This window comes from Variovorax sp. BGA-UO-ETr-C22 (genome assembly GCF_059567965.1).
In genome coordinates, this window is record NZ_JCAQPA010000006.1 from 1 (window position 1) to 55248 (window position 55248).

Below are 55248 nucleotides of genomic sequence, written 5' to 3' on the forward strand. Positions count from 1 at the left end.
CATGGTGATCACTCCTCGAACCCCGCTGCTTAAATAAACAGCAGGGTAGGTTGAACACCTGGCTCACTTTTACTTCGGCACTACCTGCAAAACTGGCTCAGTTTCCGGTCGGCGCCAACATGCAGCGCCTGATCGAGAGCGGCCGGCTGAACCCGGCGCAGGCGGTGTCGAAGATTCCCATGGGCCGGATGGCCGAGCCCGAGGACATGGCGCACGCGTTGTGCTTCCTGGCCAGCCCCGGCGCGCGCGTGCTCACCGGACAACTGCTGGTGCTCGACGGCGGATCGTCCGTGTGCGGAGGGAGTCAGTCGCTGCCAGCCTGCGAGCATCTGCTGCTTCCGTTCGATGCGCCCTTGCGCCCGCATCTCGAGTCCGTGCGCGAGCCGGCCTGGCATGCGGCACTGGGCGTGTGGGTGCGCGCGCATGCAGGCCACCTCGACCGAGCGGGCTGTCCGGCGGTCATCGACGCGCGCGCGCTGGAGGCACGGCCCGGCACGCGGCTCGATGCCGTGCTCGATGCGGCTCGCTGCTTTCGTTCGAGCCACGCCGCGCTGGCCAGCCTCACGCTGCTGCTGCCTGCGTCCGAACCGGAGCTCGATTGGCCACTGGCCGGCGACGCCGATGCGGCCCGGATGCTGGTGGCCACGCTGGCCGCCGAATGGGGAGCGCAAGGGTTGCGCATCAACGCGCTGGAGTTGACGCACGGCCTGGCGCCACAGGCCTGCCTGCCTCTGCTCGACTACGTGGCTGGCCCGCGGGCGCAGTTTCTGACCGGGCAGGTGCTGAGGCTCGGCACCGGGCATTGAGTTCCTGCGGCGGGCGCGTCGCTGTCTGCTGCAGCCGTTCGTGACTCGGTGACTCGGCTTTCCCGGTGTCGGCCCGCCAACCGCTCGACCGCCGACGTGTACGCCGCGTGCGAATGGCCGCAGGAGCTTCAGGCCTTCAGGCCTTCAGGGCTTCGCTCGCCGCGGCGCGAATCCGGTCCGCCGATTGCCGCGCGCGCCGCATGATGCCGCGTGTGTCGTAGGCCAGCAGTCTGCCGTTGCGCTTCACGATCCGCCCGTCGACCATCACGGTGTCGACGTTGGCCGCACTGCCGCTTTGCACGATGGCGGTCTCGACATTGCCGACCGGGCCCATGTTCAGGTCTTGGGTGCGCACCAGGATGATGTCGGCGCGCTTGCCTTCGGTGATCGAGCCGGTGACCTCGCCCAGTCCCATGGCGATGGCGCCGTTGAGGGTCGCCATCTCGATCGCCTCGGACACGCCGACCGCCTTCGACTGCGCGCTGGGCGTGCCGGCCCATGGCACGCCCAGGTTCCAGGTGAAGCGCATCGCCTCGAACATGTCGGGCGGGGCGATGGAGGTCGCATCGCTCGACAACGAAATGGTCAGGCCCGCGTTGCGCATCGCGAAGAGCGCGGCACGCGCGTCGCCGGTACCGCTGAGCCGCAGTTCGGAGTGCGTGGCAAAGGACAGCGGCGTTTTCGTGCGCGCCATGGCCGCCAGGTCGGCTGTGCTGGCGGGCACGTAGTGCGCGAGCATGAAATCCGGCCCCAGGTAGCCGCGTCGTTCGTAGTCGACGGCATCGACGTTGTTGGGGGCCTCCTGCGGTGCGTGGATCGCGACGGGCAATCCGCTGGCCTTGGCGGACTTCATCTCTTCGTGGAACACGGCGTCGGTGCTTTGCTGCGGGCCGCGCAGGTTCAGCCCCAGGTGCACCAGCCCGTCGAAGGGCGAGCGCTCGCCGAACCACTCGCGCCGCACGCGCGCCAGGTCCTCGTAGCGGTTGAGTTCGTCGGCGGGCATCTTGTCGACGTGGCCGTAGGCGTAGCGGGCGCGCAGCAGCGCGTGCTGGTGCGCACGCAGCTCGGCATCGGCATGGGCGGGGGAGCGTGTGTTGTGCGACCAGTTGTGCACGGTCGTCGTGCCGCCGTTCGCCAGCTCGGCGCAGCCCAGCATCACGCTGTTGTAGAAATCGTCGGGCGTGTACAGGGTCGAGGTCGCGTTCTTGGCGGGGTAGTACGAGAAGCCGCCGTCGCGTGCGGTGAAGCTGCGGCCGATGGCGCTCCACATGTGATAGTGCGAATTGACGAAGCCCGGCATGACGATCATGTCGGTCGCATCGATGATCTCCGCTCCAGCCGGTGCGGTCAGGCCGCGCCCGATCTTCTCGATCACGCCGTTGCGGATCCATACGTCGGCGCGCGGCAGCACGCCCTTGGCGCGGTCGACCGTGATGACCGCGCCGTTGCGGATCAGGTAATTGCCGCGTCGAAGGCCCGGCGATGCGGGCGCACGCGCTGTGCGGGCCGACACCGATGCCGAGCCGACCAGCGCCGGTGCACCGGTGGCGGCGACCATCAGGGTGCCGACAAAACGGGTGAAGTCTCTCTTGGTTGTTTTCATGGGTCGACCGAGTGATTGAAGTGACGGAAAGAAGAAAGAAACGAAAGCCCGCTCAATACGCCTTGAGAAGAAAGGCCGCCGTCATCGCCAGCCCCGTCAGCACGACGAAGCCGCGCACCACCTCGGGCTTCAGCCGCCGTGCCGCCATGCCGCCGGCATAGCCACCCACCGTGGCACCGAGGGCCATCCACAGCGCGTGCGTCCAGACGATCGCGCCGCTGGCCGCGTAGATGGCGACGGCGATCAGCGTCAGGATCGCGGAGACGAAGTTCTTGATGCCGTTCATGCGTCCCATGTCCGTGTGCCCCAGCGCACCGAGCACGGCGAGCAGCAGGATGCCGAGGCCACCGTTGAAGTAGCCGCCATAGACGGCGACCGCGGCGATGCCCAGGTCGGCGATCCAACGGCCTCGCGGCTTGTGGTTGTTGTCGGCGGCGGCGAGCCTTCGGCGCACCAGGCCGGGCCCGATCGCGAAGAGCAGCGTCGCGGCCAGCAGCAGCCACGGCACGATGCGGGCAAAGGCATGGTTCGAGGTCGACAGCAACAGCGCCGCACCGGCCGCGCCGCCGAGCACCGACAGCACACCCAACCGCAGGAGCGAAGGCGACATCGGCCCAGACAGTTCCTTGCGCAATGCCCAGGCGCCGGCCAGGTAGCCGGGCAGCAACGCGGCGGTTCCGGTGGCGTTGGCCGACACCAGCGGCACGCCGACCATCGCCAGTGCCGGCAGGGTCAGAAAACTGCCGCCGCCCGCCACGGCATTGAGTGCGCCGGCCAGGGCCGCGGCGCCGCCGAGCAGCGCCCCGTCGAGCAGCATCACGGCTTGCGTGCCGGCAGTGACATGCGGTCGGTGTGCAGCAGCAGCGTGAGCAGCACGCCGACCGCCGCCAGCAGCGTGATCTGCACCAGCCCGGCCGTGCTCCAGCCGAAGCGCGAGGCGATGCCGCCGATGATGAAGCCCGCGACTGCACCCGCGCCGTACAGCGTGGTGACGAACACGCCCGTGGCGCGGCTCGTGAGCGAGGCATGCACCGCCTTGATGTGATACCCCGCCAGGTTCACGTACAGCACGCCGCTCACCACGAAGCCCCACGCGAAGGACAGCGCCGACTGCACCACCATGTCGGTGGGGCCCGAGAACATCAGGAAGCCCAGCAGGCCGGTGCCCATGAAGCTCGCCGAGAGCACGAGCTTGGGATGGAAGCGGTCGCCGAGCCAGCCGCCGAAGATCGATGCGAAAACACCGAAACCGAAGGTGCTCATCACGCGGCCGGTGTCCGACGGCGTGTAGTGCAGGTGCTCGCGAAGGAAGGTCGGGTACATGCCCAGGTAGCCGTAGATGCAGAGCCCACCGATGACGCTCATGCCAGTCAGCAGGGCCGTGTTGCGGTTCCACAGGGTGGTGGCGCCGCGCTGGTCGGCGCGCCCGCCGGTGGCCGCCACGTTCTCGGTCATGCGCTTGCTTACGGTGAGCGCGATGATCGCCATAGCCGCGAAGCCCGCGACGCCGAACACGATGAGCGGCAGGCGCCAATCGCGCTCGACGCCGATCAGGTGGCCGCCGAGCAGCGGCCCCAGGATCGCGCCTATGCCGAAAGAGAAGTTGATGGCGCCCACGGCGGTGGCCCGGTAGCGCGCGAAGTAGCTCGCGGCAATGGCGATCACCACCGTCAGTTGCATCGCTTCGCCGATGCCGGTGACGGCCCGGTAGACGATCATGTCGGCGAAGCCGTACGAGTAGGCCGCCAGCAGCGTACCCAGCGAGAAGATCGCAATGCCGATCTGCAACACCGTCTTGCGCGACAGCCGCGCCAGCAGATAGCCGGTCGGAATGCCGGCCACGGCCATGCCCAGCGTGAAGATGGTGGACAGCAAACCGGTGTCTGCCAGGCTGAAGCCGAACTCCTTGCGCACGTCCGCGGCGATGAGTGGAAAGATCTGCCGGTCCATCGCGTTGAGCGCGTACGAGGCGAGCAGCACCAGGAACATGCCGATCTCCAGTGCGGTGATGGGCGCCTCGCGGCGCGCGCCACCGACCGGTGAAATGACCGAGGTTGAGGAATGCACGTGTCGTCTCCTTCTCGCCGAGCGAGAAATCTGTTTGTTGTTCGTTCGTTGCACGGGATCGCCGACGCTGTGCCGGCGAGGGTTCACGCAGCGGGGCTTGCCGCGCCGTACCAGTCGAGGATCTGCTCGCCGGTCAGGAAGGCCACTTCCTCATGCTGCTGGATGTGCGCCAGCGCTTCTCGGAAGTAGCGCAGGCGGTGCGGCGCGCCCATGATGTAGGGGTGCACCACCAGCGCCATGACGCGGGCCGAGTCTTTCGCGTCGGCGTAGAGCTGTTCGAACTGGTCGATGGCGCGGTCGCGGTACTCGCTGGCCTTGTGGTGCTGGATCAGCATCATTGCCACGTCGTTGCATTCCTGCGTGTAGGGCACGTTCACGATCGTGCCGCCGTCGCGCGTCTTCAGCCGCACCGGCTGATCGTCGAGCACCCAGTCGCACACGTACTCGTAGCCCTGCTCGGCCAGGATGTCGGGCGTGTGCCAGGTCTCGGTGAGCCCCGGGCCGAGCCAGCCGCGCGGGCGCTTGCCGGTGTAGGCGCGAATGGCCTCGGTGGTCTTGGCGATGTCCTCGACCTCGTCGGGGACCTTTTGCATGTTGCGCTGCCCGAAGCCGTGACCGATGAACTCCCACTGGCGTTCCTTCGCCGCCTTGGCGATGGGCTCGTAGGCGCCGATGGCCGAACCGTTGATGGCGAGCGTGGCGTTGATGCCGAGTGCGTCGATCACTTCGAGCATGCGCCAGAAGCCGACGCGGTTGCCGTACTCGTGCCAGGCCCAGTTCGGGATGTCGGGCATCGGCGAACCGCCGGCCGGTGGTGTCAGCACGGTGCGGGGCATGGTCTCGTCGATATTCCATTCCTCGACGTTGACGATCACCCAGACTGCCAGTCGTTTGCCGCCGGGCAACTTCAGTGCGGGACGGTCCGCGATGGACGAGTACGAGATGCGTTCGAGTGGTTTCATGGTGTCTCCGTGTGCTGTTGCGGGCTCAGACGATCTCGACCTGCAGGGGCGAGAGCCCGTCGATGCGGCCGGTGAGCTTGTCGCCGCGCTGCACCGGGCCGACCCCTTCGGGCGTCCCGGTGAAGATCAGGTCGCCGGGCAGCAGGCGGTATTGCTTGGACAGCTCGCTGACGATCTCGTGGACGTTCCAGATCATCTTTTCGAGCACCGAGTCTTGCCGCACCGCGCCGTTCACCGAGAGATTGAGCGTTCCCGAGCGGATGTGCCCGACCTTCGCCACCGGATGGATCGGGCCGCAGGGCGCCGAGTGGTCGAAAGACTTGCCCTGTTCCCACGGCAGGCCGCGCTTGTTGCATTCGCGCTGGCGGTCACGCCGGGTCATGTCCAGGCCCGCAGCGTAGCCAAAGACGTGGTCCAGCGCGGTGTCGGGCGACACGTTCGACGCATGGCTGCCGATGGCCACGACGAGTTCGAACTCGAACTGGAAGTCGTCCGTCAGCGTGGGGTAGGGTACGCGGCCGTCGGTCACCACCGAGTCGGACGGCTTCTGGAAGAAGAACGGCGGATCGCGCTCGTCGCCTTCCTTCATCTCCCGGATGTGGGCCAGGTAATTGCGGCCCACGCAGTAGACGCGGCGCACCGGAAAGCGTTGGTCGCTGTCCACGATGTCGATGGAAACGGGCAGGACTTGCAGGGCGTCGGTATTTGCGGGGACATCGGTCGCTTGCGCGAGTTCGGCCGTCGGGTGGGGGGACATGGGTTTGTCTCTCTGGAAGGTTTGGAAAGGAGTGGCTAGAGTCTAGGAACGAGGCCTTCTCACCTCAACGCGCAGGCTTGCGCAAAGATATGCAATCCTTGCGATCTTGAGATCAGCTCTTCATGCCACCCACGCCTTCCCCCGACGAATTCGTGCCGCCGCCCCGCGCCGGTGCCGCGCGTGCCGCCATCAGCAACTACACGATGGCGGCGCGGGCACAGCGCGCCTATTTCGGCATTCATGACCAGAGCAACTGCCTGCCGAATCCGGTGCCGCACCGGCACGAGTACTTCCAGATTTACGTCAACACGCGGGGCGAGACCACGCACTACATCGGCGGGAATCAGCGCGCCATCGGCGCCGGCACGGTGAGCTTCGTGCTGCCCTTCCTGGTTCACTACATCCCGAACGCGGCCGACGGCGTGTTCCATGTGATCAACATCAGCAAGGACTACCTGCTGCCGTCACTTGACCTCGACGTGTTCGAGCTGTCGGAGGTGCCGTTGTCACGCGCGCCCGAGCTCGCGCCTTTCCGGTTCCAGCATTGCCTGGATTTCCGCTTCGATGAAACCGAGACCCACCAGCTCCAAGCGCTGTGCGAACACATGGCGCAGGAAGCGCAGCGGCCGCCGGGTGAAGACACCGCCAGCCATCTGCTGATTCGCAGCCATCTGCTTCACTTGATCGGCATGGTGTGGCGGCGCTACGGCGAGGAGTTTCGCAACTGCGAGGCGCAGGGGATGGCCCTGCAGTCGTACCGGCCGGCGGTGCTGCGCTGCATCCGCTACATCAGCCGCAACCTCGCGCAGGAGCTGACGCTGGGCGATGCGGCGCATGCGAGCCATGTGTCGCCCACGCATCTGGCCCACCTGCTGAAGAGCGAAACGGGCAAGACCTTCCTGGAGCTGGTGACCGAACGCCGGATCGAGCGCGCCAAGACGCTGCTGGTCTTTACCGGCGCCTCTGCGGCGGAGATCGGCGAAAGCACCGGTTTCGGAGAGCCGACGCAGTTCGCGCGCCGTTTCGGGCAGATCGTGGGGGCGACGCCTTCCGCGTACCGGCGGCAATTTCAGCGAGGTGGGAATCGGACGTGGGACTGACGGCGCGGTGCCCCCAGTAGCAATCAGGCTCTCGAGCTTGACATCGGTGGCTGCGAGTCCGACGTTGGCATTCGTTGCATGGCAGTCCTTCGCGTACGGCGGCTCCAGACGGGTTGCCGACACTCAACGTGGCCCGCCTGAGTGTCCGCTTCCACTTGTGTTGCAGCCCCAGCCTGGCTTCTTCAGAACGAGCGCGGCAAACCGAGCAGATGTTCCGCGACATACGCGAGGATCAGGTTGGTCGAGATCGGCGCCACCTGGTACAGCCGCGTCTCCCGGAATTTGCGTTCGACGTCGTACTCGTTGGCAAAGCCGAAGCCGCCATGAAACTGCAGGCACGCATTGGCGGCTTCCCAACTGGCCTTGGCGGCCAGGTACTTCGCCATGTTCGCTTCCGCGCCGCAAGGCTGTCGGGCGTCGAAAAGCTCGCAGGCACGCCAGCGCATGAGGTCGGCGGCTTCCACTTCGATGTGGCTCTCGGCAATCGGGAATTGCACGCCCTGGTTCTGACCGATCGGGCGGCCGAACACGACACGGTCCTTCACATACCCGGTCACGCGGTCAATGAACCACTTGCCGTCGCCGATGCATTCCGCGGCAATCAGCGTGCGCTCAGCGTTGAGCCCGTCGAGGATGTAGCGGAAGCCCTGGCCTTCCTCGCCGATCAGGTGGTCCGCCGGAATCTCCAGGTTTTCGATGAACAGCTCATTGGTCTCGTGGTTCACCATGTTCGCGATCGGCTGTACGGTCAGGCCGTTGCCGATGGCCTGGTGCAGGTCAACCAGAAAGATCGACATGCCTTCGGATTTCTTCTTCACCTCGGCCAGCGGCGTGGTGCGCGCCAAGAGGATCATCAGGTCGGAGTGCTGCACGCGCGAGATCCACACCTTCTGCCCGTTGACGACATAGGTGTCGCCCTTGCGCACGGCCGTGGTCTTGATCTTCGTGGTGTCGGTGCCGGTGGTGGGCTCGGTCACGCCCATCGACTGAAGCCGCAGCTCGCCGCTGGCGATCCTTGGCAGGTAGCGGCTTTTCTGCGCCTCGCTGCCGTGGCGCAGCAGCGTGCCCATGTTGTACATCTGGCCGTGGCAGGCGCCGGAGTTGCCGCCGCAGCGGTTGATCTCCTCCATGATCACCGAGGCTTCCGCGAGTCCGAGGCCGGAGCCGCCGTAGGACTGCGGGATCAGCGCTGCCAGCCAGCCCGCGGCAGTCAGTGCATCGACAAAGGCTTCGGGGTAAGCGCGTTGCTCGTCGATCTTGCGGTGGTATTCGTCGGGAAACTCGGCGCACAGCGCACGCACGGCGTCGCGGATGTCCTGGTAGTTGTCGGAAGAACGGTTCATGGTGTATCTCGATGGCAGGGTGAGTGGGGCATTGGCCGCGCGAGCGCGTGCATTCCTTGCGGCCACGAGGGCGCAATGAACGACCGATGCAGGGAACGGAAAGAAGCGAAAGGGGCCGAGCGGCCCCGGGGTGTCAGGCGGGCGCCGTCATCAGTGGGATGAGTTCGCGCACGTCAGGCAGTTCTTCGAGCCGGCGCAGTGCCGAATCCAGTGTTTCGGCCTGTGAAGGCGGCAGCCGCGGCTTGATCGAGGCGCAGCAGGCCATGAACTTGGCCTGCTGATCGGGTGCGGGCAGCGGCCGGCCGGGGCTGCCGAGAAAGTGCGGCACGGCCAGCCGTAGCGTGTCGCCCCGTTTGAGCACCACCTCGACCACTTGCGGACCCAGGGCGTTCGGGTTGGGGTTGCCGTCGTCCAGCACCTCGACCCGGCGTGCCAGTTCGAAGGTGCGCGCGTCGTTCAACGCGGGCGGGTCGAAGGCCTCGATGCCCACCCGGCCCTTGCGCAGCGCCGTGGCCACCACGTAGCCCATGCTGAGCTTGGCGCTGGCCGAGTCCATGCCAGGCTGCGCCGGCCGCCCCACAAGCCGTGCGATCAGCGGCGAGGCATGCACGCGTACGGTTTCCACGTCGTCCGCTCCGAAGCCATGCGCGGCCATGAGATCGACGACCGCATCGACGCCCGCGTGGGTCGCGCGGCCGGTGGGGTAGGGCTTGTGGCTCATGCGCGCGATCTGGAAGACCTGGCCGACGTCGTTCGCCACGTCGGCCCAGCGCGACTGGCCGAAGTCATAGAGTGCGAAGTAGCCGAACGGGCCCTCCAGGATGTCTCGCGGTCCCGGGAAGCCGGCACGCGCCAGTTCGAAGGCGGAGACGGCTGCGCGTGCGTTCAGGCCCACCTGCAGGCCGACCGCGGGCGAGCCCTCGGCATGGGCCTGCATGGTGCCGGAGAGGTGGCTGTACATGAGGCCGAGTGCGTTGTGCATCGTGTCGGCGTCCATGCCGGCGAGCTTGCACAGCGCGGCCGTGGCGCCGAGGCCGCCGCACATGGCAGGGCGGAAGAAGCGCATCGGCGCACGCTGCGCCAGCGCGACATAGATGGCCACGTCGAGTCCCAGCGTCACCGCCGTGATCAACGCCTTGCCCGAGACGCCGCCTTCGCGTTGGGCATAGCCGAGTGCAGCCGGCACGATGCAGGCGAAGGCATGGACCACGGCGACGTCGTGCACCGCGTCGAATTCCTGGTTGAACACCTGGTAGGCGTTGAGCATCACGGCCGACGGGAATGGCAGCTTCTCGCCGCTGCCCCAGACCGTGACGGCGTCGCCGTCGCCCAGGGACTGCGCTGCCTGCTTGAGTGCCGGCATGCGCGGATGGCGCGAGCCGGAAATGCCGACGCCGATGGTGTCGTAGATGAACATCCGCGCCGCGTCCACCGCTTCGGGTGGCAGGGAGTCGAAATCGCGCGAGCGCACGTGGGCGATGAGGGTATCGATGGCGTTCATTGAGGCATCGGGACAAAGGGGACGTCGCCGGACCGGGCAACGAGCGGCGCCGGCGCGGGGACCTGCGCGGCGTACCAGTCATGGAGGGATGAGCCCGTCACCACCCGCACCATCGGGTGCGCGAGCAGCAGGTCGAGCATGGCTTCGAAATCGCCGAAGCGGTGGGGCACGCCCATCAGGTGCGGATGCAGCCCGATGGCCAGCACACGGGGTTGGCCCAGGCGGACGACTTCGCGCGCAAAGACCTCCAGGGTGCGTTCGAGCCGCAGCTTCATTTCGGGCGAGGAGTGCTTCTCGACCGCATAGATCACCGAATCGTTGACCTCCAGCATGTAGGGCAGGGCCATCAGCGAACGGTGCTCGGTTTGCATCCAGCACGGCAAGTCGTCCAGGCACCAGTCGAACACATGGTCGATGCCGGCGGCGGCGAGGATGTCGGGTGTGTCCGCCGCTTCGCGCAGGCCGGGCGAGAGCCAGCCGCGCGGACGAACGCCGGTGAAGGCGGCGATGCGGTCGAGCGACTTCACGATGGCTTCCGCCTGGGCGTGCCCGTCGAGTTGCGCCAGCGACTGCTGCTGCACCCCGTGGCCGATGAATTCCCAGCCGGCCTCCAGGATGGCCTGCGCGGCGCTCGGGTGCGAATCGATCACGGAGGCGTTGAGGCTGGCGGACGCGCGCAATCCGCGACTGCGCAGCGCCTCGATCATGCGTGGCAGCCCGCAGCGCAGGCCGTACTCGGCCCAGCTGAAGTTCGGCACATCGGGCACCGTCTCCTTGCCGTGCGGCGGCGTCAGCAGCGTGCGCGGCATGGGGCGGTCGAAAGGCCAGTGCTCCACGTTCACGACGATGTGCGCGAGGATGTGGCCGCCGTCCAGCGGCATCAACGGCGGGCGCTCGGACGAGAGTTGAAAGGGGACGCGTGGATTGCTCATGAGGGGTTCTCTTGCAGGGTGGCGGTCATCGGTTCAGCTCCCTTCGAAACGCGGCGCGCGCCGCTCGGCAAATGCAGCCTGGCCCTCGGCGTAGTCCCGGCTGGCGAAGCACTGGCGCACCATCGCGTCGATCGCTTCCCGGGCCTGCGCTGTCGGGGGCTCCAGCGTAGCGAGAATCGCGGCCTTTGCGGCCCGCAACGCCAACGGCGCGTTCTGGGCGATCAGCGCCACGCGTGACGCCACTTCGGCGTCGAAGATCTCGGCGTCGATGCAGTCGTTGACCAGGCCCAGGCGCATCGCCTCGGGAGCGTGGAGGCTGCGCGCCGTGTAGAACAGGTCGAAGGTGGCCGGTGCGCCCAGCAATCTCATCAGCCGCTGCATGCCCTCGAACGCGTAGCCCAGGCCGATGCGCGCGGCCGGCATGCGAAAGCGCGCGTTCGATGCGGCGAAGCGAAGGTCGCAGGCGAGGGCGATGCCCATGCCGCCGCCCATGCAGATGCCCTGGATGCGTGCCACTGTCGGCTTGGCGCATTCGGCCAGCACGCGCTGGGCGGTCGCCACCGCGTGGTCGTAGGCGGCCACGGCGTCGGTGCCGCTGCGCTGTTGCGCAAACTCGCTGATGTCGGCGCCCGAGACGAAAGCGGCGTCGCCTTCACCGGTGACGACAATCACGCGCACGGCGCGGTCGTCGGCCAGCGCCTGTACGGCTTCGGCGAGCTGCTGCCACATGGCCAGCGTCATCGCGTTGTGTTTGCGCGCATGGCTGATCACCAGGGTTCCGACCCCCGCTGCGGTCTCGGTCCGGATGTGTCCTTCGCTCATACCACGGCCTTCGCTTGCAGCTGTTCGATGTCGGAATGCGTGTAGCCGATCTCGGTCAGCATCTCGGTGGTGTGCTCGCCCCAGGCCGGGGCGGCGTGCGCGATGCGCGCTGGCGTGCGCGCCAGCGTGATGGGCTGCGACACCAGCCGATAGCGCCGGCCATTGCCCGCCTCCACATCCTGCGCGATGCCCAGATGGTTCACCTGGGCGTCCTCGAAGACCTGCGGAATCGAATAGACGGGGCCCGCGGGCACGCCGGCGCGGTTCAGCAGTTCGACCCAGTGCGCGACCGTCTGGCTCTTGAAGACCTCGGCCAGGGCCTCGTTGAGTGCCAGCCGGTGTTCGACACGCAGCTTCTCGGTGGCGAATTCGGGCACCTCCCTCAGCTTCGGAGCCTGCAGGCATTCGCACAACCGCACCCAGTTGCCTTCGCCGGACGCGCCGAGATTGAACACGCCGTCGCTGGCCTGGAAGAGGCCCATCGGGCTGCTCGTCGGGTGGTCGTTGCCTGCCTGGGCGGGCACGTCGCCGTCGTTGAGATAGCGCGCGGCCTGGAAGTCCATCAGCGCCACCTGCGTGTGCAGCAGTGAGCCGTGCACCCATTGCCCCTGCCCGGAGCGCTCGCGCTCCAGCAGCGCGATCAGGATGCCCGCTGCTGCATAGACGCCGGTGCCCGAATCGGCCACCGCGAGGCCGGCGCGCACGGGGCCCTGTGCCGGGAAGCCTGTGACCGACATCAACCCGCCCATGCCCTGGATGATCTGGTCGAAGCCCGGGCGCCAGGCATAGGGACCGTCCTGGCCGAAGCCCGAGATGCTCGCGAGGATGATCCGCGGATTGACCGCGCGCAGCGCCTCGTAGTCGATGCCCAGTCGCGCCTTGACGTCGGGGCGCCAGTTTTCCACCACCACGTCGGCTGTTTCCACCAGCCGCATGAAGGCCTCGAGCCCTTCCGGCTTCTTGAGGTTCAGCGTCATCGATCGCTTGTTGCGGTTGAGGTTCTGGAAGTCGCCGCCCCAGCGGTCGGCTGCGAACATCGCCTCGTTCGGGTCGACACCCGCGGGAGGCTCGATGCGGATCACGTCGGCGCCGAAATCCGCAAGGATGCGCACGCATGTGGGGCCGGCGCGAACGCGGGACAGGTCGAGCACGCGAAAGCGTGCGAGGGCAGGGGAGGCGTTGATCTTGGGCATGGTTTCTCCGTGGGAAGTCAATGAAGCGGGGTGCTGGCGCGACGGACGTTGCGCGCCGCGGGAACGGAAGGAGCACCCGTCGGCGCGGCGAACTGGTGTCCGAAGGCCAGCAGCTCGGCCTCGGTGCCCGGCGCACCGATGGCCTGGATGCAAACGGGCCGGCCGCGCGCATCGGTACCGATCGGGAACGACAACGAAGGGAGCCCGAGGTAGTTCACGAAGGCGTGGTAGTGGTGAAGCGCGACCAGTTCGCGCGGGTCGAAGCGGTCGGAGGTGGTGGTCACCGTTTGCGCGTCGGGCACGCCGCGCGGCAGCGAAGGCAACAGCAGCACGTCGGCTTGCGCAAGGTGCCCGGCGACGAAGGCGTCGCGCCAGCCCGCGCGGGCTTCGCAGGCGTGCCGGTACCAGGCGGCCGGGACGGCCCAGCCCGGCAGGAGGATTGCCTGCGTGATCGGCGCCAGCGAGCCCAGTGCGTGGCGCACGCTGTGCGCATGCGTGGCCGCGGCCTCGACGTGGAGCACGATCTGGGCAAGACACGACAGTTCGTCGAGCCCGTGCAAGGACGCGCGGTGCCATGCCACCGCGTGCGAGGTGGCGCGAGATTCGAAGGCCCCGAGCCGGCTTGCAACGTCGTCGCGCAGGTCGGGCTGGTCCAGTGCCGACGCCACGCGCCAGCGGCGATGGCGCGACAGGTCTTCCTCGATGCCTTCCAGGCTGAGCAGACGCTGCGCCATCGGCGCTTCGTCGGGCAGCAGCGCCGCGAACACATGGGCCGCATCCGACACCGAGCGCGCCACCACGCCGACGGTGTCCAGCGACGGCGCCAGCTGCGACACGCCACCTGCGTCGATCACGCCGGCGCCGGGCTTGAATCCGACCACGCCGCAGGTGGATGCGGGAATGCGCACCGACCCCGCGGTGTCCGTCCCCAGCGAGGCCCGGCACAAGCCGGCAGCCACCGCCACGGCCGAGCCGCTGGACGACCCGCCGACCGCCGCCGCCGGGTCCAGCGGATTCAGCGGTGCGGGAAAGTGCGGGTTCTCCGCGGTGGCGCCGCAAGCGTACTCCGCCATCACAAGGGCGCCGAGGTAGGTCGCGCCACGCTCGGAGAGGCGTCGCAAGGGGGCGGAGGGAGGGCTGGTCACCGCATCGGTCGCAGCGCCTTCCGGTCGTCCTTGCCCTGCGGCGCGCAGCCCTGTGCCGAACACGTCCTTGTGCGCCATTGCAATGCCGGAGAGCGGGGCATCCGCGATCGGCCGGCTGTCCGTCGCGCGCTCGACCACGCAGCGATGGACCGCAGCGCCGCGCTCGAAGGCGTCGCGCTGCAAGGCCAGCGATTCGTCGGCCGAGCTGGCACCCGTGGCAATCGACCGGCGCAGCGCGGCGATGGAGGGTGTGCCCGCATCACTCATGCGCGTGCTCCACGGGGCGGATGTCGAACGGCGGTGTGGTGCCGGCGGCCAGACGGCTCGCCATGGGCGCCAGCCGTGCCAACGTGCGCGCCGCGCGGACCTGAAGTCCGGGTGCGGCATCGATGCCATGCAACTGCAGGCTCAGCGCGACCCATGTCTTCCATGGCTCGAGGGTGGGGTCGGTCAAAGCGGTCTCCTGGCACCGTGCGCTCTCTCTGGAGCAGGTAAAATTAAAAGATGGATGAGGTCTATAAATATATTTATAACTCACAAAAATGTTTTATTCAATCGTTTTTTTACGGGAGCTCGCCCCATGAAAACCGCTGAACGCATCCGCCTTGCGGTCGAGGAGTCCATCCGCGACGGCACGCTCCTGCCCGGAGACACGGTGGACGAACAGGCGCTGATGACGGCCTACGAGGTTTCGCGCACGCCGGTGCGCGAGGCGCTGCTTCAGTTGCAGGCCCAGGGGCTGGTGGAAAGCCTGCCGCGTGGCGGCATGGTCGTCGCGAAGATGGACATGACCCAGCTGCTGGCCATGTGGGAGCTGCTGGCCGAGCTCGAGGGCCTGTGCGTGCGGCTGGCCTGCGAGCGCATGACGCCCGAAGAGCGGCTCGACCTCGCCAAGTCGCACGAGCGCGCCGCCGCCGCGGTCAAGAAAGAAGACGTCAAGGCCTGGCAGGAGCACAACCGGCGCTTCCACGAGGCGCTCTACCAGGGGGCACGCAATCCCTACCTGCGCCAGGAAATCCTGCGGATGCGTTCGCAGACCGGCGCCTACAGGCGCCACGCCTTTGCCGCGTTCGGTCGCCTCAAGTCGTCATGGGAGCAGCATTCCAAGCTGCTCGACGCGATTCAGCGGCGCGATGCCAGGGCGGCGGCCGAACTGATGGTCGAGCACATGAGCCCCGGCCAGGGCTCGACCAACTTCGCGTCGTTCATGGCGGCGCTGCCGAAGGAACTGATGGGGTGAGCGGCGGCAACTGCTGCTTCAGGAAGGTGACCAGCGCGTGCACTTTCAGCATCAGGTGGTCGCGCGTCGGGTAGACCGCAAAGAGGCGCCGAGGCGGCGCCACGTAGGCGTCGAGCGCGGTCTGCAACGAGCCGTCGGCCAGTGCATCCTTCACCATCACCGACGGCACCAGGCCCAGCCCGACGCCCCGGCGCATCGCGTCGATCAGCAGCAGGCTGTTGTCGGCGCGGAACGTGCCGCTGACCCGCACACGCGCGCGCCCGTCCGGTCCGTCGAACACCCATTCGTCGCGGTCGTCGCCCAACAGGTACTGCAGGCAGTTGTGGCCCGACAGATCAGCGGGTGTCGCGGGCCGGCCGTGGCGCTCCCAATAGGCGGGCGCGGCGCACACCACGCGGGCCAGGTCCATCAGCGGCATGGCCACCAGGCTCGAATCTTCCAGCCGCGCCTGGCCGCGCAGCGCGACGTCGATGCCTTCGCGCACCAGATCGACCGGCCGGTCGTTCAGCCGCATCTCGAGTTCGATGCCCGGGTGTTGCGCCTGGAACGCATGCAGATGCACGTGCAGATGCGACAGCGTGAGCGAAACCGGCGCCGCCACGACCAGCCGCCCGGTCAACCCGCGGCTCACCGAGCGGACATCGGTCAGCGTGCGCTCGGTGTCTGCCAGCGTCCGCTGGCAGAAGCTGTAGAAGCGCTCGCCGGCTTCGGTGAGCTGCATGCTGCGCGTGGTTCGCGCGAGCAGGCGGCAATCGGTCCAGGCTTCCAGCGACTGGATGGCCTTCGTGACGACCGAGTTCGAGAGGTTCAGCGCGCGGGCGCCCGCGGCCAGGCTGCCCTGTTCGACGACGCGGCAAAAGTACTGCATGGCAGCGTAGCGATCCATGGCGCCGAGCGTACCAGCCGAGGCGGCCAACGCAGCACGCGCGAGCGTCTCAGCGCCGCAGCGGGATGGCGATGGGGCGCATCGGTGCGGCGTCGCCGCCACGCAGCTTGAGCGACGCACCGATGAACGCGAACTCGTAGACGCGGTCCTTGGCGAGCGCTTCCAGGTTGACCAGCTCGATGATCGGCGCGCCCTGCTGTGCGAGCAGGTAGGTGTGCACCGGCACGTAGTTGTCGTCGGCATCGGGCGGGAAGGTCTCGAAGCTCAGGTTGTCGGCACCCACGACCATCGCGCCACCCGACTCCACGAGAAAGCGCGCGGCATCCACGCTCATGCCCGGCGGCGAATCCATGTAGGCGTCGGCCTTGTCGTAGAGCTTCATGCGGCCGGTGCGGATCAGGACCACGTCGCCTGTCTCCAGCTTCACGCGCTGCTTGTCGAGCGTCTCCTGCAGATCGGCCCGGGTGACGCGGTAGCCGGGCGCCAGCATCTCGACGCCCTTGGCGGCGGCAACGTCGATCAGGACCCCGCGGGCCACGATCGGCGGGATGGTCTCGGCGCCGGTCTTCTTCCAGCCGCGGTCGCCCAGGTGTTCACGCGCCTCGAAGCCGTTCCAGATCTTGCCGTCGAGGCCGAAATGGTTGAGCGCGTCGATGTGCGTGCCCATGTGGGTGTACATCGAGATGGCCGCGCCGGTGTAGCTCACGTGCTTGTTCTGCGTGTGGCCGACGCCCATCGGGTCGTCGACCACGGTGCCGTGCGGCGTGTGCGTCATCCAGATCTGGTAGCGCGGATCGCCGATGCCGTGCCAGCTCGGCATGCCGACGAAGTACTCGACCGACAGGTCGTACACACGCGCACCGTCCGCGCGGGAAAGCACCTGGGCCTTGGTGCTCGCGGTCATGAGGTTGAGTCGGCCGAGTTCGTCGTTCGGGCCCCACGGGCTCTTGCCCACGACGGGGGCTGCGAAGGCGAGGGGGACGCTCATTGCACCCCACACAGACGCCGCGGCGCCGATCCTGCGTATCCATTGCGACATTGAAAACTGCTCCATTTCGTTCGGTTGCTTGGTTGGCTTGGCACGCACTGCGCGGTGCCAGGTGCTGACCTTAGGAGGAACGAAGTCGCGCGGAAACCGTGCCGGCGGCAAAGGTCCTTTCTCGATTCGCGAACGATGAAACCGGCGGAGACAGATCCCACGGAGGGTAACTACCAATGTGCGATGGAATGTCTATAAATATATTTATAAACATTATGCGTACACCATGAAGGGCGACGCATTCCTGGAGTTCTGTCATTGAAGAAAAAGGAAACTGCTGTGGACGCTACCTCTGTCTCATCCCTCGCGCGGCCTTCGGCCGGCGCCCATTCCCTCTCGGACCACGACCGCATGCATCGCAAGATCGCATGGCGGTTGGTGCCGTTCCTGGTGTTCCTGTTCCTGCTGGCGTGGATCGACCGCGTCAACGTGGGCTTCGCCAAGTTGCAGATGCTGCAGGACCTGCAGTTCAGCGAAGCGGTCTACGGGCTGGGTGCCGGCATCTTCTTCATCGGCTACTTTCTGTTCGAGGTGCCGAGCAACCTGCTGCTGCAGAAGATCGGCGCGCGCAAGACGCTCGCGCGCATCACGATCCTCTGGGGCCTCACGTCGATGGCGATGATCTACGTGGAAACGCCCACGTCCTTCTATGTGCTGCGATTCCTGCTCGGCGCATTCGAGGCCGGCTTTTTCCCGGGCGTGATGCTGTACCTGACGTACTGGGTGCCGGCGCATCGCCGCGGCAAGATCAACGGGCTCTTCATGACCTCGTTTGCCATCGCGGGCGTCGTCGGCGGGCCGCTCGCAGGGCTGATCATGAGCGGCATGGAAGGCGTCGCGCCGTTTCGAAACTGGCAGTGGCTCTTCTTGCTCGAAGGCATTCCTTCGGTGCTTGCCGGCTTCGCGGTGCTGGCCTGGCTGCCGGACCGGCCCCAATCCGCACGATGGCTGACCGAGGCCGAGAAGCACGCGCTGGCCGCCGAACTGCAGAAGGAGAACGCCGATGCCCCCAAGCAATCGAGCTTCGGCCGGGCGTTGCGCAACCCCATGCTGTGGCTGTGCACCGCCGCCTATTTCTGCATCGTGAGCGGCAACGCCACCATTGCCTTCTGGACGCCCTCGATCGTCAAGGAGCTGGGCGTGAAGGGCACGCTGAACATCGGCCTGCTGTCGGCCATTCCGTTCATTCTGGGAACGGTCGCGATGGTGCTCAACGGCATGCATTCGGATGCCACCGGTGAGCGGCGGCGGCACTGCGCCTATGCGACGCTGATCGCCGGCGTCGGGCTCGTGGCCACCGGCGTGTTGATCGAGCAACCTGTGTTCGCCATGGTCGCGTTGAGCTTCGCGACCATCGGCATCCTCGCCGCCTTTCCCGTGTTCTGGTCGATCCCCGCTTCCTTTCTCACGGGCACCGCTGCGGCGGGTGGCATCGCTTTCATCAACTCGGTCGGCAACCTGGCGGGGTTCGCTGCGCCCTTCACGATGGGGTGGCTGAAGACGTCGACGGGAAGCGTGGCCGCGGGCCTCTATGCGGTCGCGGGACTGGAAATCATCGCGACGCTCGTGCTGTTGTATGCGATGCGCAATCGAGCACGCTAGACAGTGGTGCATCGCTCCTCCTGAATCCTTGCCGTTGCACCGCATGCGCCTTGTGAGTCAAAGAGCGTTGCCCTTCCGGGGCGGAAGAGACGGCCCCTGTGCGGGCCTTCCCTTTGCCCGGCAAGCGCGCAGCGCTGCAGCACGCGGGAGTTCAGGGCCGACCACCTGGAAGGTCCGCAGCGCGAGTCAGTGCCCTCAGAAGGCGTGCCGAATGCCCATGTCGTAGCCGGTGGTGCTCGAGGGGACATAAGGTGCGCTGATCCCGGCGATGCCGTTCGCAAACCTCACCCCGCCTCCGGGACTGATGGCCATCGCCGCATTCACGGACCCGTTCCACTTCATCCTGGTTCGCGCGACAGTGGCATAGAGCGCGGTGCGCTTTGACAGGTTGTACACATAGCCGACGGCGAACTTCTCGATCCTGGCATCGTTGTCTTGCAGCCATGTCGCGGGATTCAAGGCATTCACCGCATGAGGAGATGCATAGTTCACGCGCGAATAGGACGCACGGATCAATCCAGGCCCGACCGGGGCCGTGATGCCGATCAAGCCACCGGTGTACTTCCCATTGTTCTCGTTCCTGAAGGGATACGGAATACCGCCGATATTGGCTACGTTCATCTTGCTGCGCTCATCCCTGATCTGCGACAACTGGCCGAACAATTTGACGACATCGAAATCGTAGGAGACCCCAGCGTTGAGGATCTTCAAACGGTCCTTGTCGAATCCGCTGAGATCGTCCTTGGCGTCTTCCTGGTAAGCGATGGCCAGGTTGAGGGGGCCACGTTGATAACCGAAGCGCCCCCCGACGTTTCGCCCTCCCTTGCTCGGACTGTGGCTCACGCCACTTTGCTTCAGGTTCTCATGCAGCGAGTACATGACCTGGCCGTAGAACCCGCCAAGATGGCCCGGCAGGAAATAGCCGACGCTGTTGGAGGCGCGAACGTAGTTGTCAAAGGGCATCAGGTTCGCGGGCGACTTTCCGTGGCTGGTGGTGAGCCCCGTGCCGATCGGATTCCATAGGTTCGCGCCAACCCCGACCGTGCCAAAGGGATCGAAGACCGTCAGATTCCAATAGGTCGGCACATAGTCCCGGCCCAGGCGCACTTCGCCGAACGGCCCCGACAGGCTGACCGTCGAGCGGCGGTCGAAAACGCCAAGCCCCTGGGCCCCGTCGTCCGGTGTGAGTGTGGATTCCAGCCAGAAGCCTGCAGCAAGCCCGCCGCCCAGATCCTCCTGTCCGCGAATGCCCAAGAGAGAAGGGGTGTGCGCGCCCGACGCGAGCTTCGTGGCGCCTTGCGAGATGGATGCCGGCGCTGCCAGGGACCACCAAGGCAGGCCTGCGGGCAGCACGCTCTTGGTCTGGTAGTGGCTCACCGAGATGTCAATGACGCCGAAGAGTGTCACAGAAGACTGCGCCCAGCTCGAAGGCCCGATGAACAGCGATGCAAGTGAGATGGGAAGAAAAAGCTTACGCCCGTGGTTGTGCATGAATGTCTCCTTCGTTGTTGTTGATTGCGCAGGGGAAAAACGGCCTGCCGCCGCCTGCGCCCAGGTCTTGTGTCTAGGCTGAGGGCGCCTCGAAAACGGTCGCGACCGCCCCGTCGCGCAGCCATTCCTCCAGAACCCGCGCCAACGGCTTTTCCGATGCGGTCTTGGGGATCGCTTCGATGGCCATCAGCCGCCCGGGAAGGGCGTTCTTCGACAGCGTCTCGCGCAAACGCGCATGGAGCACCGAAAGGTCCAGGTCGGCGTGATGGGGGACGACGGCTGCGACGACATCGCATTCGCCAGGCGCCCCCGAGGCCGCTGCCGTGCCGAACACAAACGCATCGCGGACCAGTCCGGTGTCCGCGATGGTCTTCTCGATCTGCGCCGGGTCGATGAATTCGCCGTTGCGGCGAATGCCATGGCCGCGGCGGTGCTCGAAGTAGAGCCAGCCGTGCGCATCGGCGCGCACGATGTCGCCGGTCCAGAGCCAACCGTCCTTGCCTTTGCTCTGCGAGGCCTGCGGGTCTTCGAAGTACGCGATGTCGAAGGGCGCGCCGCTGGCCGGCCGGAACGCCAGTTCGCCCGGCGTGCCCGCGGGCGCATCGCTGCCGTCTTCGGCGACGATGCGGACGGAGAACGCCGGGTGCGGGCGGCCGATGCTGCCGACCGGACCTTTCCCGAAAGGGTTGACCGTCAGCCCGCCTTCGGCGGTGCCGTAGAACTCCAGAACATGGACGCCGAAGCGCTGCTCGAAGTCACGCCAGATGGCCTGCGGCATGCCCGCGGCGACGACGAAGCGCACGACATGATCCCGGTCGCTGGGCGACGGCGGCTCGCAATAGACAGCGGTGGTCATGCCGCCTAGCAGGGTGAAGGCGGTGCACCGGTGTCGACGCACGATCTCCCACAACCGCGACTTGGTGAAGCGGCGCGACATGACACAGGCGATCCCGAGCCTCAGGGCTGCACCCAGCGTGACCAACTGGGCGTTGGCGTGCGTCAGCGACAGGCCGGAGTAGAGGCGATCGTCGCCGGTGTAGCCGAAGGCGGAGGCCGCCAGTGCCGCCGTGTCGACGAAGCGGCGGTGGGTGATCACGATCCCCTTCGGCTCTCCGGTCGTGCCGGAGGTGAAGAGAATCTGCATGGGGTCATCGGGATCGACGGGCGTGAAGTGTGCCGAGGGGAGGCCTGCCTGTGTGTGGCGGGCCAGCAGTTGCGCGTAGTCCAGCGCTTCGCAGGCGCGCGGCGCATCTGCCGCAAGTTCGCCCGAGATGACGCGCACGACCCAGCGCAGGTGGGTGGCGCGCGATCGAATCTGCGCGACCGCAGCGGCGGCATAGTCCGCCGCGATCACACCCACGCAGTGCGTGCGATCGATCAGTGCGGCGAGCCTGTCGCCTTGCGCCCGCGCATCGATCGGTACCAGCACCGCCCCGAGGTGCGCGGCCGCCACCATGGCTTCGACGAACTCGGGGTGGTTCGCCATCACCAGCGCGATGGCGTCGCCACGTCGGATGCCCAGGCCTTGCAGGGCCCGGGCCAGCGCCAGGCCGTTCTCGTGCAGTTGCAGGAAGCTGCGGTGCTGCTCGGGCAAGGCCGGGCCCGCCTCGAACGTGAGGGCGATCGCATGGGGACGCGTGCGCGCATGGTGGCCGACGAGATCGGCCAGGGTCTTGAAATCCGTCATGTCAGTCCGCCTTGATGCCCGTCTTGTCGATCAGGGCCTTCCATTGCGCCGTCTCTTGCGCCGTCAGCGCAGCCAGTTCAGCCGGCGTCGAGCCCTCGGGGGTCAGGCCGAGTTGCAGCAGATGGCTTCGGAATGCGTCGCTCTTCAGGATCTGCTGCACCTCGGCGTTGAGTCGCACGATGACCGGCGCGGGCGTGCCCGCCGGTGCCCACAGGGCGTTCCAGCCGCTCAGCTCGAATCCGGGCAGGGTCTCCCGGACCGTCGGCACCTGCGGCAGGACGGAGAGTCGCGTGGGTGTGGTCACCGCCAGGGCCTTGACGCGGCCGCCGCGAACGAGCGCCAGCGCCGAGGCCTGGGGCTCGAGCCGGACCTGCACGCGCCCCGCCATCAGCTCGGTGTTGGCATTGGCGCCGCTGCGGTAGGGCACATGCAGCAGATCGATGCCGCACTGCGCCTTGATCAGCTCCATGCCCAGGTGGAAGGCGCTGCCGTTGCCCGTGGAGGCATAGGCCAGCTTGCCGGGCTCGCGCTTCGCCAGGGCGATCAGCGACGGGAGGTCGGAGGCCGGCAAGCCGCTGTGGGCGAGCAGCACGTACCCGCCGCGCGCGACCAGGCTGATCGGCGCCATGTCCCTGGCCGGGTTGTAGGGCAGCCGCGGGTAGAGGTGCGGGTTCATCGTCGCCACCTGGTTCATGGCGTAGAGCAGCGTGTGCCCGTCGGCGGGCGCCTTGAGCGCCTTGTCGGTGCCGATGATCCCCGAGGCCCCCGGCATGCCTTCCACATAGACGGGGTTCGACAGGCGTGCCGACAAAGCTTCGGCGATCAGACGCGCCACGATTTCGGGTGCGCTGCCGGTGGTTGCGGGCACGATGACCTGGATCGGCTTGGACGGCCAGGCCGCCGTGGCGGCCCTGGCAGCGTTGCCGACGAGGCTGGACAAGCCCAGGGCGATCGATTGCCCGAGGAGAGTGCGTCTGGAATACATGGTGGCGTGCTTCATGAGCGTTGTGCAGCCCGTTCAAGAATGGTGATGGTCGCGGCCGCTTCCTCATGGCCCAGGAAGCCGCCGCCGTTCTCGGCAAGGGCCAGGCGCGCATTGGCCACCTGTCGCCCGCCGGCCTCGCCGCGCAATTGCAGGACGAGCTCATGGATCTGCATCAAGCCGGTGGCGCCGATGGGATGCCCCTTCGACTCCAGTCCCCCCGAGGGGTTGACCGGCCGACGGCCGCCCAGTGCGGTGTGGCCATGCTCCGCGAGCCATCCACCCTGGCCGGGCTCGCACAAGCCCAGGTGTTCGCACTGGACGATTTCTCCGAAGGCCGTGGCGTCATGGACCTCGCTCACGTCGATGTCCTCAGGCCCGACGCCGGCATCGGCGTAGGCGCGCAGTGCGGCGCGGCGGCTGATCGGCGTCTCGCGTCCATCGACGCGGTCCGATCCGCTGACGAGAACACTGGCCCGCACGCGCACCGCACGCTTCGCATCGAAGCGCTCCAGGGCGTCCTCGCGCACGATCAACGCCGCAGCCGCGCCATCGCCGATCGGCGCACACATCGGCAGAGTCAGGGGCCAGGTGATGGCGCGCGCCGCGAGCACCTCGTCGACCGACATCGCGACGCGATGCTGGGCCAACGGGTTGTGCACGGAGTGGCTGTGGTTCTTGGCGGCCACATGGGCCAGTTGCCGCTGCGTGGTGCCGTGGCGTGCCATGTGCGCGCGGGCCAGGGCCGCATAGATGTCCATGAAGACGCTGCGTTGCTGTGCGACGGGGGCTTGTGTGGGGTCCTCACCAGCTTGTTGTGCGAGAAAGCGCAGCAGTGCCTCAGGCCTTTCGGCGTCATGGGCGCCATCGAAGATGGAAAAGGTGCGGGCCTTGTCCGGGTGCGACAGCTTCTCCGCTCCCACCGCCAATGCGACGTCACACAGTCCGGCGCGCAGATGGGCGCAGGCGAGGTAGAAGGCGGTCGAAGCACTGGCACACGCGTTCTCGACGTTGATGATCGGAATGCCATCCAATCCCGCCTCGCGCAGCGCCACCTGACCACCGATCATGTGCTGCCCCTGCAGGAGCGACTGGCCGACGTTGGCAAAGAACGCCGCACCCACCTGGTCGGCCGTCGCACCGGCGTCGGCCAGGGCGAGATCGATGGCCTGGCGGGCCATCGTGCGCAGCGCAACGTCCGCGAAGCGGCCCGTGGGCGTGCTGCCGACGCCCACGATGTACAGCGGAACCGTCATCTCAGGCCTTCGCTGCCGCGGCGGGCACTGCCGTGCGGCGGATCCGGTTGCGCAGCGTGCCGATGCCCTGCGCCTCGAGTTCGATGACATCGCCATCGCGCAGCAGGCGGCCGGTCTCCACGCCGCAGCCACCTTCGAAGGTGCCCGAGGCGAAGAGTTCGCCAGGGTGCAGCGTGCACGAGCGACTGGCATAGCTCACGATGTCCTCGAAGGTCAGCTGCATGTCGACGGTGCTGCGGGTGGTCTGCACGACACCGTTGAGCCTCGACTGCACCTGCAGCTGGTAGAGGTCGGGGATCTCGTCCAGCGTGGCGATGCAGGGGCCGATGGCATAGGCGCCGTCGAAGTCCTTGCTCTTGCCGGCCGGGCTGCCCTCAGCCACTTGCGTATCCCGCGCGGTGAAGTCGTTGAACAGCGTGACCCCGAAGATGTGGTCGCGTGCTCGCGACACGGGGATGTCCTTGCCACCCACGCCGATGACGACCGCCAGTTCGAGTTCGTAGTCCAGCGATTCGGCGAAACCCGGCCAGGCGATCTCGGCATCCGGCCCGGTCATGTTGAGCGGATTGCCGGTGTAGAAGCGAGGCACGGTGAACCAGTTTGGGGGCAGCTCGAGCGAGCCATCGGTTTGTGCGGCGGCCATGGCGGCCTCCGGGTCGGCTGATCGGGCGGCCAGTTGCTCGGCGCGTCGCCGCAGGAAGAACCTGGGGTGCTCGATCATGGTTCCCCAGTCCCGGATCAGCGGCGGATTGGGCAGCGGGGGAAGCAACGCGGCGCCGGCCAGGGAGTCTGCAGCGCCGCCGTGCTTGGCGATCTGCGCACGCGCAAGGTCCCAGGATGCAGGGCCTGCGCGCAGGAAAGCCAACGCAGAGCCGAAGGCCTCTTCGCCAGGGTGGCGAGCCGTGAGGTCCAGCACGCCGTCGACGCCGATGAGGGCACCGAGGCGAGGTGCGTCAAAGCCCTCACGCACAAAAGTCACGATACGCATTGAAGTCGCTCCTCAGTTGGACAGGAAGGCCACGGCACGGGCGGGGGCGGCGCTGGCGCGTGCCAGCTTCAACGGGAAGAAGCCCACGTGGAAGCCGCGAAGCGGCAAGGCACCGAGGTTGCACAGCTGCTGCACGATGAAGGCCTCCTTCTCGCGGATCGCCTTGTGGCCATCCCACAGTTGCTGCTTGTCGCCCGTTTCCTTGAAGGCCTGGGCCATCACGGCGAAGGGACGGTCCCAGCCGACCGCATCCGTGCCGAGCACGGTGGCCCCTTGCTCCGACAGGAACAGCGTGCCTTCGCGGCTCATCCCCGGGTACTGAAAGAAGGCCGGCTCGCCCAGGCGATATCGCTCCTGTCCGGTCCGGATCAGCACGGCGTCGCCGGGACGGATGGGCTCGCCCACTGCGGACAACGCCTGGCGAAGCGCATCGACGGGGATGGCCTGCCCAGGCTGCGCCCAAGGGCGCACATCGAGCACCTTGCCGGGGCAGAAGAGCTCGTTCAGTTCGACCTGGTCGATGGTGCGTGAGGTTCGCCCCTCGCAGGTCGATCCGCTGTGCAGCGGTGCGTCCACGTGCGTGCCGCAATGCGACGACATGTCGTTGAGCACCTCCGAACCCCAACCCTCGCCGTCGGGCAAGTCGTCGTGGCTGCAGCCGAAGAAGTGGCAGAAGCGGTCGCGGCCGTCCGGCGTCGCCGGGTGGGAGTAGTCCACCCGGGGAGCCACGACGCCCGCAGCGGCGGCCATGGCGGGAGGAAGCAGATCGCGGTCGTGCGGGTCCAGCGTCGAGGACAGATCGATCAATCTCATGAAGTCTCCTTTAAGTCATACGTGCGTATAAATATACAACTGTATGATTTCAAGGATTGGCTGTCAACGAACTTCAATACCTCGCCACTTCCCTCATGCCCAAGCCCACCGCAGCGAAAACCGCCGTCTCTTCGAAGCGGCAGGCGCTTTCCGACACCACCGCAAACCAGATCCTCGACGCCGCCGAGGCCCTGTTTGCTGCACATGGCTACGGGGGCACCAGCATGCGAGCGATCGCGGAGCGGGCCAACGCCAACCTGGGAGCCTTCCACTACTACTGGGGATCGAAGCAGGCGCTGTGCAAGGCCGTGCTGGAGCGCCGCCTTGGGCCGGTGATGAAGGAGCGCAAGGAGCGCCTGGACGCATTCGAGGGTCGGAAGGTCCCCTTGCGAGACATCCTGCGGGCGTCCATGGCGCCCTCACTGCTTGTCGCGGGAGCCAGTGTCCAGGAGCGCGAGTCGTTCCGTGCGTTCTACGGCCGCATGCTGATGGACCCTGCCGATGAAGTGCATGCGCTGACAGCGTCCATCGTGGACGATTTCGCGCGACGCTTCGTGGATGTCGTGAGCCACGAGCTTCCTCACTTGAGCAGCGAAGAGTTCTACTGGCGGGTCATCTTCGTCTACGGTGCCTTCTTCTATGCGCACAGCACGCACACGCGGGTGCAGGCGCTGTGGCCCGAGAAGTTGCAGCAGACCAGCATGGAGGCCGGCGTCGACTTCCTGGTGAACTTCATCGAGGCCGGTCTCAAGGCAAAGCCGGCGCCCAGATCCGCGGGTTGACGGGCCACCTGACAGACAAGCGTCTGGTTCGGGGGCAGCACTGAGATACGTGATTCGAATGTTCCGGTCGCGCTGGCGGCCATGGCACTGCTCGTCCGAAACAAGAGGCCGGAGCGCCAATAACAAGACCCCTCACGAACACCGGCCGCAGTGATCGAGATCGAAAGCGACCCGATCAAATGACGCTCAGGAAATGCGACTTCGTTCTCTACGCCGCGTCTTCTGGCATGCCATCAGCACCAAATGCGACACCGCGCTCTTCCAGCTTCTCGCGCGCTGCGTGGTGCACCACGCCGCGTTTGCGCGTGTCGGACTCCAGCAGCCTGCGCAACGTGGCCTGGCTGACATTGGCATTGCGCACCACTTCCATGCGGACGCCCCAGAACTTGTCATTCGCAAAACGATCCAGGATCTCTTCGTCTGCATCCGGGTTCATGGCCGCCACGGCGCGTATGGCCTGATTGGGATCAGTCAAGAAGGGCTCGAGCTCAACCGCATTGGCCGCACCACTGGCAGCGGTGTAACGAAGCGCCTCTGCAGCTTTCTGTTCAGTTGTCTTTTTGACCATTGCACTCTCAAAGTGATGAAGCTCACCGAGCTTCTCATGCGCAATGGTTGATGCATCCGAATTCCGGCCGCCCGGGTCGGATATGCGGCCATGGATCCCGCAAGAATCCTCGCGACCTGTGGGGGATGAAACGACTTTTCTCCAGCTTTCGGCTCAAGCGGCGACGGGCGCGCAGCCAGTGCCAATGGGGCGGCAGGGATGCCGCCAGCATCGGGCCATGAGGCATGCCGGGAAAGGCGAGGTACTGCGCACGCACGCCTGCGGGGTCGAGTCGCCCCGCCAGGTCCCGGCCAGCCTGCAGTGGCACGGCGGCACGCTGGCGTCGCAGGCGTTCGGCGCGCGCCGCGCTGACACCTGCAGGAGGTGGCGCGGCAGGACTCTCGCCTTCGGTCGAGGCGCCTTGCATGAACAACAGCATGGTCTCGCGCCCCGCCGGCAGGGGGCGGGGTGTTCGGCCTCGCGCAGGATGAAGCCGTCCTGCCACCACAACGAGGGGGCCGCCGCCGCGTAGCGCGAGAAGAACTGCGGCCGGTGCAACAACGCGTGCAGCGCGAACAAATCACCGTATAAGTGTCCCGCACAGCGTGCGGCGTCGCGGATCCAGCGGTGCGCGCGCCGCCAGGGCCGGCACCGCTTGGGCGACGATGAAGTCGAGAAAATGATCGGCGCCGCCGCCTGGTCGGCCAGGTTCCTCATCGTCCCAGGTCGGATCGTCCGCGCGCACCGACGGCGTGTAGTCATAGGCGCGCATCGCCACGTCGAAACGCAGATCGCTGTCGGGGCCGATGGCCAGGATCATCGGCGCGTCGCCGCGAGCGCTCAGTGCATCGAGTTGTGCATTGCCGAGCGAGCAGGCGGCAATCATTGCAATCGCACAGGGAATTTCAGGTCAAAGGGAGTTCCAATGCGGTCTACGACAGGCCGTTCTACGGACTTGCCTGTCAGGATCGTCCTTCAAGCAGACATCGGCGGCCCCGAGTCCGGCGGCGGAAATCGCTGCAAAGCAGACAAGCGCGGCTGGCTACATGCAAAGAAGGCGGGATGGGAATGAGTTCCTCATAAGCCACACAGTCGATAGCTGAAAACGGTGGCCGATCAGTGCGCAGGATCCATGCGCAGCCGGTACGCAACGCCATCGCGTCCAGGGTCGGCGCCGCCATGCAGGCCGTCGGCCTGCACCTGCACGCCGTGCACCCAGCCGATGGTGTAGTTGTACGGGTTGCGGCCAATGGCGTAACCCTGCGCTTCCAGCGCGCGCGTGGTGGAGCGCGGAATGCGGTTGCACACGTCGATGGCGTTGCTGGTGGACGAGAAGCGAGGTGCCGACACGGCTGCCTGCATCTCCATGCCGTGATCGATCACGTTGAGCAGCACCTGCAGCACGCCCATGGCGATCTGCGTGCCCCCCGGGGCGCCGAGCACCACGTCGAGCTCACCGTCCTTGAAGGTCATGGTGGGGCAGGACGAGGTGAAGCGGCTCTTGCCCGGCTGGATGCTGCCGGCGCGGCCCGGACGCGGGTCGAACACGCCCATGCAGCCGTTGTACAGAAAACCCATGCCCGGGGTGATGATGCCCGAGGGCATGGCCAGCGAGTGGGTCAGGGACACGGCGTTGCCGTCGGCGTCCACCACGCTCAGGTGGGTGGTGTCGCGCGGCACGGGCGCGCCAGGGTTCACGCGCTCCACGTTGAAGCGATGGCCCGTGCGGATCTGCTCGGCCACTTCCCGGGCCATGTCCTTGGACAGGAGCTGATCCAGCGGCACATCGAAGAACTTCGGGTCGCCGATGCAGCGGTCCTTGTCGATCGTCGCCTTCTTCATGGCCTCGCACACCCTCTGCAGGTAGGCAGGGCTGTTGTGCTCCAGACTCGCCAGATCGAAGTGCTCGAGGATGTTGAGCATCTCCAGCAGCATGGCGCCGCCGCCCGGGGGCTGGTTGGTCGTGATGGTGCGGTCGCGGTAGCTGCCCACCAGCGGCGGGTTGCGCTGCACCTGATACCGGGCCAGGTCGTCGAGCGTGATCAGCGCCCCCAGCGACTGCAGGTGCGTCACCATCTTTTGCGCCAGGTCGCCCTGGTAGAACGGGCGCGCACCTTCTTCGGCAATCTGGCGCAGCACCGCAGCCATGCCTTCGTTGCGCAGCGGCGCACCGATGGGCTTGGGGCGGCCATCGGGGCGGCAGTACAGCTGGCGGCTTTCCTCGCAGTACTGCAGCCGCTCCAGGTTGCCGACGCGCCCCATGGTGGGTTCGTCGATCCAGAAGGCGTGCATGCCGGGTCGCACAAAGTAGCCGTCCGCAGCCCAGCGGATGGCGGGCTCCACCACCTGCCGCCACGGCAGGCGGCCGTGCGCCTGATGCATGGCCTCCAGGCCCTTGAGCGTGGCCGGCGTGCCGATGGACTGGGGGCCGATGTCGTTGACGCGGCCCTTGAGGATGAAACCGAAGCCGTCCTTGGTCTCGCCCTCGAGCAGGTGCTCCCACATGTTTGCCCTGGCCGCCAGCGGCGCGGGCGAGTGGAAGTCGAAATATTCATGCACCTGGGCGCCCGGCAGGTAGACGGCGGCGGTGCCGAAACCTGCGATACCGCACATCAGCGGATCGACCACGGTCTGGGCCAGCGCGGTGGCCACGGCGGCATCCACCGCGTTACCGCCCGCGCGCAGGATGTCGATGCCGGATTCGGCGGCCTCCGGCTGCGGACAGACCACCATTGCTTCTTTTTTCATGAGGTGTGATGACGAACCCCTTGCTGCATCGGCGATACGGCAAGGGGTGAAGATGGAAGAAAAGGGGGCGGTGCTTGTGCGGCCGCCGGCTTACTTGGCGCTGAGGTTCAGCGCCCCGAGCGTGGGCCCCCAGGCCTTGGCGTCACGCGCCGCCGTTTCCATGACCAGCGCGGAAGGGCCGGACATGGGGATCACGCCCATGCTTTTGAGCTTGGCCTGCACGTCGGGACTCTGGTGGAAGGCCGTCGTCGCCTTGTTGAGCTTTTCCACAATGTCGGCCGGCGTGCCGGCGCGCGCCACCACGGCACTCCAGCCCATGTTGTCAAAGCCCTTCACGCCCAGCTCGCCCAGGGTGGGCACATCGGGCAGCTCAGGGGTGCGTTGCGGCGACAACACGGCCAGTGGATTGAGCTTGTGGTTCTTGATGTGGGGCAGGGCGGTGCCATACACAGGTGCCATCACCTCGGTTTGCCCGCCAATGGTGGCCAGGATGCCGTCGGCCTCGCCCTTGTAAGGGATGTGGGTCATCGAAATGCCCAGGGCATTGGACACCAGCTCGACCGCCAGGTGGGTGGAGTTGCCCAGGCCGGCGGACGCGAAGTTCAGCTTGCCGGGTGCCGCCTTGGCTTTTTCTGTCAGATCCTTGAGCGTCTTGATGCCCGTGGCCGGGTTGGCCGACAGCACGAACGGCACCGTCGTCAGCATGGTCACGCCAACAAAATCCTTCTCGGGGTTGTAGGGCAGTGGCTTGTAGGTGAACTGATTGAGCACCATCAGCGACACGCTGCCCAGCAGCAAGGTGTAGCCATCGGCGGGCGCATTCAGCGCGTTCTGTGCGGCAATGAGGCCGCCCGCACCGGGCTTGTTCTCCACCACGATGGTGGCGCCAATGGCCTTGCCTGCGTGTTCAGCCCACATGCGTGCGATGGTGTCGCTGCTGCCGCCCGGGGCCTGCGACACGATCAGGCGCACGGGACGACTGGGGTAGGAGGCTTGCGCGAACACGGTGGTGGCCGTGGCGGCCGCGACCGCGGCACCCATCAGGATCTTGTAGATGTTCGTGATTGCTTTGGGCACAGGGATTCCTCAGAAGGTCTGTCATGGAAGATGAAGTAATTTTCATGACAATCCCTGCCATCCACCTAGTGAAAATGCAAAATGGATGCATGAAGGTTTACTCATGATCGAGCGTTCGGAAGGCCTGTCATGGGCACGAGGCATCAAGGTCCGGCATCTGGAGTCCTTTCTGGTGCTGGACGAGGCGGGCACGCTGACCGAAGCGGCGGCGCGGCTGCACATGACGCAATCTGCCATGTCGCACTGGCTGGCAGAGCTCGAACGCGTGGCGGGCACGCCGCTGGTGGTGCGCGGGCGCAAGGTGCAGCTGACGCCTGCCGGGCATCTGCTCAAACGCCTGGCCATCACCGTGCTGGGCGATATCGCCCGCACCGGCCTCGAAATGCATGCAGTGGCTGCGGGACGCGTGCCGCGATTGAACGTGGGCAGCGTCTGGGCAGGCATCGCCGGCGGCCTGCCCGAAGCCGTGACCGCCTTCCAGCAGCGCCATGCCGATGTGGCCGTGTCCATCCACGACGGCCTGTTCGACGACCTGCTCAAAGGCCTGGACACGCGTGCCATGGATGCCGTGATCGGCGTTCTGGATGCGCGGGCGCACCAGCCGCAACTGGCGCACCACGTGCTCTTTGACGACCGGGTGAGCATCGTCATCGGCCAGGGCAGCAAGCACTGGGACAGCAACCAGCCACTGGGCTTTGCCGACGTGTTACGCGAGCAATGGGTGATGCCGCCCCTTGGCACGCTCACTCGCATCCAGATGGATGCCTACCTCATCGAGCAACAGGCATCGTGGCTGGTGCCCAAGGCAGAAACCGCCTCGTTGGCCATGATGCAGGCGCTGCTGCAAAAGGGCGACTATGTCGGCGTGTGTGCGGAATCCATGGCGGACTACATGGCCTCGCTGGGGCTGTTCCGCAAGGTCGCCGTCGATTCGAACATCCGCTTCGGCCCCATCACCGTGGTGTGGAACCGCGAGCACGTCTCGGCCACGCTCATGGATTTCATTGCCTGCCTGAAGGCGCATGCGCGGGGCTTGCCTGCCGCACACGTGCAGGAGGCGCCCAGCGCTTAGCGGCCCGCCAAGGCAAGTGTCTCAGGTCGAATCGGAAGCTTCGTAGACCACCACTGCCGCGGCCAGGTCCTCCAAGGCGGTGCCCACGGCCTTGAAGACGGTCCGCCCGTCACTCTCGGCGCGTCCCTGGATCCGGCCCGCGGCCAGGTCGGCCAACTCCCCTGCCACATCGTCGGCGGCGAACACGCCGCGCGACAGGGGCCCGAGCAATTCGCCACTCTTTTGCAACGCCTCTTGTGTATCAACAAACAGACGTGCACCCGCAAAGCAGGCGTCGTCGGCTTCGCGCATCTGCGGCGTGAAACTGCCGATCAGGTCGAGGTGGCTGCGAGGCCGCAGCCACGCTCCCTGCACCACCGGCTGCGTGGCGAGCGTGGCACAGCTCACGATGTCGACATCGTTCACCGCGTGGGCGAGGTCCGGCGCAACGGCCGCCTCGATGTTCTGCGCGCACAGCCGCACAGCGAGTGCCTTCGCCGCAGATTCGTCGCGGTCCCACACCACCACGCGTTCGATGGGACGCACGGCGCGGTAGGCCTCGGGAATCAGACTGCCGACACGTCCGCAGCCGACGACCAGCAGGCTGCGCGCATCGGCAGGCGCGAGATAGGACGCGGCCAGGGCGGAGGCGGCAGCGGTGCGGCGCGACGTGATCTCGTTGCCGTCGATCTGCGCCAGCGGCTCACCCGTGCTGGCGTCGTACAGCACATAGGTCGAGAACAGTCCGGGCAGGCCGCGTTGCGCGTTGTTCGGGAAGATGGTCACTGTCTTGATGCCCAGGTAGCGGTCGTGCTGCCACGCCGGCATGACCAGCACGGTGCGGGGCGAGGTGTGCGTCCCGGCCTGCAGCGAATGCGTGTGTCGCAAGGGCACCTCGCAGCCAGCGATGAACATCTCCCTAAGCGCCGGGATCAGGCAGTCGAAGGGCAAGGCACGCCGGGTGCTTTCGGTATCGATGATTTTCATGGGGTCACGGATGGAGTCAGTTGAGTGAAAATGCCGGCCGTCATGCCTCAAGCACCACGTCTTCGAGTGGAACGGCCTGGCAGGCCAGGCACACGGCCGGGTCTTCCGGTTCGCTGCCGTGCAGATGGCGCACCTTGCCGCTCAGCACGCGCACCGCACAGCTCTCGCACTGGCCCACACGGCAGCCGCTGGCCATCTGCACGCCGAGCGATTCGCCAAAGGTCAGCAACGTGCCCTGCCGGGGCGTCCACGTTGCGGGGGCGTGGCCCGAGCGCGCGAAGCTGACGGTGAAGCGCTGGTCGCCGTCGGCGGGCGGCGTGGTGGGCGAGCGGAAGACCTCGCTGAAGATGTCGAAGCGCGGAACGCCCCGCGCCACGAGGCCGGCGGTCACCGCGTCCATCATGGCCGGCGGTCCGCACAGGTAGAAGCGGGCGCGCTGCGCGATCAACGCGTCGTCCACCACGCTCGCGTCGATGAAGCGGTCCGACTGGTAGTCGATGCCCTGGCGCTCCTGCGGCCGTGGTGCGTTGTAGTGGTCGACAACCTGCAACTGCGGCAGCCGCGCGCAGTGCTGCGCAATGCGCTCGCGAAACGCGTGGGTCGTGCTGTTCTGGTTGGCGTAGTAGAGCCAGATGGCCGGCCCCTGCGCGCCGTCGGGCAGCGATTCGAGCAGGCTGATGAAGGGCGTGATGCCGATGCCGCCCGCGAAAAAGACCAGCGGCTGCGGCGAGTGGCGCGGCAGCACGAAGCCGCCGGACGGCGCCCGCAGCGAGAGGGTGTCACCGACCTTCAGCGCGCGGTGCAGATGGCTCGACACGCGCCCCTCGTGCGGCGTGCCGTCGGCCGAGCGGCCGCGCTGGTGGCGCACGGCCACGCTGTAGCTGCGCCGGCCCGGCACCTCGGCCGCGCCCGTGAGCGAGTAGGCGCGCGTGACCTGCGTGCCGTCGTCCAGATGCAATTGCATCTCGATGTGCTGACCGGGGCGGTAATCGGGCAGTTCGCTGTCGTCGACCGGCTCGAAGTGGATGCCCAGTACACCGTCGGCCTCAGGCCGCAGCGCGCTGATGCGGAAGGGGCGGTAGCCGGACCACTTTCGCTGCCGCATCTCTGTGGCCGGGTCGCGTTCGATGTCGCAGAGAAACGAGCGATGCGGCACCGAACCGCTCACCGGATCGCAGCTGTCAGCGGATATCAGCGCGTTGAAGTTGCTGCCCAACGCGCCTTCAATCGGCAGGCCATCGCGGTCGAGCTCGGGGCAGCTCTGCCACCAGCCGAACTCGGCCACGATGACGTCGTCCGCCAGTTGGGGCGTGACGCGTGCGACGAAGCGGGCCTCGCCCACGCGCGTGCGGACGCGCATCCAGTCGCCGTCCACGATGCCCTTGGCGGCCGCGAGCGCGGGGCTCAATTCGGCCACCGGATCGGGCGCGCGCTTGCGCAGCGAGGCCAGACTGCGGTGCTGGCTGTGGCAATAGAAGCCGTTCTTGGCCGAACTCAGCACATAGGGAAAGCGGCCCTGGCGCGTGGCCTTCGCATCGCGCGGCGTGTCTGCCGGTTCGACGAAGGTGGCGACCGGCGGCTGGCCGTGGCGCAGCAGGGTTTCGGAATAGAGTTCGACGCGTCGCGTCGGGGTGTCGAAGCCGCGCACGCCGGTGGGCGTGGCGCGGGCGTACTTCTGCTCGCTCGCGTCGATGGCGCAGGCCATGCCTTCGGGCCGGGCACGCAACTGGTCGACCGTGAGGCCGAGCGGCTCGAGCATGTGGTTCCAGCCCGCGTCGAGGCTGCCACCGAAGAAGTCGCCCCCCATGCCCAGGCGAACGGCCAGGTCGAACAGCACGTCGTTGTCGGCGCGCGATTCACCGCGTGGCGTCACCATGCGCTGGCGCAACTGCACCCAGCCGGCCGCACGGTCGTCGATCTCGAAGCCGATGCGCAGGCCCTCGCGCTCCCAGGGTGTATTGACCGGCAGCAGGATGTCGGCGTACCGGGCGGCGGGTGTTTCGAACAAATCGCAGTGCACGTGGAATTCGAGCTGCGACAGTGCCTGGTGCGCGAGCGCGCTGTCGGCCTGCGACACGGGCAGGTTGGTGCCGAAGGCCATCATCGCGCGCACCCTGTAAGGCTCGCCTTCGAGAATCGCGCGGTAGGTGTCGCGCGCCGTCACCCAGCCGTGCGCGGGAGGGCCGATCGGGCGCTGCGCCAGACCGAGGGCCTTGGCGCGCTGCGCGTCGGGCAGCAGTGAGAGCGAGTTGACGGCGTTGACGCGCGGACCGACGCGAACGCGGTTCGCACCGATGCGGTCGAAGCTGCCGCACAGCGCATACAGCGTGGCGACTGCGCGCTCGGCTTGCGTCGCGTTGGTGTGCTGGCCGATGCCGGTCCAGGCGTGATAGGCCACGCGGCGGCACGTGCCGAAAAGATCAGCGACCGCGCGCAACGAAGCCTCGGCAACGCCGGTGATGCGTTCGACATTCGACGGCGTGTAGGCGGCACAGCCCTGGGCCAGCAGTTCGAAGGCTGGCGCACACGACAGGCGATGTGCGCCCACGTCGATCTCGACCGCGCCGCGCAGGCGGAAGTGGGCGGCGTCTTGGGTTTGCGCCGCCTGCTCGGTGTCATAAGGCACCGCGCGGTCCAGTGCGTCGTTCCACGCCACGAAGCGGTTGCCCTGGGCATCGGGCCACAGGTCCTGCTCGCGCAGGAAGTGTCCGTTGTCGCTGCGCACCAGCAACGGTGCATTGGTCCACGCGCGCACGAAACCTTCGTCGAAGCGCGCGTCCGCGATCAGCAGGTGGATCAGCCCCAGCGCCAGTGCCGCATCGGTTCCGGGCCGCACGGGCAGCCAGGTGTCAGCCTGCCGCGCGAGCGCCGTGGGGCGCGGATCGATCACCACCATCTTCGCCCCGTTCGCGCGGCCTCGGCCGATCGCATTGGCCTGCGCCAGCCAGGTGTTCGCGGGGTTGTGACCCCACAGCACGATCAGTTCGGCCTGCGCGTAGTCGGCCGCGGGCATGCCGCAGCCGAAGGTGAAGGCGTGCGCGAAGTCCTTGTGCCAGTTGCAGACCTCGGTCGCGTAGCAGATGTTGGGGCTGCCGAAGAGGCGCACGAAGCGCTCGATCCAATCGATGCTGTCCGTCAACGGCGTGCCGCTGGGCGTGGTCACGGCGAACACCACAGACTCGGCACCGCTCTCGGCCTTGATGGCACTCAGGCGCTTGGCGGTCTCGGCCAGTGCCTCGTCCCAGCCGATGCGCACCCAGCCCGGATCCGCCTCGGTCTTAGGCCTCGTGCGGCGCATCGGGTAGCGCAGCCGGTGCGGGCTGTGCACCAGCTCGGGCGCAGCCTTGCCCTTCATGCACATCGCCTGGCCGGTGGGGTGCGAGGCGTCGGGCTTCACCGACACCAGCATGTCGTCACGCACCTCGTTGAGCGTGCCGCAGCGCGAACGGCAGAGTGTGCAGTAGCCCTGCTTGGTTTGCGTGGGCGCCGTCGTCGTCATCACTTGCATCCGGTATCTGCGCGGCTCAAGGCATCACCGGCGCGACATAGCTCAGCGTGCGACCGAAGGCCCAGAGCATGAAGAGCACCAGCGGCGCATGCACCAGCAGTTGCAGGAAGGTAAAGCCCACGATGTCGCGTGCCTTCAGCGACAGCACACCCAGAAGCGGCAGCATCCAGAACGGGTTGATCAGGTTGGGCAGTGCCTCGGCCGCGTTGTAGACCTGCACGGCCCAGCCCAGGTGGACCTTCAGGTCGTTGGCCGCTTGCATGACGTAGGGCGCCTCGATGATCCACTTGCCGCCACCCGAGGGAATGAAGAAGCCCAGCACGGCGGAATACGCGCCCATCACCACGGCGAAGCTGTCGACGCTGGAGATGCTCACGAACAGATGCGCGATGCGGTCCGACAGCGTGATGCCTGCGTCGCCCTTGGCGCCGGTCAACATGGCCGCGATGGCACCGTACAGCGGGAACTGGATGATCACGCCCGCCGTCGACGGCACTGAGCGCGACACCGCGTCGAGAAAGCTGCGCGGGCGCCAGTGCAGCAGCAGCCCGATCATGAGGAACAGCAGGTTGTAGGTGTTGAGGCCCGAGATCGCGATCAACGGGCTCTTGGCCATGAACTCCTGCGCCAGCCAGCCGAAGCCCAGCGCGCACAGGAGCAGCGTGAGCAGCGGGCTGCGCTCGAACCACTCGCCGGGGCGGCGCTCGGCGGACTCGGCGGAAGCGGGCTTGGCCTCCGTGAGGTCCACGCCCAGGTCCTGCGCCGTGACCGCGTGCTTCGCGTCGGGCGCCGACCACAGCGCGATGGCCACCGACACGACCATCAACACCAGCGCCATGGCGACCGACTGCCACAGGAAGATGGTCTGGCTGAACGGGATCACGCCGGTGATGTCCAGAATGCTCTTGGGCAGGCTGCTGGCATTGGCCTGCAACTGCGCTGCCGACGAGCTGAGCCCCAACGCCCAGGTCGCGCCCATGCCGAGGTAGGCCGCCGCGCCGCCGGCGCGGTAGTCCATGCGCAGGTCGAGTCGGCCGGCCAGCGCGCGCACATAGAGCGCGCTGAAGATCAGCGAGATGCCCCAGTTGAAGAGCGACAGGATCATGCTGATCGCGGCCACGTACGCGATGGCCTGGCGCCCCGACACGGGCAGTGCGGCCAGCTTGCGGATGAGTCGCGCAGCCGGCGGCGAGGTCGCCACCACGTAGCCGCCGACGGCCACCAGCGCCATCTGCATCGTGAAAACAATGAGGCTCCAGAAGCCGTCGCCGAAAGACTTGGCCACCGCTTGCGGGCTCGACCCGTTCAGGAGCGCGGCGCCCGCGACCACCACCACGGCGATGGCCGCGAACACGAAGGCGTCGGGAAACCAGCGCTCGGCCCAGGCGGTGAAGCGCAGGCCCAGGCGGCTCAACAGGCCGGCATCGGTCGAGGCCTCCTGGGGTACAGGAGGGTGGGCGCCGTGTCCGGCGGAAGTGTGTGATGTCGATGGCATGGGGGTCTCCTGCTACTGCTGCTGGAACGGTGGGCGTCCTCGTCACACGCCTGACATGGCGTGCTGCTCGGATGTTAGGAATTGCCATCGACAATTCATAATCTCTATTTTCAATAGAGCGATATAGGATGAATCTATGTCGATAACGATCAAGCAGCTGCAGCACTTCGTGGCCGCAGCGCACACGGGGCAGGTGTCCCGCGCAGCCCAGCGCTGCTATGTGAGCCAGCCGTCGCTGACCACTTCGCTCAAGAACCTGGAGTCGACGCTGAAGGTGCAGCTCTTTACGCGGCACTCCGACGGGCTGCGGCTCACGGTGCAGGGCGAGGGCTTTCTTCGGCACGCGGAGCACATGCTGCACACGCTCGATGCGGCGGTGGAGGAGACGCGCAACTCGGTGTCCTCGGTCGAGGGGCGGGTGCAGATCGCCATCACCGACACCGTGTCCGAATACATGCTGCCCAAGATCATCGGCGCGATGCGCAGGCAACTGCCGTTGGTCGAATTCGAGCCCGTGGAGCGCAACCGGCTCGAGATCGAGAACGGCTTGCGCAGCGGCGAATTCGACCTGGCCGTGGTCCTGGTGTCGAACCTCTCGCGCGCGCCGGACATCCGGCGCGAGAACCTGCTGAAGTCGGAGCGCCGTCTGTGGACTTCGTTCGACCATCCGTTGGTGGCGCAGAAGTCGGTGTCGCTGCGCGAGATCGCGCAGATGCCCTTCGTGCTGCTGGACATGGACGAGCACGTGGACACCGTGGGCCGCTACTGGAGCGCGATGAAACTCAAGCCCAAGGTCGTGTTCCGCACCAAATCGATCGAGGCCGTGCGCAGCCTCGTCGCACAGAACGTGGGTGTGACCATCCTGTCGGACCTGGTGTTTCGCCCCTGGTCGCACGATGGCGGGCGCATTCGCAGGACGGTGGTGTCGAGTGCGGTGCCCTCGATGGACCTGGGGCTGGCCTACCGGCGCGGAGCCGTTCTTTCCGAAGCTACGGCAGCCTCTGCGAGTACCTTGCGCTTGCTGGCCAAGACGCTGACGAGAGAGTCACAGCCGCGGATGGATGACGAGCCGCTGTAGCTTTCGAGTGGGCCGCTTCCTGCGACACGCATGGCAGGCGTGGGGTGAGCGACAGCTACCGGCAGTTGTCGCCCAGTCATCGAAGGCGGGCTTATCGCAAGCCAGAAGAATCGCGTCCAGGACCGCGTCTCTGGCGGCCTCATCGGCATTGTCCCGGCAGGCCGCGCAATACGGGCAGCAGTTGCTGCGTTCGCACAGGATATTTCAGAACAGCCGGAATTGCGGTGCGTCACCCTGTTAAGAAGAAGGAAGGGGGCGGCCGCACTGCGCCGACCGATCAGGCAGTTCCGGCTTCAGCCACGCGCAACCGGTAGAGACCGACGTCGACGAGCCCCGCGTGGAAGCCGGCCTCGCAGTAGGAGAGGTAGTAGGTCCACAAGCGCTTGAACGCGGCGTCGAAGCCGAGTGGCTCGATCTGCGGCCAGGCGGCGAGGAACCGGCGACGCCACTCTGCCAGGGTTCGCGCGTAGTCCTTGCCGAAGCAGCGAGAAGCCTCGATCACCAACCCTGCGCGTTGCGCCTGTTCCCGCAGCACGCGCGGACTGGGCAGCATGCCGCCGGGAAAGATGCAGTGCTGGATGAAATCGGTCCCCTGGCGGTAGCTGTCGAACTGTGCATCGGCGATCGTGATCGCCTGCAGCACCACGACGCCACCGGGCTTGAGGCGCTCGCGCAAGGTGGCGAAGTAGGTGGGCCAGTAGGCCTCGCCGACGGCCTCGATCATCTCGATGGACACGATGCGGTCGAACCGGCCCTGCACGTCGCGGTAGTCCTGCAGCCGCAGGTCGACCCGGTCGGCCACGCCCCAGTCCTGCGCGCGTTCGCGGGCGAAGGCCAGTTGCTCGCTCGACAGCGTGACGCCGGTGACGCGCGCTTCGTGCCGGCGGGCCAGGCTCGCGGCCAGCGTTCCCCAGCCGCAGCCGATCTCGAGCACGTCGCCCCCTTGCGGGGTGTCGAGCATGTCGGCGATGGCAGCGAGGCGGCGCGCCTGGGCGGCTTCCAGCGTGTCGTCGTCGGCGTCGCTGAACATCGCGCTCGAATACAGCATGCTGTCGTCCAGCCAGTGCCGATAGAACGTGTTGCCCAGGTCGTAGTGGAACGCGATGTTGTGCCGGCTTCCGCGCCGGCTGTTGCTGTGGGTCAGGTGCCGCAGCCGCGCCGCCCAGCGCGCCAGCCCGCGCCCCTTGAGCAGCGATCCCCAGGCCGACTCGTTGGCCAGGCCGAATTCGAACAAGGCCAGCAGGTCCGAACTTTCCCACTCGCCATCGCGAAATGACAGGGCCAGGCCCAGATCGCCTTGCAGAGCCAGGCGCAGCAGCGGGCGCCAGCTCAGCAGGCGCAGGCTCGCGTGCGGCCCGGGTTCGCGGCCGGCCACGTCGATGCAGCGGCCGCCCGGAAGGCTCAAGCTCAGCCGGCCGAAACGCGTGCGGGCCAGCAGCCGGCGCAGCGGCGAGAAGAACGGCGCGGCACCGAAGGCGGGGGCGGAAGGCGTGGTCAGGCTCATGGGGTCTTGCTCGAAGAAACGATGGTGAGGTCGCGCTCGGGGGCCGCCGGTCGCGGGTGCAGCGGCACGCGCTTGATCCACAGCCGCAGGGCCTGCCAGTGGATGGCGGCCACCACCTTGAGGGTCAGCAACGGATGGGTGACGAACACGCGCAGCAGCGCCAGGTCGCTCAAGGGCGCACGCTGGCCGTCGAGCCGCGCATTGAGCACGGCGCCCGCCGCGTCGTGCACGCTGATGCCGACCGAGACCGCCTCGCCCGGCGGCGCGATGCGAAAGCGGTAGTGCAGGTCCATGCCGTTGAAGGGAGAGACGTACATCTGCTTGTCGCAGTGCTGCTCGACGATGGACGCGCCGTCATCAGCGACCGGGATCAGGTAGCTGTGCCGTTGCCCGAAGGTGTTGTTGACCTCGTACAGCAGCGCCTGCAGCGCGCCGCCGGGTGCATGGCAGAACCAGACGCTGAGCGGGTTGAACACATGGCCGAGCAGCCGCGGCATGGCCAGCAGCCGGATCGCGCCGCCGGTCGGAAGTCCGGCCTCGCGCAGCCGCGCTTCCACCTGGGCCCGCAGGTCGCGGCCCGAGCCGTCGCCATGGTCGGCGGCATGGAAGCTGAACAGGTTGAACCGGTCCACCGAGAAGCAGCGCAACCGGGCGTGCAGTTGCGGCAGTTCGTCGATGTCGATCAGCAGGTTGTAGACCCGGTAGCTCAGCCGATGCCGCTTCGGCCGCAACCGCTGGTGCATGACGCGTCCGATGTAGAGCGCCGAGCCTTCGTGCGCGTTCATGAGGCGACGGTCTGCGCGCCTTGCGGCAGATGGATGCGCCCGGACTCCTGCGCCACGCGCCAGGGTCGGCGCACGCCGCCGAGCGCTTCGGCGACGGCCAGGCCGGCCTGCAATCCGTCCTCGTGGAAGCCGGCGCCGAAGTAGGCGCCGCAGAACCAGGTGCGGCGCTGGCCCTGCAGCTGCCACAGCTGGCGCTGCGCGGCCATGGCCGCGGCATCGAACAGCGGGTGGTCGTAGACCTCGGTGCGGATCAGGTGCTCGGGCCGCAGGTCGATCGCCGGGTTCAGGGTCAGGAACAGCGGCTCGGCCGCCGCGCCCTGCGGCAGGTGGGGCTGCAGCCGGTTCATCCAGTAGGTCACCGTCGGGGCCGCGCCGCTGCCGCGCGTGCCGAGGTAGTTCCAGCTCGACCACACGGCGCGCCGCGCCGGCATCAGGGCGGGGTCGCGGTGCAGCACGGCCAGGTTGCGGCTGTAGGGCAGGGCACCGAGCAGGGCACGCTCGGCACCGGTGGGCGCGTCGAGCAGCGCCAGCGAGCGGTCCGCATGGGTGGCCAGGACCACCTGGTCGAAGCGCTCGGGCCACCAGCCGGCGCTGGTGCGAAGCCGCACACCTGCCGGCTCGCGATGCAGTTCGAGCACGGCCCGGTCCAGCTGGATGCGGTCGGCGAAAGGCTGGCTGAGGCGCTGTACGTATTCGCGGCTGCCGCCCACCACGGTGCGCCAGACGGGGCGGCCGCTGATCTGCAGAAGCCCATGGTTCTCGCAGAACCGAACAAAGGCGGCCACCGGATGGTGACCCACCTGCGCCGCTGGCGTGGACCAGATGGCCGCAGCCATGGGGTAGAGGTGGTCGTCGCGAAACGCGCGGCCATAGCCGTGGGCATCCAGGTAGTCGTCGAGCGCCTGGTCGCCTGCGACCTGCGCATCGCGCGGAGCTTCGCGGTAGAACCGCAGCAGGTCGCGCAGCATGGCCCAGAAGCGGGGGCGCGCCAGGTTGCGCTTTTGCGCGAACAAGCCGCGCAGGTCGGTGCCGGCGTATTCGAGCCCGCCAGCGTCCAGGCTCACTGCGAACGACATGTCCGAGGCCGCGGTCGGCACGGCCAGGTGCTGGAACAACGCGGTGAGGTTCGGGTACGCGGGCTCGTTGTAGACGATGAAGCCGGTGTCCACCGGCACCGGGCCTTCCCGGCCTGGCGCGTCCACGGTATGGCTGTGGCCGCCCAGCCGGGGCTCGCTCTCGAACACCGTGACCTCGTGGCGCTGGGACAGCAGCCAGGCGCAGGACAGGCCCGAGATGCCGGTGCCGACGACGGCGATGCGCTGGCCGGAGGGCACCGAAGTAGGCATCGGCAAGGCGGCAGGCGGGGCGAGAAGAGGCAGCATGGGGAGCCTTTGGCGAGTCTTGCTGCCCTGTACGCAGAAAACGGTCATTTGGATTACCCGCGTGCCGCTGCGATGATCCGAACGCCGCTCCCTTGCGTATGACAGGACATGGCCGTCGCTCCCGATCCGTCCAACCCCAGTGCGGGCACTCCGGTGCCCCGCGGTCGCCGAGCGTCCGTCTTGACCGTGGTCTCCCCCGATTCCCAGCCGTTTCCTCGCGCCGACGATCTCTGGGCCCAGGCGATGGTGGCCGTGGCGCAGCGGCAGGACCGGGACGCGTTCGCGCAGCTGTTCTCGCATTTCGCGCCGCGCGTCAAGCACTACCTGATGCACAGCGGCAGCCCGGCCATCCAGGCCGAGGAACTGGCCCAGGAAGCCCTGGTCACCGTCTGGCGCAAGGCCGCGCTGTTCGATCCGGCCCGGGCGGCCGCTACGACCTGGATCTTCGCCATCGCGCGCAACCTGCGTGTGGACGCGCTGCGGCGGCGCCAGGGTGTGCAGTCGTCTGAAGACGCAGTCGACTTCGACCTGCTCCTGTCGGACGAGCCGGCTGTCGAAGACCAGCTGCACGACGCGCGCCTGAACGAACGCCTGCGCGGCGCGCTGCGCCAGCTTCCGCCCGAGCAGCAGCAGGTGCTGCACCTTTCCTATTTTGAAGACGCGCCGCATGCCCGCATCGCGGCCCAGCTGTGCATTCCGCTGGGCACGGTGAAGTCGCGCGTGCGCCTGGCGGTCGCCCAACTGCGCCGCCTGCTGGAACATTGACGATGGACATCCGACACCACCCCGACGACGACCTGCTGCTGGCCGGGTCCTCCGGCCACTTGCCGGCTGGCATGCGACTGGTCCTGGCCAGCCACCTGGAACTGTGCCCGCTGTGCCGTGAGCGCGCGCGCGCACTCGATGCCGTGGGCGGCATCCTGCTCGATGGCCTGGAAGCGGTCCCGCTTGCCGATGACGCGCTGTCGCGCACCTGGGCCCGGATCGATGCGCACGAAGGCGCTGAACCCGCCCCCGTGCGGGTCAGCGCGCCCCCGCCGCTGCCGCCCGGTGCGCGCTGGCCGCGCGCGCTCGCTCATTGCAGTGCCACGCCCTGGCGCTGGATCGGCCCCGGCATGCGCTGGAGCCGTGTGACCGTGCCCGAGGCCCCGGAGGCCAACGTCTTTCTTCTGCGCATCGCGGCGGGCAAGTACCTGCCGCAGCACACGCACCAGGGGCAGGAGTTCACCCAGGTGCTGCACGGCCGCTTCCACGATGGCCGGGCCTTGTTCGGTGCCGGCGATTTCGATGCGGCCGATGCCGAGATCAACCACCAGCCGGTGGTCCAGGACGGCAGCGAGTGCATCTGCCTGGCCTCGCTGGACGGCCGGCTGCGCTTCGACGGGGCTATTGCGCGTTTCTTCGGCGCGCTGGTCGGGATGTGAGGCGCGCCGCGACCCACGCCGACACGCCGCTCACGGCCGTGCCCCATGCCAGGTCGGCGGCCGTGACGGCCCAGGGCCAGTCGCGCAGCGTGGCCTGGTTCGTCAGGTCATAGGTCGCGTAGGCCACGAGCCCGAGCAGCGCGCCGCGACGCAACGCCACGGCGGGCTCGCCAGCCTCCAGTGCCGGCGCGATCGCCAAGACGACCAGGCCGACCAGGTAGAGCGCATAAAACAGCGCCGCCGCCGTCCAGTCCACCTGCGGCGCCATCAGCGCACCGAGCGCGGGCTGGTACAGGCGCGGCCCCATGACCGACAGCCAGATGGCGTCCAGCACCAGAAAACACACGAGCGCCCACAGGTAGGCAGCGAGCAAGGTACGCGGGGATGGCTTCATGGGGTGCTCCGTGCAGGAGAGGTCAGTCGGTAGCTCAATTGGCGATCGCCCTTGGTGTCAGCGTCGAGCCCGATCCAGCGTCCGCTGTCGGCGGCATACCAGATGCGGATGCGCTGCTGCGCCGCCTGCAGTCGCCAGCCGCGCGCCCGCACGGGCTGACCGCGGACCTCGAGGGTCGCATCGGGCAGCGGCTCGAAGCGGACCGGCTCGACCTTGCCCGTCTGGGGATCGATCAGGCGCTGTTGTTTCACCAGCCGGGGATTCCAGTAGGCAAAGCTCATCGGGCAGTCGCCGTCGAAGCGCTGCGCGATCTGCTGGCGGGTGCCGTCGTCGTCGGTCTCGGCGCGCAGCTCACGCAGGCAGTCGCCGGCCCAGCGCTCCTCGGCCTGGTGCCGGTAGCGGTAGACCGGGATGCCGAGCACGCGCACGGTGAACAGGGCACGACTGTCGACGCTGCGCGTCGCCGCCGTGCCGCCGACGACAAAGCGATGGGTCCCGATCGGCTTGCCATCGAGCGTGGCGGTGAAGTGCCATTCGCCCGTTTCCTCGTCACCTTCCTGTGCCGCGGCCAGGCAGGTCGTCTGCGCCAGCATCAGCCCCAGCATCAGCCCCAGCATCAGCCCCAGGGCGCTGTGCTTCATGGCCGGGCGCCGCGCCGCGGCGGCCAGGGAATGAAGGCGCTGGTGCGTGCCGCGTAGCTGCGGTAGGCGGGCCGGCGCTCGGCGATGTCGTGCTCCAGCAGCGACACGCCCGACACCTTGAGCAGCAGGACGGTCATCAGCAGCGGAGACACCAGGCACCACGCCACCGCCCATCCGCCCGCTGACAGCGCTGCCAACCCAAGGCCCCACCAGACGCAGGCCTCGCCGAAGTAGTTGGGGTGGCGCGACCAGGCCCAGAGGCCGCGGTCCATCACCGCATCCTCGCGGCGCGGGTTGCACAGGAAGCGGGCGAGCTGGGCGTCGGCCACGGCCTCGAAGACCACACCGCCGCCGGCCAGCAGCAGGGCCAGCACGTCCAGCCAGGACAGGGGCGACGGGTGCGCGAACGCGGCCAGCAGCGGCCAACCGACGATCCATGCCAACACCGCCTGGAGCCCGAACACGAGGTAAAGGCTTTTCAGGCCGAAGTGTGGTTCGTTGCGCGCACGCATGGCCTGGTAGCGGCGGTCTTCGCCGTGGCCCCAGTTGCGACGCCCGATGTGCAGCGCCAGCCGGCAAGCCCATACCAGCAGGAGCCCGAGCATCCAGATGCTGCGGGCGTCGAGCGCGCGGGCATGGGCGCCGGCGTAGGCAAGGGCAGGCGCCGCGATCATCAGGGGCCAGATCCGGTCCGCCAGGCTGGCGTCGCGCACCACGACGCTGAACACCCAGACCGGCAACGCCAGGCCGAGGGCGATCGCCAGGCCCAGGCAGGCGAGCGACAGCATCACCGTTTCTCGAACAGGTAGTGGCCGACCCACCACTGGCCGCCCTCGGCGTAGCCGAAGAGTTCTTCCACCGAAATGAAGAAGAGCCGCCAGCGGGTCCACCACACCGGCGCGTCGCGCTCTCCGTAGACGGCGGCCAGCAGGGGCATGAGAGTGGCCCGCCGGGCGTCCATGTGCGCCAGCCAGGCGGCCGAGGTCCGCGCGTAGTGGCGGCCATCCCAGCGCCAGCGGTGCAGCAGGCGCAAGTCATCCTGGCAGCGCAGGGCGAGATCGTCGCTCGGCATCATGCCGCCGGAGAAAAAGTGGCGGCTCATCCAGTCGCTGGCATCGCGCTCCTCGAACGGGTAGGGCGCTTCGCGGTGAACGAAGACGTGCATGAAGAACCGCCCCTGCGGTTTCAACCAGCGGGCCACATGCGAAAAGGCGCGCGGCCAGTTGCGCAGGTGCTCGAACATCTCCACCGACACCACCCGGTCGAAGCGCTCGCCGGTCTCGAAATCATTGAAGTCGCAGGTGATCACCTCGAGGTTGTCCAGGCCGCGTGCGGCGGCCTCGGTCGTAATGAACAGCCGCTGCGAATGCGAATTGGAGACCGCCGTGATGCGGGCGCGCGGGAAGTGTTCGGCCATCCACAGGCTCAGCGAACCCCAGCCGCAGCCCAGCTCCAGAATGCGCAGCCCGTCTTCCAGGCCGGCGCGCGCGCAGGTCTCGGCCAGGGCCGCCGCCTCGGCCTGCTCGAGCGTCTGCACTCCTTCAGGCCACCAGCAGCAGCTGTACTTCCGGTGGGGGCCCAGCACGCCTGTGAAGAACTCAGCGGGCAACTCGTAGTGCTGCTCGTTGGCTTTTTCGGGCAGCAGGGCCAGCGGTGCCTCCTGCAGTCCGTCGAAAAATGCCTCCGAACGCAGGGCGACGGCTTCCGGGTCGCCGCTGTCCAGCTCGACCAGGCGCTGGCGCAGCAGCCGCCGCACGCCCAGCCGAACGGCGCCGTCGGGCACCAGGCCTTGTTCAACCCAATGGATGGCAGTGGAGGTGCTCGAGGCTTGGGGCATGGCGGTGAGTGCAGGAGGAGAGTCTCTTCTTCCTACGCCAGGCCGGCCGCAATGGATCACTGTTCGTCGGCTTCAGCGCACGGGGACTGAGGCGACGGTGCGAAGTACGGCGGTCGGACACTTGGCGGCGTCACAGGCCAGGCCCACTATTTCTGGACAAACTGGACATGCACCGCGAGAGCTGCGAAGCGGACGTAGCTGTGCACACGGCTCCCGGCGTCAAGAGAGGGCTGAGCCCGCGCCTACGCTGATTTCACGAGGCTTGATGCATCGGCGTGTGGCGCGACTGGCCGACGATCCGGATCGCAGACGCAGGGGCCGTCTGAATCGCCGGATGGGCGGGCGGGTGCAAACCCTGAGTGAACGGCTAGACCACGCCCCGGAACAAGGGCAGGCAGGCCATTGCAAGCTGTTTGATGTGGCGGTCGTCGGTGCCGCAGCAGCCGCCCATGACATTGAGGCGCTTCAACCGGTGCATCTTGAGCGCGGCATAGGCCTGCCCCAACTCCACCGGGTCGCCCGCATCCAGTTCGGGCGCCTCGTTCAACTCGGCATGGCTCATCCTGGAGGCGTTCGCGCGCAGACCGCGAATCCGCTCGGCCCACGGCGCGTCGCCATGCACCACCTGCTGGAAGTGGCTGGGGTGGGCGCAGTTGATCATGAAGTAGGCCGGATAACCCGCGGTGGCGCCGTCCACCTGCTGGATGGCATCCGCCAGGGACTGCCCCGTCGGCAGCCTGCCATCGGTCTCCACCGTGAAGGAAATGACGACGGGAATGTTCGCCTGCTTCGCTGCCAGCGCGATCCCCGACGCCTCTTCGACGTAGTTCATGGTGATGGCGGTCACCAGGTCGGCCGCGGTGCCGGCGAAGGTCTCGACCTGCGCACGATGGTAGTCCTGCGCTTCGCGCACCGACATGGCACGGTCCGGGACATAGCCGTCGCCGCGAGGTCCGAGGCATCCGCTGATGACGATCGGCGTCCGGCGAGTCTGGTAGGCATCGCGGACGTCCTCCAGCAGAGCCACCAGCTGCCGGTTGACCGCCGCGAGCTCCTCGGGGCCGTAGCCCAGCCTGCTCCCCCAGTCTGGATTGGACCGCCAGGTTGCCGTTTCCAGAATCAGCCCGACGTCGAAGCTTCTGGCCAGCGCCGCGTAGGTCCGGAAATACTTCCGCAGCACTCTTTCGCCTTCCGGCGTTCGGAGCAGGTGAAAGGCGGCAAAGTCGGGAAGTTCCTGCCCCTCCAGAAAGATCAGGGTGGTCTCGATGCCGCCGTCGGTCATGAAGAAATCATCGCCGAGCTGCGGCAATGCGCTCCTGTAGGTTGCCATCGCTGACTCCTCTCATTCGGGTGTCCGAATGGCCGCAGCCGCCAAGGCGCCGGGCCCGCGAAGCGGATGATGACAGTGAGCGCCTCGCGGGCCAAGTGCATGGCCGGCAGCGCGCCTTCCTCCCCCTTCAGGCTTCGGCTGTCGAGCAACTGCCGGTGGCGGTCACTCGAAGCCTGACGGAGGGGCTGGAGTTCACGGAGTGATCTCTCCGGATCGGATGGCCATGCGTACAGCTCCGGCTGTCGTCGTGACCCCCAAACGTCGGCGGACACGCCGCAGGTGATTCTCGATGTTGCGTTCGGAAAGGCCCATGCTGGATGCAGGCTTCCGCCGGCCGCTTTCCGGCAGCCATCCAGCGCATGACCGTTTGTTCGCGCGGAGTCAGGCGATGCTCGAACCGCTGAGCCTTTCCGGTCGACGCCTGCACCCGGCGGCTCCGTGCAACGGCGTCAGCTCGTTCGGCGCTTCACATTCGGAACCAAGGCCTTGATCACCGCGTCGGCCATCCGATGCAGAGACGGCGCGTTCTGATAAACCCGCTCCATCACTGCCAGGCCTCGGGTGAATGTGATGACAACCTGCGCGGTTTCCTTGGGGGACAGCGAAAGCTGTGTCGACATATCCCCCTTCGACATGGCTGCTGAGACGACGCCCTGGAGCTCATCGAGCAACTGACGCAGCCGTTCCTGGATGCGTGGGCCTGCACCATCGACCTCCGTTGCTGTCTTCGTGGTGAGACAACCCCGAGGCGGTACGCCTTGCGTCATGTTGGCGATCGCGACCTTGAAGAAGGCGCGCAACGCCGCCTCTGCGCGCGGTTTGTCGAGGGCTGTGCGCGCGTTGTCCAGAAACCTGGTGGCGTAAGCCTCGAAGGCCAGCAAGAACAGTTCCTCCTTGCCGCCATAGGCGTGATAGAGCGAACCGCGCTGCACATCGGCGGCCTCTGCCAGATCGGCCATGGACGTGGCCCGCCAGCCTTTTTGCCAGAACACGTCCAGCACGGCGTCCAGCACCTTGGCCTCATCGAACTGCCTGACTCCTGCCATGAGAAATCCTCGCGCTTTCTATTTTTGACAACGACGTCAAACTTGACAATACTGTCAATGATAATCCGTCCGCCATGCAGGCGATGACCGCGGCGCCAGGCAAGAAACTTCCATCGTTCTGAAGGAACCCCAATCGATGACTCGGCTTTCTGCCTCACCGCCAGTTTCCCAACTCGGCATCGATCGTCGATGGGTGGGTGTGCTGTTCGGACTCGCTTCGGCCCTGATCTGGGGCGCCTTTCCGGTCGTGACTCGCTTCGGGCTGACTCACACGGCCTTGGACGTCTACGACATCACCTGCATCCGGTACACGGTCTCGGGCGTGATGCTGCTGCCGTTTCTCGTACGACGAGGTCTCATGGGGCTGAGCTGGACCGCCATCGCGCTCATGACCGCCGGCATTGGCGCGCCCTACATGCTGGTGGTCGCCTTCGGCCTCGGCATGGCGCCGGTGGAGCAGTTCGCCGTGGTCACGCCTGGCAGCATGATCCTGTTCTCCGCGCTCATCAGCGCCTGGGGACTCGGCGCCAGGCTCTCGCGCAGGGAGACGGCGGGCATTGCGCTGATCATCCTCGGGGTCGCGTTGGTCGGCTTCCACAATTTCAGCGCCGTCCGCTCCTCGCCGTGGGCCTACCTGATCTTCCTGCTGGGCGGGCTGCTGTGGGCCATCTACACCGTCTCGTCCAAGCAGTTCTCTGCATCGGCGCTGCACGCCACCGCCATCGTTTCGGTGTTCTCGATGATCATCTACCTGCCCGCCTACCTCGCGACGCGCGGGCTGCACCTGTTGCAAGCGCCGCTGGGCGACATCGGTGTGCAGGCGTTCTATCAGGGGGTCATGGTCTCCACGGTGGCCTTGTTCTTTTTCAGCAAGTCGGTGCAGATTCTGGGTGCAGCTGTCGGTGCCACGTTCGCTGCACTCGTTCCCGGCGCGGCGACGCTGCTCGCCCTGCTGGTCCTTGACGAGCGGCCCAGCGCCACAGCCATTGCCGGGCTGGTCATCGTCACAGGCGGCATGACGGCGATGCTGATACAGCAACGTCGATCCTCGTCCCCCGTTGAATCCAGGGAACATTGAGTCCCTGAACCCGGCAATTTTCCGTCGAGGAGTTTCTGCATCGAAGGGCGCGGCGGCCTCCGTGCTTCATTCATCGAACAGGCGGCGCAGCCGCGAGGCCGTGGAGCAGCACCGTCCAGTGCTGGAGTCGGGCCATGGCGGCCGCGCGGCCTTCCTGCGCCGCTTGTGGACCGCTGCCGTCCTCGGCCAGCGCGATCAGTTCGTGGGCAGCCGTCGTCACGGCCCGCGCGAAGTCCTCAGTGTGGCCTCGCCACACCACGATGCGATGGTGCAGGCCCATTTGCGCGGCGCGCTGCGCATTGATCGCCTGCTCGGGCTGGTCGGTCAGGAGCAGGAGGATCGGCTTGCGGTACACCGCCGCGACCGACAGCGCCGCCATGCCGGGCGCGGAGACGATGAAGGCGCTGCGTGCGGCCCGCTCGATCCAGTGCTCGTCCTGCGCGTGCCAGCCCGCGCGCTGCGCATAGCCTTCGCCGACGAGATGCGTCGGCGTGCGCGCCTCGGCCAGCCCGCGCTCCAGGCCGTCGGCCAGTGCGGCTTCCTTGAAATGCGGGTTGAGGTACACGGCGGCCTGCGGCGCGAAGTCGTCGTGCGAGTCCGTGTCGGCGCCCACGATGGCCACCGGCGTAGCGAGTCGGTGACTGCCGCGTCCGTCGGCCTGCGGCTCGCCGTAGGCGAAATCGTGCGCGATGCGCGCGCGGCTGCGGTCGATCTGCCACGCGACGATGCGGCCGAAGATGTTCGCCATCCACGCCGGCATGCGCCCGCTGAAGTTGGTCTGCAGCGCATGCCGCAGGCTCGCGCCGTACACATGCACCACCTTGCGCCGCCAGACCGGCATCCAGCCCATGAACAGCAGCGCGGGGTGGAAGGAGTCGTTCACCACCAGGTCCGCATCGCGGAACCACGCGCGCAGCCGAAGGATGTCGCGCAGCATGCGCTCCGGGCGGAACACGTAGTGCGCCACGTTGCGGTCGGTTTCGCGGCGCAGCATGTTCTGCTCGCGGTCGAACTGCACCGCGTAGTGGCGCGAGAGCACCGGCGCCTCGATGCCGAAGCCGGCAAGAAAGCGCGCGCCTTCATCGGAGGTGGTGAGCACCTGCACGCTGGCGCCCGCGGCGCGCAGCGAATGCGTGAGCAGCTGCGCGCGCATCAGGTGGCCGCGCGCGTCCGCCGTCGCAAGGTAGACGATGCGCGGCGGCATCGACGGACTCAGGCCGCCACCGGCCGCGCACGGCCGGGGCGCAGGCGCAAGGCCACGCCCGCGAGGTACATGCCCAGCGCGCCGGTGATGCCGAAGCCGCGCTCGGTGTCGCGCACCTCGCGCATCAGCTGCGCGAGCCGTGCTTCCTCATGCGGCGCCACGCAGCGCTGCAGCGTGTGGCTGCACAGGCGGATGTGGCGGTCTTCGTCGGCCAGCACGCGTGTGAGCAACGGGTGCAGCGCGTGCCGCGGTCCGATCAGCGCGCAGTGGCGCTGCAGGATGCGCGAGGCCATCTGCTCGGCGGCGAGGCCGATCGCATACGCCGGCACGAGGCCACCGTGCGCGAAGTGCGGTGCATGGCGCTGGATGAGGCGCTGCCAGCGCGCGAGCTTGCGTTGGCTCAGCCAGTCGGGCTGCGGTGCCTCTTCCGGTGATGCGGCCGCCTGCGCGGTGCCGCCGCGCGCGACGATGGCGTCGGCGAAGAGCCGCGCATGCAGTTGCTCGTCGGCCAGGTGCTGGTCGAGCTGGCGCGTGAGCCACTCGGGCGCGTTGGTGCGCAGCTCGCGCTGCAGCGCCTGCTCGGACGATTCCTCGCCGATCAGATAAAGGCGCAGCAACATCACTTCACCGGCGCGGCTCGCATGCATCTGGCGCAACGCGGCGCGCTTGATGTGGTGCACCAGCCGGGCCTGCAGCGCCGGCCAGCCACGCAATTGCGGCGGTGCGAGGCAGTCGAACGCCGCGTTCGCCGGGGCGGTGTCAGCGTCCATCGGTTTTTTTGGTCACCGGGGTCTGCGGCTGCAGTTGCTGCCAACCGAGCACGAGGCCGATGAAACTGCCTTGGAGGAAGGCGCGCGCCGATGCATCGGCACCGGCGAACTCGCGCTGCTGGCCGTCGTAGCGCACGTAGCCCTTGCCGCCCGCGGCACCGAGCACCAGCTTCTCGTTCTTGTGGAAGCCGCGCTGCATCAGCGGCAGCAGCAGCGACTGCGATTCGAGGCCATAGAGGAACAGGTCGCGCTGCACCACCTGGCGCGGAATCTGCCCGCTCAGCGCCTGCAGCTCGAGCGACCAGTCGCCTTGCCGCATCGCCTCGGACAGCTCGCCGCCCTTGGCCGCAGGCGCGTGGAAATGCGCGCGGGCCACCGACTTGGAGGCACGGCTCAACCCCAGCCCGACAGTGATGTCCGCATCGGTGGCGCCGCCTTTGCGGTTGTCCCGCACCTGCACGAATTCGTTGGCGAGCCGCGCGGCGATCGAGGGCCTGGAGAGCGTCTCGGCGATCTGCGCCGGCGTGAGCACCACGCGCTCGGCGCCGCCCTCGATCACCACGACCTGGTACGGGTCGATGCGGATGTCGCTGAACTCGCCGCCGACGGGCGAGTGCGCATGGCTGCTCACCGACCACCCATTGCCCGAGCGGCTCAGCAGCGCATGGAAGGTCAGCGGCACGCGCTGGCCACTGTGGCGCGACTGGCCCGAGCCTTGCAGCAGTACGTCGCCCACGATGGTCTTCTGGCCGTAGCTGCGCGGGTTCGCAAAGCGCAGGGTGTGCGCCGCGCTGTCGAGTGCGGCGCGCGTGTCGGCGTCGTCGAGGGCGAGGCGGTTGCACTCGTTGGCGGGGCCCGCGAGCGCGGAGAAGGGGCAGCCGCTGTCGGACTTGAAGTTGAAGACGCCACGCCCGGTGAAGTCGGCGGCGCCCGCCGCGGTGCATGCACCGGCCAGCACCAGAAGGCCGAGGATGTTTTTCTTGTTCATGTCGGGCGATGGTACGAAAGCGCCTGCGCGTCCGCGTTCGTGCGGCCCGTCGTGTGCAGGCCGATGCCGCGCGCGAAGGCGCCCAGCATGTCGATGGCCGAGAAGCCCACGATCAGCGCCACGCCCGCGAGCCAGCGCAGGCCCCGCAGGGGCGGCAGGTCCTGGTGGTTGAGCGCGCGCATGCTGAAGCCCAGCCGCGTGAACAGCACGCACAGCGGCCCGATCGGCCCGCTCTTCGCAAGCCACTGCCAGCGCGCCGACACATAGCTGCGCAGGAGGTGCGGCGTGAGCGAATAGGTGTCCTGCCCGCGCATCCAGCGCAGCTTGAGCGCCTCGGCGCGCGTGTCGGGCAGGCGGTGTTCGGTGTGGGCCGCGGCCGCGTAGTGGATGGGCACGTTCGCCGCCTTCAGCCGCATGCCCAGCACCTGGCAGTGCGCGCGGTAGACGCCGTCGAGCGCCTGGTAGCTGTGCTGCTCGAACACGTCGCGGCGAAAGGCCACGTTGTTCGCGTAGAAGTTGCTCGTCGCGCCCGCGTGGTCGGCGTTGGGAAAGTACATGAAGTCGATGGTCGTGAGCGCGGTGCCCACGATGCTGGCCGCGTAGCTCGTGCGGCCGGCGACCACCGCGGGCGCATCGGCGCCGCGCGTGAAGGGCGTGAGCATCTGCAGCAGCCAGTCGTCGTCGGGCAGGCAATCGGCATCGGCGAACACCACGTGGTCGCAGCGCGCCGCATCGGTGGCCGCGAAGCCGACGTTCTTGGCGTCGTAGTAGCCGGTGGCGGCGTCGATGCGCACGAAGTCGATCGGGCGGCCCGCCAGCACGGTGACGGCCTCGCACGATGCGGCGCTCAGCCCGTCGTGCGTGATGACCACCTGGGCCAGGGCCGTGAGCGGCAGCTTCTGTTTGGCCAACAGGGCGATCAGGCGCTGCAGGCTGGTGCTTGTGGCGGCTTCGGCATCCGCTCCGCCGCGCAGGTTGTTGGTCTCCAGGACCAGCGCGCAACGCGCGGCAACGTGATCGGGCATCATCGAATTTTCCTGTCGGGACATTGTTTTGAAGGCTTGCATCCTGCTTTTATCTCACAACCGCCGCCGCTGCCAGTGCCTGAAGGGAGGGGCTTGCGCATGAAGCTCGCCATCTTCGGCGCCGGTTATGTGGGCCTCAGCTTCGCCGCCTGCATGGCCGAAGCGGGGCATGAGGTGCTGTGCGCGGATGCCGATGCCGGCCGCATCGAGGGGCTGCAGCAGGGGCGGATGCCGCTGCACGAGCCGGGGCTGGAGGCGCTGGTGTCACAAGGCCTTGCGGCAGGGCGGTTGCGCTTCACAGCCGACGAGCACGCGGCGAGCCTGCATGGCGACATGCTCTTCATCGTGGTCA

At 67.4% G+C, this 55248-nt stretch carries 52 protein-coding genes (1 of these 52 only partly in view); 11 read left to right on the forward strand and 41 right to left on the reverse strand.

Annotation, left to right across the window (positions count from 1 at the left end):
* The first annotated feature begins 50 nt into the window (after positions 1-50).
* The gene (locus AC57B8_RS01710; protein WP_496478456.1) at positions 51-806 is read left to right on the forward strand and encodes an SDR family oxidoreductase; all 756 of its coding nucleotides are present in this window, start codon (positions 51-53) and stop codon (positions 804-806) included.
* Between the two features lie 136 nt (positions 807-942).
* On the opposite strand, the gene AC57B8_RS01715 is transcribed toward AC57B8_RS01710, so the two are convergent.
* The 5 genes from AC57B8_RS01715 to AC57B8_RS01735 form a co-directional block, all read right to left on the reverse strand.
* Positions 943-2409 (reverse strand): amidohydrolase family protein, encoded by a 1467-nt coding sequence (locus AC57B8_RS01715; RefSeq protein WP_496478457.1) that lies wholly within the window; start codon positions 2407-2409, stop codon positions 943-945.
* 52 nt (positions 2410-2461) lie between these two features.
* A complete protein-coding gene (locus tag AC57B8_RS01720) occupies positions 2462-3223 on the reverse strand; it encodes a sulfite exporter TauE/SafE family protein (RefSeq protein WP_496478735.1) in 762 nt (253 codons plus the stop codon).
* Positions 3224-3225: 2 nt separating this feature from the next.
* The gene (locus AC57B8_RS01725; protein WP_496478458.1) at positions 3226-4476 is read right to left on the reverse strand and encodes an MFS transporter; all 1251 of its coding nucleotides are present in this window, start codon (positions 4474-4476) and stop codon (positions 3226-3228) included.
* A gap of 83 nt (positions 4477-4559) precedes the next feature.
* Positions 4560-5438: a polysaccharide deacetylase family protein gene (locus AC57B8_RS01730; protein ID WP_496478459.1), complete on the reverse strand. Its 879-nt coding sequence runs from the start codon at positions 5436-5438 to the stop codon at positions 4560-4562.
* A gap of 25 nt (positions 5439-5463) precedes the next feature.
* Positions 5464-6195: a fumarylacetoacetate hydrolase family protein gene (locus tag AC57B8_RS01735; protein WP_496478460.1), complete on the reverse strand. Its 732-nt coding sequence runs from the start codon at positions 6193-6195 to the stop codon at positions 5464-5466.
* Between the two features lie 152 nt (positions 6196-6347).
* Here AC57B8_RS01735 and AC57B8_RS01740 point away from each other — a divergent pair, with 152 nt between their 5' ends.
* Positions 6348-7295 (forward strand): AraC family transcriptional regulator, encoded by a 948-nt coding sequence (locus AC57B8_RS01740; protein ID WP_240531154.1) that lies wholly within the window; start codon positions 6348-6350, stop codon positions 7293-7295.
* 182 nt (positions 7296-7477) lie between these two features.
* On the opposite strand, the gene AC57B8_RS01745 is transcribed toward AC57B8_RS01740, so the two are convergent.
* The 7 genes from AC57B8_RS01745 to AC57B8_RS01775 form a co-directional block, all read right to left on the reverse strand.
* Positions 7478-8638 carry an acyl-CoA dehydrogenase family protein gene (locus tag AC57B8_RS01745; RefSeq protein WP_070061255.1) on the reverse strand — a complete coding sequence of 387 codons (1161 nt, stop codon included), beginning with the start codon at positions 8636-8638 and terminating at the stop codon, positions 7478-7480.
* Between the two features lie 133 nt (positions 8639-8771).
* The gene (locus AC57B8_RS01750) at positions 8772-10139 is read right to left on the reverse strand and encodes an MmgE/PrpD family protein (protein WP_496478461.1); all 1368 of its coding nucleotides are present in this window, start codon (positions 10137-10139) and stop codon (positions 8772-8774) included.
* A complete protein-coding gene (locus AC57B8_RS01755; protein WP_496478462.1) occupies positions 10136-11071 on the reverse strand; it encodes a polysaccharide deacetylase family protein in 936 nt (311 codons plus the stop codon). Before AC57B8_RS01755 ends, AC57B8_RS01750 begins: the two co-directional genes overlap by 4 nt.
* 33 nt (positions 11072-11104) lie before the next feature.
* Positions 11105-11893: an enoyl-CoA hydratase gene (locus AC57B8_RS01760; RefSeq protein ID WP_496478463.1), complete on the reverse strand. Its 789-nt coding sequence runs from the start codon at positions 11891-11893 to the stop codon at positions 11105-11107.
* A complete protein-coding gene (locus tag AC57B8_RS01765) occupies positions 11890-13086 on the reverse strand; it encodes a CaiB/BaiF CoA transferase family protein (RefSeq protein ID WP_496478464.1) in 1197 nt (398 codons plus the stop codon). The genes AC57B8_RS01760 and AC57B8_RS01765 overlap by 4 nt, the downstream gene beginning before the upstream one ends.
* Before the next feature lie 17 nt (positions 13087-13103).
* Positions 13104-14498 (reverse strand): amidase, encoded by a 1395-nt coding sequence (locus AC57B8_RS01770; RefSeq protein ID WP_496478465.1) that lies wholly within the window; start codon positions 14496-14498, stop codon positions 13104-13106.
* Entirely contained in the window at positions 14491-14685 is a 195-nt protein-coding gene (locus tag AC57B8_RS01775) for a hypothetical protein (protein ID WP_496478466.1), read from the reverse strand. The genes AC57B8_RS01770 and AC57B8_RS01775 overlap by 8 nt, the downstream gene beginning before the upstream one ends.
* A gap of 126 nt (positions 14686-14811) precedes the next feature.
* Between AC57B8_RS01775 and AC57B8_RS01780 the strand changes: the two genes are divergently transcribed.
* Positions 14812-15471 (forward strand): GntR family transcriptional regulator, encoded by a 660-nt coding sequence (locus tag AC57B8_RS01780; protein ID WP_062469590.1) that lies wholly within the window; start codon positions 14812-14814, stop codon positions 15469-15471.
* On the opposite strand, the gene AC57B8_RS01785 is transcribed toward AC57B8_RS01780, so the two are convergent.
* A complete protein-coding gene (locus AC57B8_RS01785) occupies positions 15437-16357 on the reverse strand; it encodes a LysR substrate-binding domain-containing protein (protein ID WP_492696679.1) in 921 nt (306 codons plus the stop codon). The two genes, AC57B8_RS01780 and AC57B8_RS01785, sit on opposite strands and share 35 nt — an antisense overlap.
* A 49-nt stretch (positions 16358-16406) precedes the next feature.
* Positions 16407-17345 (reverse strand): cyclase family protein, encoded by a 939-nt coding sequence (locus AC57B8_RS01790; protein WP_496478467.1) that lies wholly within the window; start codon positions 17343-17345, stop codon positions 16407-16409.
* A gap of 402 nt (positions 17346-17747) precedes the next feature.
* On the opposite strand from AC57B8_RS01790, the gene AC57B8_RS01795 reads away from it, so the two are divergent.
* On the forward strand, positions 17748-18998 hold the full coding sequence (locus tag AC57B8_RS01795) for an MFS transporter (protein ID WP_447745533.1): 1251 nt from the start codon (positions 17748-17750) through the stop codon (positions 18996-18998).
* A 195-nt stretch (positions 18999-19193) separates the two neighbouring features.
* Here the strand turns inward: AC57B8_RS01795 and AC57B8_RS01800 are convergent, their stop codons facing one another.
* From AC57B8_RS01800 to AC57B8_RS01825, 6 genes are all read right to left on the reverse strand, one after another.
* Positions 19194-20489 (reverse strand): porin, encoded by a 1296-nt coding sequence (locus AC57B8_RS01800; protein ID WP_496478468.1) that lies wholly within the window; start codon positions 20487-20489, stop codon positions 19194-19196.
* Between the two features lie 73 nt (positions 20490-20562).
* Complete coding sequence (locus tag AC57B8_RS01805) at positions 20563-22176, reverse strand: AMP-binding protein (protein ID WP_496478469.1); 1614 nt, start codon at positions 22174-22176, stop codon at positions 20563-20565.
* 1 nt (position 22177) lies between these two features.
* A complete protein-coding gene (locus AC57B8_RS01810) occupies positions 22178-23161 on the reverse strand; it encodes a Bug family tripartite tricarboxylate transporter substrate binding protein (protein ID WP_496478470.1) in 984 nt (327 codons plus the stop codon).
* Positions 23162-23172: 11 nt separating this feature from the next.
* Entirely contained in the window at positions 23173-24414 is a 1242-nt protein-coding gene (locus AC57B8_RS01815; protein ID WP_496478471.1) for a thiolase family protein, read from the reverse strand.
* A gap of 1 nt (position 24415) precedes the next feature.
* Entirely contained in the window at positions 24416-25402 is a 987-nt protein-coding gene (locus AC57B8_RS01820) for a fumarylacetoacetate hydrolase family protein (protein WP_496478472.1), read from the reverse strand.
* A gap of 12 nt (positions 25403-25414) precedes the next feature.
* Positions 25415-26215 (reverse strand): cyclase family protein, encoded by an 801-nt coding sequence (locus tag AC57B8_RS01825; RefSeq protein ID WP_070061241.1) that lies wholly within the window; start codon positions 26213-26215, stop codon positions 25415-25417.
* Between the two features lie 95 nt (positions 26216-26310).
* Here AC57B8_RS01825 and AC57B8_RS01830 point away from each other — a divergent pair, with 95 nt between their 5' ends.
* Complete coding sequence (locus AC57B8_RS01830) at positions 26311-26997, forward strand: TetR family transcriptional regulator (protein ID WP_492735139.1); 687 nt, start codon at positions 26311-26313, stop codon at positions 26995-26997.
* A gap of 208 nt (positions 26998-27205) precedes the next feature.
* On the opposite strand, the gene AC57B8_RS01835 is transcribed toward AC57B8_RS01830, so the two are convergent.
* The 4 genes from AC57B8_RS01835 to AC57B8_RS01850 all read right to left on the reverse strand — a co-directional run bounded on the left by AC57B8_RS01835 (position 27206) and on the right by AC57B8_RS01850 (position 31369).
* Positions 27206-27565, reverse strand: a complete 360-nt coding sequence (locus tag AC57B8_RS01835; RefSeq protein ID WP_492684218.1) for a hypothetical protein — start codon at positions 27563-27565, stop codon at positions 27206-27208.
* Positions 27566-28124: 559 nt separating this feature from the next.
* Positions 28125-28430 carry a hypothetical protein gene (locus AC57B8_RS01840; protein WP_496478473.1) on the reverse strand — a complete coding sequence of 102 codons (306 nt, stop codon included), beginning with the start codon at positions 28428-28430 and terminating at the stop codon, positions 28125-28127.
* A gap of 230 nt (positions 28431-28660) precedes the next feature.
* Positions 28661-30292, reverse strand: coding sequence for a gamma-glutamyltransferase (gene ggt, locus AC57B8_RS01845; RefSeq protein WP_496478474.1), 1632 nt, complete (start codon positions 30290-30292; stop codon positions 28661-28663).
* Positions 30293-30382: 90 nt separating this feature from the next.
* Positions 30383-31369, reverse strand: coding sequence for a tripartite tricarboxylate transporter substrate-binding protein (locus tag AC57B8_RS01850; protein WP_492738526.1), 987 nt, complete (start codon positions 31367-31369; stop codon positions 30383-30385).
* 103 nt (positions 31370-31472) lie between these two features.
* On the opposite strand from AC57B8_RS01850, the gene AC57B8_RS01855 reads away from it, so the two are divergent.
* A complete protein-coding gene (locus AC57B8_RS01855; RefSeq protein WP_496478475.1) occupies positions 31473-32441 on the forward strand; it encodes a LysR family transcriptional regulator in 969 nt (322 codons plus the stop codon).
* A 21-nt stretch (positions 32442-32462) separates the two neighbouring features.
* Here the strand turns inward: AC57B8_RS01855 and lhpI are convergent, their stop codons facing one another.
* From lhpI to AC57B8_RS01870, 3 genes are read right to left on the reverse strand one after another with little or no spacing between them, the layout of a single operon-like run.
* Entirely contained in the window at positions 32463-33407 is a 945-nt protein-coding gene (lhpI, locus tag AC57B8_RS01860; RefSeq protein ID WP_496478476.1) for a bifunctional Delta(1)-pyrroline-2-carboxylate/Delta(1)-piperideine-2-carboxylate reductase, read from the reverse strand.
* Between the two features lie 40 nt (positions 33408-33447).
* Positions 33448-36915, reverse strand: a complete 3468-nt coding sequence (locus AC57B8_RS01865) for a molybdopterin-dependent oxidoreductase (RefSeq protein ID WP_496478477.1) — start codon at positions 36913-36915, stop codon at positions 33448-33450.
* Between the two features lie 16 nt (positions 36916-36931).
* Positions 36932-38410, reverse strand: coding sequence for a short-chain fatty acid transporter (locus AC57B8_RS01870; protein WP_253252336.1), 1479 nt, complete (start codon positions 38408-38410; stop codon positions 36932-36934).
* 136 nt (positions 38411-38546) lie between these two features.
* Between AC57B8_RS01870 and AC57B8_RS01875 the strand changes: the two genes are divergently transcribed.
* Positions 38547-39488, forward strand: coding sequence for a LysR family transcriptional regulator (locus tag AC57B8_RS01875; RefSeq protein WP_062471895.1), 942 nt, complete (start codon positions 38547-38549; stop codon positions 39486-39488).
* A 277-nt stretch (positions 39489-39765) separates the two neighbouring features.
* On the opposite strand, the gene AC57B8_RS01880 is transcribed toward AC57B8_RS01875, so the two are convergent.
* From AC57B8_RS01880 to AC57B8_RS01890, 3 genes are read right to left on the reverse strand one after another with little or no spacing between them, the layout of a single operon-like run.
* Positions 39766-40992: a class I SAM-dependent methyltransferase gene (locus AC57B8_RS01880; protein ID WP_496478478.1), complete on the reverse strand. Its 1227-nt coding sequence runs from the start codon at positions 40990-40992 to the stop codon at positions 39766-39768.
* Entirely contained in the window at positions 40989-41777 is a 789-nt protein-coding gene (locus tag AC57B8_RS01885; protein WP_496478479.1) for a DUF1365 domain-containing protein, read from the reverse strand. The genes AC57B8_RS01880 and AC57B8_RS01885 overlap by 4 nt, the downstream gene beginning before the upstream one ends.
* Positions 41774-43159 carry an NAD(P)/FAD-dependent oxidoreductase gene (locus AC57B8_RS01890; protein ID WP_496478480.1) on the reverse strand — a complete coding sequence of 462 codons (1386 nt, stop codon included), beginning with the start codon at positions 43157-43159 and terminating at the stop codon, positions 41774-41776. Before AC57B8_RS01890 ends, AC57B8_RS01885 begins: the two co-directional genes overlap by 4 nt.
* Positions 43160-43345: 186 nt before the next feature.
* Here AC57B8_RS01890 and AC57B8_RS01895 point away from each other — a divergent pair, with 186 nt between their 5' ends.
* Positions 43346-43924, forward strand: coding sequence for a sigma-70 family RNA polymerase sigma factor (locus AC57B8_RS01895; RefSeq protein WP_496478736.1), 579 nt, complete (start codon positions 43346-43348; stop codon positions 43922-43924).
* Between the two features lie 2 nt (positions 43925-43926).
* Positions 43927-44583 carry a ChrR family anti-sigma-E factor gene (locus AC57B8_RS01900; protein ID WP_492738507.1) on the forward strand — a complete coding sequence of 219 codons (657 nt, stop codon included), beginning with the start codon at positions 43927-43929 and terminating at the stop codon, positions 44581-44583.
* On the opposite strand, the gene AC57B8_RS01905 is transcribed toward AC57B8_RS01900, so the two are convergent.
* The 7 genes from AC57B8_RS01905 to AC57B8_RS01935 all read right to left on the reverse strand — a co-directional run bounded on the left by AC57B8_RS01905 (position 44546) and on the right by AC57B8_RS01935 (position 49831).
* On the reverse strand, positions 44546-44977 hold the full coding sequence (locus AC57B8_RS01905; protein WP_496478481.1) for a DUF2177 family protein: 432 nt from the start codon (positions 44975-44977) through the stop codon (positions 44546-44548). The two genes, AC57B8_RS01900 and AC57B8_RS01905, sit on opposite strands and share 38 nt — an antisense overlap.
* Complete coding sequence (locus AC57B8_RS01910; RefSeq protein ID WP_496478482.1) at positions 44974-45618, reverse strand: DUF6134 family protein; 645 nt, start codon at positions 45616-45618, stop codon at positions 44974-44976. The genes AC57B8_RS01905 and AC57B8_RS01910 overlap by 4 nt, the downstream gene beginning before the upstream one ends.
* Positions 45615-46406, reverse strand: coding sequence for a DUF1295 domain-containing protein (locus AC57B8_RS01915; RefSeq protein WP_496478483.1), 792 nt, complete (start codon positions 46404-46406; stop codon positions 45615-45617). Before AC57B8_RS01915 ends, AC57B8_RS01910 begins: the two co-directional genes overlap by 4 nt.
* A complete protein-coding gene (locus AC57B8_RS01920) occupies positions 46406-47455 on the reverse strand; it encodes an SAM-dependent methyltransferase (RefSeq protein ID WP_496478484.1) in 1050 nt (349 codons plus the stop codon). The genes AC57B8_RS01915 and AC57B8_RS01920 overlap by 1 nt, the downstream gene beginning before the upstream one ends.
* Before the next feature lie 367 nt (positions 47456-47822).
* Positions 47823-48785, reverse strand: coding sequence for a homocysteine S-methyltransferase family protein (locus AC57B8_RS01925; RefSeq protein WP_496478485.1), 963 nt, complete (start codon positions 48783-48785; stop codon positions 47823-47825).
* A gap of 192 nt (positions 48786-48977) precedes the next feature.
* Entirely contained in the window at positions 48978-49097 is a 120-nt protein-coding gene (locus AC57B8_RS01930; RefSeq protein ID WP_235926458.1) for a LuxR C-terminal-related transcriptional regulator, read from the reverse strand.
* Positions 49098-49234: 137 nt separating this feature from the next.
* On the reverse strand, positions 49235-49831 hold the full coding sequence (locus AC57B8_RS01935) for a TetR/AcrR family transcriptional regulator (protein ID WP_496478486.1): 597 nt from the start codon (positions 49829-49831) through the stop codon (positions 49235-49237).
* A gap of 136 nt (positions 49832-49967) precedes the next feature.
* Between AC57B8_RS01935 and AC57B8_RS01940 the strand changes: the two genes are divergently transcribed.
* Positions 49968-50909 carry a DMT family transporter gene (locus AC57B8_RS01940; RefSeq protein WP_496478487.1) on the forward strand — a complete coding sequence of 314 codons (942 nt, stop codon included), beginning with the start codon at positions 49968-49970 and terminating at the stop codon, positions 50907-50909.
* Between the two features lie 70 nt (positions 50910-50979).
* On the opposite strand, the gene AC57B8_RS01945 is transcribed toward AC57B8_RS01940, so the two are convergent.
* From AC57B8_RS01945 to AC57B8_RS01960, 4 genes are read right to left on the reverse strand one after another with little or no spacing between them, the layout of a single operon-like run.
* Positions 50980-52113 carry a glycosyltransferase family protein gene (locus AC57B8_RS01945; protein WP_496478488.1) on the reverse strand — a complete coding sequence of 378 codons (1134 nt, stop codon included), beginning with the start codon at positions 52111-52113 and terminating at the stop codon, positions 50980-50982.
* Positions 52114-52121: 8 nt separating this feature from the next.
* A complete protein-coding gene (locus tag AC57B8_RS01950) occupies positions 52122-52883 on the reverse strand; it encodes a hypothetical protein (RefSeq protein WP_493191902.1) in 762 nt (253 codons plus the stop codon).
* On the reverse strand, positions 52873-53871 hold the full coding sequence (locus tag AC57B8_RS01955) for a hypothetical protein (RefSeq protein ID WP_496478489.1): 999 nt from the start codon (positions 53869-53871) through the stop codon (positions 52873-52875). Before AC57B8_RS01955 ends, AC57B8_RS01950 begins: the two co-directional genes overlap by 11 nt.
* Positions 53868-54899 carry a glycosyltransferase family 2 protein gene (locus AC57B8_RS01960; RefSeq protein ID WP_496478490.1) on the reverse strand — a complete coding sequence of 344 codons (1032 nt, stop codon included), beginning with the start codon at positions 54897-54899 and terminating at the stop codon, positions 53868-53870. The genes AC57B8_RS01955 and AC57B8_RS01960 overlap by 4 nt, the downstream gene beginning before the upstream one ends.
* 96 nt (positions 54900-54995) lie before the next feature.
* Here AC57B8_RS01960 and AC57B8_RS01965 point away from each other — a divergent pair, with 96 nt between their 5' ends.
* Positions 54996-55248, forward strand: the 5' end (the start) of a protein-coding gene (locus AC57B8_RS01965) for a UDP-glucose dehydrogenase family protein (RefSeq protein WP_496478491.1). It continues 1088 nt past the right edge of the window; 253 of the gene's 1341 nt are visible here — the first part of the coding sequence; it begins with the start codon at positions 54996-54998; its stop codon lies beyond the right edge, outside the window.

What these genes read in the sequence shown, in the direction of transcription:
- AC57B8_RS01770 (WP_496478465.1), bottom strand. Translation starts at nt 14,498, where the DNA reads ATGAGTGATGCGGGCACACCCTCCATCGCCGCGCTGCGCCGGTCGATT.
- AC57B8_RS01750 (WP_496478461.1), bottom strand. Translation starts at nt 10,139, where the DNA reads ATGAACGCCATCGATACCCTCATCGCCCACGTGCGCTCGCGCGATTTC.
- AC57B8_RS01945 (WP_496478488.1), bottom strand. Translation starts at nt 52,113, where the DNA reads ATGCCGCCGCGCATCGTCTACCTTGCGACGGCGGACGCGCGCGGCCAC.
- AC57B8_RS01880 (WP_496478478.1), bottom strand. Translation starts at nt 40,992, where the DNA reads ATGAGCCTGACCACGCCTTCCGCCCCCGCCTTCGGTGCCGCGCCGTTC.
- AC57B8_RS01925 (WP_496478485.1), bottom strand. Translation starts at nt 48,785, where the DNA reads ATGGCAACCTACAGGAGCGCATTGCCGCAGCTCGGCGATGATTTCTTC.
- AC57B8_RS01960 (WP_496478490.1), bottom strand. Translation starts at nt 54,899, where the DNA reads ATGATGCCCGATCACGTTGCCGCGCGTTGCGCGCTGGTCCTGGAGACC.
- AC57B8_RS01915 (WP_496478483.1), bottom strand. Translation starts at nt 46,406, where the DNA reads ATGCTGTCGCTCGCCTGCCTGGGCCTGGCGATCGCCCTCGGCCTGGCG.
- AC57B8_RS01935 (WP_496478486.1), bottom strand. Translation starts at nt 49,831, where the DNA reads ATGGCAGGAGTCAGGCAGTTCGATGAGGCCAAGGTGCTGGACGCCGTG.
- AC57B8_RS01785 (WP_492696679.1), bottom strand. Translation starts at nt 16,357, where the DNA reads ATGGATCGCTACGCTGCCATGCAGTACTTTTGCCGCGTCGTCGAACAG.
- AC57B8_RS01835 (WP_492684218.1), bottom strand. Translation starts at nt 27,565, where the DNA reads ATGGTCAAAAAGACAACTGAACAGAAAGCTGCAGAGGCGCTTCGTTAC.
- AC57B8_RS01715 (WP_496478457.1), bottom strand. Translation starts at nt 2,409, where the DNA reads ATGAAAACAACCAAGAGAGACTTCACCCGTTTTGTCGGCACCCTGATG.
- AC57B8_RS01755 (WP_496478462.1), bottom strand. Translation starts at nt 11,071, where the DNA reads ATGAGCAATCCACGCGTCCCCTTTCAACTCTCGTCCGAGCGCCCGCCG.
- AC57B8_RS01875 (WP_062471895.1), top strand. Translation starts at nt 38,547, where the DNA reads ATGTCGATAACGATCAAGCAGCTGCAGCACTTCGTGGCCGCAGCGCAC.
- AC57B8_RS01870 (WP_253252336.1), bottom strand. Translation starts at nt 38,410, where the DNA reads ATGCCATCGACATCACACACTTCCGCCGGACACGGCGCCCACCCTCCT.
- AC57B8_RS01940 (WP_496478487.1), top strand. Translation starts at nt 49,968, where the DNA reads ATGACTCGGCTTTCTGCCTCACCGCCAGTTTCCCAACTCGGCATCGAT.
- AC57B8_RS01800 (WP_496478468.1), bottom strand. Translation starts at nt 20,489, where the DNA reads ATGCACAACCACGGGCGTAAGCTTTTTCTTCCCATCTCACTTGCATCG.
- AC57B8_RS01840 (WP_496478473.1), bottom strand. Translation starts at nt 28,430, where the DNA reads ATGATTGCCGCCTGCTCGCTCGGCAATGCACAACTCGATGCACTGAGC.
- AC57B8_RS01905 (WP_496478481.1), bottom strand. Translation starts at nt 44,977, where the DNA reads ATGAAGCCATCCCCGCGTACCTTGCTCGCTGCCTACCTGTGGGCGCTC.
- AC57B8_RS01735 (WP_496478460.1), bottom strand. Translation starts at nt 6,195, where the DNA reads ATGTCCCCCCACCCGACGGCCGAACTCGCGCAAGCGACCGATGTCCCC.
- AC57B8_RS01745 (WP_070061255.1), bottom strand. Translation starts at nt 8,638, where the DNA reads ATGAACCGTTCTTCCGACAACTACCAGGACATCCGCGACGCCGTGCGT.
- AC57B8_RS01825 (WP_070061241.1), bottom strand. Translation starts at nt 26,215, where the DNA reads ATGAGATTGATCGATCTGTCCTCGACGCTGGACCCGCACGACCGCGAT.
- AC57B8_RS01765 (WP_496478464.1), bottom strand. Translation starts at nt 13,086, where the DNA reads ATGCCCAAGATCAACGCCTCCCCTGCCCTCGCACGCTTTCGCGTGCTC.
- ggt (WP_496478474.1), bottom strand. Translation starts at nt 30,292, where the DNA reads ATGAAAAAAGAAGCAATGGTGGTCTGTCCGCAGCCGGAGGCCGCCGAA.
- AC57B8_RS01930 (WP_235926458.1), bottom strand. Translation starts at nt 49,097, where the DNA reads ATGGGCCTTTCCGAACGCAACATCGAGAATCACCTGCGGCGTGTCCGC.
- AC57B8_RS01805 (WP_496478469.1), bottom strand. Translation starts at nt 22,176, where the DNA reads ATGACGGATTTCAAGACCCTGGCCGATCTCGTCGGCCACCATGCGCGC.
- AC57B8_RS01855 (WP_496478475.1), top strand. Translation starts at nt 31,473, where the DNA reads ATGATCGAGCGTTCGGAAGGCCTGTCATGGGCACGAGGCATCAAGGTC.
- AC57B8_RS01955 (WP_496478489.1), bottom strand. Translation starts at nt 53,871, where the DNA reads ATGAACAAGAAAAACATCCTCGGCCTTCTGGTGCTGGCCGGTGCATGC.
- AC57B8_RS01790 (WP_496478467.1), bottom strand. Translation starts at nt 17,345, where the DNA reads ATGAGCGTCCCCCTCGCCTTCGCAGCCCCCGTCGTGGGCAAGAGCCCG.
- AC57B8_RS01830 (WP_492735139.1), top strand. Translation starts at nt 26,311, where the DNA reads ATGCCCAAGCCCACCGCAGCGAAAACCGCCGTCTCTTCGAAGCGGCAG.
- AC57B8_RS01900 (WP_492738507.1), top strand. Translation starts at nt 43,927, where the DNA reads ATGGACATCCGACACCACCCCGACGACGACCTGCTGCTGGCCGGGTCC.
- AC57B8_RS01820 (WP_496478472.1), bottom strand. Translation starts at nt 25,402, where the DNA reads ATGCGTATCGTGACTTTTGTGCGTGAGGGCTTTGACGCACCTCGCCTC.
- AC57B8_RS01890 (WP_496478480.1), bottom strand. Translation starts at nt 43,159, where the DNA reads ATGCTGCCTCTTCTCGCCCCGCCTGCCGCCTTGCCGATGCCTACTTCG.
- AC57B8_RS01780 (WP_062469590.1), top strand. Translation starts at nt 14,812, where the DNA reads ATGAAAACCGCTGAACGCATCCGCCTTGCGGTCGAGGAGTCCATCCGC.
- AC57B8_RS01865 (WP_496478477.1), bottom strand. Translation starts at nt 36,915, where the DNA reads ATGCAAGTGATGACGACGACGGCGCCCACGCAAACCAAGCAGGGCTAC.
- AC57B8_RS01760 (WP_496478463.1), bottom strand. Translation starts at nt 11,893, where the DNA reads ATGAGCGAAGGACACATCCGGACCGAGACCGCAGCGGGGGTCGGAACC.
- AC57B8_RS01950 (WP_493191902.1), bottom strand. Translation starts at nt 52,883, where the DNA reads ATGGACGCTGACACCGCCCCGGCGAACGCGGCGTTCGACTGCCTCGCA.
- AC57B8_RS01910 (WP_496478482.1), bottom strand. Translation starts at nt 45,618, where the DNA reads ATGAAGCACAGCGCCCTGGGGCTGATGCTGGGGCTGATGCTGGGGCTG.
- AC57B8_RS01815 (WP_496478471.1), bottom strand. Translation starts at nt 24,414, where the DNA reads ATGACGGTTCCGCTGTACATCGTGGGCGTCGGCAGCACGCCCACGGGC.
- lhpI (WP_496478476.1), bottom strand. Translation starts at nt 33,407, where the DNA reads ATGAAAATCATCGATACCGAAAGCACCCGGCGTGCCTTGCCCTTCGAC.
- AC57B8_RS01920 (WP_496478484.1), bottom strand. Translation starts at nt 47,455, where the DNA reads ATGCCCCAAGCCTCGAGCACCTCCACTGCCATCCATTGGGTTGAACAA.
- AC57B8_RS01795 (WP_447745533.1), top strand. Translation starts at nt 17,748, where the DNA reads ATGCATCGCAAGATCGCATGGCGGTTGGTGCCGTTCCTGGTGTTCCTG.
- AC57B8_RS01810 (WP_496478470.1), bottom strand. Translation starts at nt 23,161, where the DNA reads ATGTATTCCAGACGCACTCTCCTCGGGCAATCGATCGCCCTGGGCTTG.
- AC57B8_RS01885 (WP_496478479.1), bottom strand. Translation starts at nt 41,777, where the DNA reads ATGAACGCGCACGAAGGCTCGGCGCTCTACATCGGACGCGTCATGCAC.
- AC57B8_RS01730 (WP_496478459.1), bottom strand. Translation starts at nt 5,438, where the DNA reads ATGAAACCACTCGAACGCATCTCGTACTCGTCCATCGCGGACCGTCCC.